The 56,332-nt window shown below is 71.7% G+C and carries 52 protein-coding genes, 1 tRNA gene and 1 pseudogene (2 of these 54 only partly in view); 39 read left to right on the forward strand and 15 right to left on the reverse strand.

Going from position 1 to position 56,332, the window contains the following annotated elements; translation table 11 throughout:
* Positions 1–681 carry the 5' end (the start) of a valine--tRNA ligase gene (gene valS, locus BQ6202_RS04765; RefSeq protein WP_072313342.1) on the reverse strand. Its footprint begins 1,938 nt before the window's first position, so 681 of the gene's 2,619 nt are visible here — the first part of the coding sequence; it begins with the start codon at positions 679–681; its stop codon lies beyond the left edge, outside the window.
* Positions 682–789: 108 nt separating this feature from the next.
* On the reverse strand, positions 790–966 hold the full coding sequence (locus BQ6202_RS14865) for a hypothetical protein (RefSeq protein ID WP_159433610.1): 177 nt from the start codon (positions 964–966) through the stop codon (positions 790–792).
* A 110-nt stretch (positions 967–1,076) separates the two neighbouring features.
* On the opposite strand from BQ6202_RS14865, the gene BQ6202_RS04770 reads away from it, so the two are divergent.
* Positions 1,077–1,877 (forward strand): fructosamine kinase family protein, encoded by an 801-nt coding sequence (locus BQ6202_RS04770; RefSeq protein ID WP_072313343.1) that lies wholly within the window; start codon positions 1,077–1,079, stop codon positions 1,875–1,877.
* 195 nt (positions 1,878–2,072) lie between these two features.
* On the opposite strand, the gene BQ6202_RS04775 is transcribed toward BQ6202_RS04770, so the two are convergent.
* Positions 2,073–2,693 carry an IMPACT family protein gene (locus BQ6202_RS04775; RefSeq protein ID WP_072313344.1) on the reverse strand — a complete coding sequence of 207 codons (621 nt, stop codon included), beginning with the start codon at positions 2,691–2,693 and terminating at the stop codon, positions 2,073–2,075.
* A 303-nt stretch (positions 2,694–2,996) separates the two neighbouring features.
* Positions 2,997–4,373 (reverse strand): MFS transporter, encoded by a 1,377-nt coding sequence (locus BQ6202_RS04780; RefSeq protein WP_072313345.1) that lies wholly within the window; start codon positions 4,371–4,373, stop codon positions 2,997–2,999.
* Positions 4,374–4,456: 83 nt separating this feature from the next.
* Here BQ6202_RS04780 and BQ6202_RS04785 point away from each other — a divergent pair, with 83 nt between their 5' ends.
* The gene (locus BQ6202_RS04785) at positions 4,457–5,065 is read left to right on the forward strand and encodes a TetR/AcrR family transcriptional regulator (RefSeq protein WP_072313346.1); all 609 of its coding nucleotides are present in this window, start codon (positions 4,457–4,459) and stop codon (positions 5,063–5,065) included.
* 30 nt (positions 5,066–5,095) lie between these two features.
* Here the strand turns inward: BQ6202_RS04785 and BQ6202_RS04790 are convergent, their stop codons facing one another.
* Positions 5,096–5,938, reverse strand: a complete 843-nt coding sequence (locus tag BQ6202_RS04790; protein ID WP_159433611.1) for an aminotransferase class IV — start codon at positions 5,936–5,938, stop codon at positions 5,096–5,098.
* An 8-nt stretch (positions 5,939–5,946) separates the two neighbouring features.
* Positions 5,947–6,483 carry a hypothetical protein gene (locus tag BQ6202_RS04795; RefSeq protein WP_072313348.1) on the reverse strand — a complete coding sequence of 179 codons (537 nt, stop codon included), beginning with the start codon at positions 6,481–6,483 and terminating at the stop codon, positions 5,947–5,949.
* A gap of 116 nt (positions 6,484–6,599) precedes the next feature.
* On the opposite strand from BQ6202_RS04795, the gene BQ6202_RS04800 reads away from it, so the two are divergent.
* From BQ6202_RS04800 to ndk, 7 genes are all read left to right on the forward strand, one after another.
* Positions 6,600–7,838, forward strand: coding sequence for a sensor histidine kinase (locus tag BQ6202_RS04800; RefSeq protein WP_072313349.1), 1,239 nt, complete (start codon positions 6,600–6,602; stop codon positions 7,836–7,838).
* Positions 7,826–8,548 carry a LuxR C-terminal-related transcriptional regulator gene (locus BQ6202_RS04805; RefSeq protein ID WP_072313350.1) on the forward strand — a complete coding sequence of 241 codons (723 nt, stop codon included), beginning with the start codon at positions 7,826–7,828 and terminating at the stop codon, positions 8,546–8,548. Before BQ6202_RS04800 ends, BQ6202_RS04805 begins: the two co-directional genes overlap by 13 nt.
* Positions 8,545–9,417, forward strand: coding sequence for a DUF4097 family beta strand repeat-containing protein (locus BQ6202_RS04810; RefSeq protein WP_072313351.1), 873 nt, complete (start codon positions 8,545–8,547; stop codon positions 9,415–9,417). The genes BQ6202_RS04805 and BQ6202_RS04810 overlap by 4 nt, the downstream gene beginning before the upstream one ends.
* Positions 9,418–9,701: 284 nt before the next feature.
* A complete protein-coding gene (gene ileS / locus BQ6202_RS04815) occupies positions 9,702–12,992 on the forward strand; it encodes an isoleucine--tRNA ligase (protein WP_072313352.1) in 3,291 nt (1,096 codons plus the stop codon).
* Positions 12,989–14,545, forward strand: coding sequence for a bifunctional folylpolyglutamate synthase/dihydrofolate synthase (locus BQ6202_RS04820; RefSeq protein WP_072313353.1), 1,557 nt, complete (start codon positions 12,989–12,991; stop codon positions 14,543–14,545). The genes ileS and BQ6202_RS04820 overlap by 4 nt, the downstream gene beginning before the upstream one ends.
* Positions 14,542–14,946: a DUF4233 domain-containing protein gene (locus BQ6202_RS04825; protein ID WP_072313354.1), complete on the forward strand. Its 405-nt coding sequence runs from the start codon at positions 14,542–14,544 to the stop codon at positions 14,944–14,946. The genes BQ6202_RS04820 and BQ6202_RS04825 overlap by 4 nt, the downstream gene beginning before the upstream one ends.
* 184 nt (positions 14,947–15,130) lie before the next feature.
* On the forward strand, positions 15,131–15,541 hold the full coding sequence (ndk, locus tag BQ6202_RS04830; RefSeq protein WP_442855758.1) for a nucleoside-diphosphate kinase: 411 nt from the start codon (positions 15,131–15,133) through the stop codon (positions 15,539–15,541).
* A gap of 54 nt (positions 15,542–15,595) precedes the next feature.
* On the opposite strand, the gene BQ6202_RS04835 is transcribed toward ndk, so the two are convergent.
* Positions 15,596–16,216 carry a vitamin K epoxide reductase family protein gene (locus BQ6202_RS04835; RefSeq protein WP_072313355.1) on the reverse strand — a complete coding sequence of 207 codons (621 nt, stop codon included), beginning with the start codon at positions 16,214–16,216 and terminating at the stop codon, positions 15,596–15,598.
* Positions 16,217–16,258: 42 nt separating this feature from the next.
* Between BQ6202_RS04835 and leuE the strand changes: the two genes are divergently transcribed.
* Together leuE and BQ6202_RS04845 are read left to right on the forward strand one after the other, a co-directional pair.
* On the forward strand, positions 16,259–16,942 hold the full coding sequence (leuE, locus tag BQ6202_RS04840; RefSeq protein WP_072313356.1) for a leucine efflux protein LeuE: 684 nt from the start codon (positions 16,259–16,261) through the stop codon (positions 16,940–16,942).
* Between the two features lie 227 nt (positions 16,943–17,169).
* Complete coding sequence (locus BQ6202_RS04845; protein WP_083587102.1) at positions 17,170–20,160, forward strand: Rne/Rng family ribonuclease; 2,991 nt, start codon at positions 17,170–17,172, stop codon at positions 20,158–20,160.
* A gap of 39 nt (positions 20,161–20,199) precedes the next feature.
* Here the strand turns inward: BQ6202_RS04845 and BQ6202_RS04850 are convergent, their stop codons facing one another.
* Entirely contained in the window at positions 20,200–20,469 is a 270-nt protein-coding gene (locus BQ6202_RS04850) for a DUF4031 domain-containing protein (RefSeq protein ID WP_072313357.1), read from the reverse strand.
* 187 nt (positions 20,470–20,656) lie between these two features.
* Here BQ6202_RS04850 and rplU point away from each other — a divergent pair, with 187 nt between their 5' ends.
* From rplU to BQ6202_RS04900, 11 genes and pseudogenes are all read left to right on the forward strand, one after another.
* On the forward strand, positions 20,657–20,965 hold the full coding sequence (gene rplU, locus BQ6202_RS04855; protein ID WP_072313358.1) for a 50S ribosomal protein L21: 309 nt from the start codon (positions 20,657–20,659) through the stop codon (positions 20,963–20,965).
* A gap of 13 nt (positions 20,966–20,978) precedes the next feature.
* Positions 20,979–21,236, forward strand: a complete 258-nt coding sequence (gene rpmA, locus BQ6202_RS04860; protein ID WP_072313359.1) for a 50S ribosomal protein L27 — start codon at positions 20,979–20,981, stop codon at positions 21,234–21,236.
* Between the two features lie 82 nt (positions 21,237–21,318).
* Positions 21,319–22,851, forward strand: coding sequence for a GTPase ObgE (obgE, locus tag BQ6202_RS04865; protein ID WP_072313360.1), 1,533 nt, complete (start codon positions 21,319–21,321; stop codon positions 22,849–22,851).
* Positions 22,848–23,639 (forward strand): glutamate 5-kinase, encoded by a 792-nt coding sequence (proB, locus tag BQ6202_RS04870; protein ID WP_072313361.1) that lies wholly within the window; start codon positions 22,848–22,850, stop codon positions 23,637–23,639. Before obgE ends, proB begins: the two co-directional genes overlap by 4 nt.
* A 100-nt stretch (positions 23,640–23,739) precedes the next feature.
* Positions 23,740–25,002 (forward strand): glutamate-5-semialdehyde dehydrogenase, encoded by a 1,263-nt coding sequence (locus BQ6202_RS04875; RefSeq protein ID WP_072313362.1) that lies wholly within the window; start codon positions 23,740–23,742, stop codon positions 25,000–25,002.
* A gap of 90 nt (positions 25,003–25,092) precedes the next feature.
* Positions 25,093–25,269, forward strand: coding sequence for a hypothetical protein (locus BQ6202_RS14870; protein ID WP_159433612.1), 177 nt, complete (start codon positions 25,093–25,095; stop codon positions 25,267–25,269).
* A 2-nt stretch (positions 25,270–25,271) separates the two neighbouring features.
* Positions 25,272–25,877 carry a nicotinate-nucleotide adenylyltransferase gene (nadD, locus tag BQ6202_RS04880; protein WP_072313363.1) on the forward strand — a complete coding sequence of 202 codons (606 nt, stop codon included), beginning with the start codon at positions 25,272–25,274 and terminating at the stop codon, positions 25,875–25,877.
* Positions 25,874–27,262: a hypothetical protein gene (locus tag BQ6202_RS04885; protein ID WP_072313364.1), complete on the forward strand. Its 1,389-nt coding sequence runs from the start codon at positions 25,874–25,876 to the stop codon at positions 27,260–27,262. The genes nadD and BQ6202_RS04885 overlap by 4 nt, the downstream gene beginning before the upstream one ends.
* 16 nt (positions 27,263–27,278) lie before the next feature.
* Positions 27,279–27,668 carry a ribosome silencing factor gene (rsfS, locus tag BQ6202_RS04890; RefSeq protein WP_072313365.1) on the forward strand — a complete coding sequence of 130 codons (390 nt, stop codon included), beginning with the start codon at positions 27,279–27,281 and terminating at the stop codon, positions 27,666–27,668.
* 82 nt (positions 27,669–27,750) lie between these two features.
* Entirely contained in the window at positions 27,751–28,191 is a 441-nt protein-coding gene (locus BQ6202_RS15255; protein WP_072313366.1) for a DUF5956 family protein, read from the forward strand.
* Between the two features lie 6 nt (positions 28,192–28,197).
* A pseudogene (locus BQ6202_RS04900) lies at positions 28,198–28,512 on the forward strand (integrase core domain-containing protein); the annotation flags it as partial.
* Here BQ6202_RS04900 and BQ6202_RS04905 read toward each other — a convergent pair.
* A complete protein-coding gene (locus BQ6202_RS04905; RefSeq protein WP_072313924.1) occupies positions 28,509–29,363 on the reverse strand; it encodes a VOC family protein in 855 nt (284 codons plus the stop codon). The pseudogene BQ6202_RS04900 and the gene BQ6202_RS04905 overlap by 4 nt on opposite strands.
* A 125-nt stretch (positions 29,364–29,488) precedes the next feature.
* Here BQ6202_RS04905 and BQ6202_RS04910 point away from each other — a divergent pair, with 125 nt between their 5' ends.
* Complete coding sequence (locus BQ6202_RS04910) at positions 29,489–30,079, forward strand: cyclodeaminase/cyclohydrolase family protein (RefSeq protein ID WP_072313367.1); 591 nt, start codon at positions 29,489–29,491, stop codon at positions 30,077–30,079.
* A 22-nt stretch (positions 30,080–30,101) separates the two neighbouring features.
* Here the strand turns inward: BQ6202_RS04910 and BQ6202_RS04915 are convergent, their stop codons facing one another.
* Positions 30,102–30,575, reverse strand: coding sequence for an Lrp/AsnC family transcriptional regulator (locus BQ6202_RS04915; protein ID WP_072313368.1), 474 nt, complete (start codon positions 30,573–30,575; stop codon positions 30,102–30,104).
* A 174-nt stretch (positions 30,576–30,749) separates the two neighbouring features.
* Between BQ6202_RS04915 and BQ6202_RS04920 the strand changes: the two genes are divergently transcribed.
* The 8 genes from BQ6202_RS04920 to BQ6202_RS04955 all read left to right on the forward strand — a co-directional run bounded on the left by BQ6202_RS04920 (position 30,750) and on the right by BQ6202_RS04955 (position 40,780).
* A complete protein-coding gene (locus BQ6202_RS04920) occupies positions 30,750–31,868 on the forward strand; it encodes a thiamine pyrophosphate-dependent dehydrogenase E1 component subunit alpha (protein ID WP_143143642.1) in 1,119 nt (372 codons plus the stop codon).
* On the forward strand, positions 31,865–32,947 hold the full coding sequence (locus BQ6202_RS04925; protein WP_072313370.1) for an alpha-ketoacid dehydrogenase subunit beta: 1,083 nt from the start codon (positions 31,865–31,867) through the stop codon (positions 32,945–32,947). The genes BQ6202_RS04920 and BQ6202_RS04925 overlap by 4 nt, the downstream gene beginning before the upstream one ends.
* Positions 32,944–34,296: a dihydrolipoamide acetyltransferase family protein gene (locus tag BQ6202_RS04930; protein ID WP_072313371.1), complete on the forward strand. Its 1,353-nt coding sequence runs from the start codon at positions 32,944–32,946 to the stop codon at positions 34,294–34,296. The genes BQ6202_RS04925 and BQ6202_RS04930 overlap by 4 nt, the downstream gene beginning before the upstream one ends.
* 35 nt (positions 34,297–34,331) lie before the next feature.
* Entirely contained in the window at positions 34,332–36,041 is a 1,710-nt protein-coding gene (locus tag BQ6202_RS04935) for a carboxyl transferase domain-containing protein (protein ID WP_072313372.1), read from the forward strand.
* Positions 36,041–37,993: an acetyl/propionyl/methylcrotonyl-CoA carboxylase subunit alpha gene (locus BQ6202_RS04940; protein WP_072313373.1), complete on the forward strand. Its 1,953-nt coding sequence runs from the start codon at positions 36,041–36,043 to the stop codon at positions 37,991–37,993. Before BQ6202_RS04935 ends, BQ6202_RS04940 begins: the two co-directional genes overlap by 1 nt.
* On the forward strand, positions 37,990–38,523 hold the full coding sequence (locus BQ6202_RS04945) for a MaoC family dehydratase (RefSeq protein WP_072313374.1): 534 nt from the start codon (positions 37,990–37,992) through the stop codon (positions 38,521–38,523). The genes BQ6202_RS04940 and BQ6202_RS04945 overlap by 4 nt, the downstream gene beginning before the upstream one ends.
* Positions 38,520–39,377 (forward strand): HpcH/HpaI aldolase/citrate lyase family protein, encoded by an 858-nt coding sequence (locus BQ6202_RS04950; protein WP_234946123.1) that lies wholly within the window; start codon positions 38,520–38,522, stop codon positions 39,375–39,377. Before BQ6202_RS04945 ends, BQ6202_RS04950 begins: the two co-directional genes overlap by 4 nt.
* Before the next feature lie 167 nt (positions 39,378–39,544).
* A complete protein-coding gene (locus tag BQ6202_RS04955; protein WP_234946124.1) occupies positions 39,545–40,780 on the forward strand; it encodes a YibE/F family protein in 1,236 nt (411 codons plus the stop codon).
* 16 nt (positions 40,781–40,796) lie between these two features.
* Here BQ6202_RS04955 and BQ6202_RS04960 read toward each other — a convergent pair whose 3' ends face one another.
* Entirely contained in the window at positions 40,797–41,507 is a 711-nt protein-coding gene (locus BQ6202_RS04960) for a potassium channel family protein (protein WP_072313375.1), read from the reverse strand.
* Positions 41,500–42,864, reverse strand: a complete 1,365-nt coding sequence (locus BQ6202_RS04965; protein ID WP_234946125.1) for a TrkH family potassium uptake protein — start codon at positions 42,862–42,864, stop codon at positions 41,500–41,502. The genes BQ6202_RS04960 and BQ6202_RS04965 overlap by 8 nt, the downstream gene beginning before the upstream one ends.
* A 114-nt stretch (positions 42,865–42,978) precedes the next feature.
* Here BQ6202_RS04965 and BQ6202_RS04970 point away from each other — a divergent pair.
* The 5 genes from BQ6202_RS04970 to BQ6202_RS04990 all read left to right on the forward strand — a co-directional run bounded on the left by BQ6202_RS04970 (position 42,979) and on the right by BQ6202_RS04990 (position 45,603).
* A tRNA-Ala gene (locus tag BQ6202_RS04970) sits at positions 42,979–43,054 on the forward strand.
* Positions 43,055–43,244: 190 nt separating this feature from the next.
* Positions 43,245–43,481 carry a helix-turn-helix transcriptional regulator gene (locus tag BQ6202_RS04975; protein WP_072313376.1) on the forward strand — a complete coding sequence of 79 codons (237 nt, stop codon included), beginning with the start codon at positions 43,245–43,247 and terminating at the stop codon, positions 43,479–43,481.
* Positions 43,474–44,727, forward strand: coding sequence for a tyrosine-type recombinase/integrase (locus tag BQ6202_RS04980; protein ID WP_072313377.1), 1,254 nt, complete (start codon positions 43,474–43,476; stop codon positions 44,725–44,727). The genes BQ6202_RS04975 and BQ6202_RS04980 overlap by 8 nt, the downstream gene beginning before the upstream one ends.
* Positions 44,702–45,049 (forward strand): hypothetical protein, encoded by a 348-nt coding sequence (locus BQ6202_RS04985; RefSeq protein WP_072313378.1) that lies wholly within the window; start codon positions 44,702–44,704, stop codon positions 45,047–45,049. Before BQ6202_RS04980 ends, BQ6202_RS04985 begins: the two co-directional genes overlap by 26 nt.
* A 320-nt stretch (positions 45,050–45,369) precedes the next feature.
* Positions 45,370–45,603, forward strand: coding sequence for a helix-turn-helix transcriptional regulator (locus tag BQ6202_RS04990; RefSeq protein ID WP_159433613.1), 234 nt, complete (start codon positions 45,370–45,372; stop codon positions 45,601–45,603).
* Positions 45,604–45,708: 105 nt separating this feature from the next.
* On the opposite strand, the gene BQ6202_RS04995 is transcribed toward BQ6202_RS04990, so the two are convergent.
* The 3 genes from BQ6202_RS04995 to BQ6202_RS14720 all read right to left on the reverse strand — a co-directional run bounded on the left by BQ6202_RS04995 (position 45,709) and on the right by BQ6202_RS14720 (position 48,477).
* Entirely contained in the window at positions 45,709–47,295 is a 1,587-nt protein-coding gene (locus tag BQ6202_RS04995; RefSeq protein ID WP_143143643.1) for an SIR2 family protein, read from the reverse strand.
* Positions 47,292–48,002, reverse strand: a complete 711-nt coding sequence (locus BQ6202_RS05000; protein ID WP_072313381.1) for a DCL family protein — start codon at positions 48,000–48,002, stop codon at positions 47,292–47,294. Before BQ6202_RS05000 ends, BQ6202_RS04995 begins: the two co-directional genes overlap by 4 nt.
* Positions 48,003–48,189: 187 nt before the next feature.
* Positions 48,190–48,477 carry a hypothetical protein gene (locus BQ6202_RS14720; RefSeq protein ID WP_143143644.1) on the reverse strand — a complete coding sequence of 96 codons (288 nt, stop codon included), beginning with the start codon at positions 48,475–48,477 and terminating at the stop codon, positions 48,190–48,192.
* A 203-nt stretch (positions 48,478–48,680) separates the two neighbouring features.
* On the opposite strand from BQ6202_RS14720, the gene BQ6202_RS05005 reads away from it, so the two are divergent.
* The 3 genes in view from BQ6202_RS05005 to BQ6202_RS05015 are tightly spaced (each overlapping or abutting the next) and all read left to right on the forward strand, a layout consistent with a single transcriptional unit that may run on beyond the window.
* On the forward strand, positions 48,681–51,905 hold the full coding sequence (locus BQ6202_RS05005) for a helicase-related protein (protein ID WP_072313382.1): 3,225 nt from the start codon (positions 48,681–48,683) through the stop codon (positions 51,903–51,905).
* Positions 51,902–54,682 carry a DUF1156 domain-containing protein gene (locus BQ6202_RS05010; protein WP_143143645.1) on the forward strand — a complete coding sequence of 927 codons (2,781 nt, stop codon included), beginning with the start codon at positions 51,902–51,904 and terminating at the stop codon, positions 54,680–54,682. Before BQ6202_RS05005 ends, BQ6202_RS05010 begins: the two co-directional genes overlap by 4 nt.
* On the forward strand, positions 54,679–56,332 hold the 5' portion of the coding sequence (locus BQ6202_RS05015; protein ID WP_072313384.1) for a DUF499 domain-containing protein. Its footprint extends 1,307 nt past the window's final position; 1,654 of the gene's 2,961 nt are visible here — the first part of the coding sequence; it begins with the start codon at positions 54,679–54,681; the stop codon falls past the right edge of the window. Before BQ6202_RS05010 ends, BQ6202_RS05015 begins: the two co-directional genes overlap by 4 nt.

Raw genomic sequence — 56,332 nt, forward strand, 5'->3', positions numbered from 1 at the left:
CGGCTGCTCGCGGTCCTCGAGCTCGGCCTGGGCCACCGCCGTCCGGAACGTCACGTCCCACAGCGTCGGCGCATCCGCCTGGTACGCCTCGCCGCGCTCGAGGTTGCGCAGGAAGGCGAGCTGCGAGGTGCGCCGGGCGTCGTCGGAGATCGTGCGGTAGGACTGCTGCCAGTCGACCGAGAGGCCGAGGGTGCGCCAGAGGTGCTCGAACTTCTCCTCGTCCTCCTCGGTGAGGCGCTCGCAGAGCTCGATGAAGTTGCGGCGCGAGACGGGCAGCTGGTCCGCGGCCTTCGAGCCCTTGTTGTCGCCGCCCTCCTGCGGAGGCGTGAAGCCCTCGACGTAGGGGAGCGTGGGGTCGACGCGCACGCCGTAGTAGTTCTGCACGCGGCGCTCCGTCGGGAGGCCGTTGTCATCCCATCCCATGGGGTAGAAGACGCGCTTGCCGCGCATCCGCTGGTAGCGCGCGACGAGGTCGGTGTGCGTGTAGGAGAACACGTGGCCGACGTGCAGCGAGCCGGAGGCGGTCGGCGGGGGCGTGTCGATCGAGTAGATCGCCTCCCGGTCGAGGGCGGCGCCGTCGGCGTCGGTGCCGGCGAAGCGATAGGTGCCGGCCTCCTCCCATCGCTGCCCCCACTTCTGCTCGAGTCCTTCGAGGGCGGGGCGTTCGGGCATGGCGCTCATGGCGTCTCGCTTTCGCTGTGCGCGGCATCGTGTCTGCGCCGGTGGTTCCGGCGTGATGCCTGGTTGTTCTCGGGGGAGTCTACTGCGGTGCCGCGGTCGCGGGCGGGCCTAGCGGTCGCGGCGCTGCATGCGCCACTGGAGGAGGGCGGTGAGGCCGAACAGCACGGCGGCGACGGCCATGAGCACGCGCGAAAAGGTGTCCTGCTGCAGCACGGCCGCGATGCCGAGGCAGACGGCGGCGACGATGGGCAGCCAGAGGGGCATGGGCTTGCGGGTGCGGGCCATGCGACCACGGTACCGGGGCGGGGCGGCTGCGCTGGGAGGCTGGGCGGATGCGCTCGAAGGCGGGGCGGGTGCGCTGGCAGGCGCAGCGGATGCGCTCGTAGGCTCGGCGCATGGATGTCGAGAAGACGGCGCCGGGCGGGCGCGCGGCGCTCGCGATGGAGGCAGCGGGGCTCGCGTGGCTCGCCGAGGCGGAGGCCGACGGAGGCACGCGGATCGCGCGGGCGCGGCTGGAGGGCGAGGTGCTGCGCGTCGTTCGCGTCCAGCCGGCTGCTGCGACGGATGCGCGCGCAGAGGCGCTCGGACGCAGCCTGGCGCTGCTGCACGCCAGCGGCGCCGCGTGGCACAGCTGCCCGCCGCCGAGCGCGGCGGCGCCGTTCGAGGTCGGGTCGTCGCGCACGCCGCTCGCGCCTGCGCCGGTGGGCGACGGGCGGCGCTGGGGCGAGGCGTGGGCGGCGACGGCCGTGCGCCCGATCGTCGAGCGCTGCGCGGCGAGCGGCCGCCTCGACGGCGACGACGCCCGCACCGTGCTGCGCGCGGTCGACCGGATGGCGGCAAGCGACTTCGACGCGCCGCAGCCTGCGCTCGTCGCGAGCAGCGCGCACGATGTCGCGCGCATCCACGGTGACCTGTGGAGCGGCAACGTGCTGTGGAGCGACGTCGACACGGGTGCCGTGCTCATCGACCCGCACGCGCAGGGCGGGCACGCCGAGACCGACCTCGCGATGCTCGCGCTCTTCGGGCTGCCGCGGCTCGAGCGGGTGCTCGCCGCATACGACGAGCGCTCGCCGCTCGCCGACGGCTGGCGGGAGCGCATCCCGATGCAGCAGCTGCAGCCGTTGCTCGTGCACACGCTGCTGTTCGGCGGCGGCTACGCGGAGCAGGCGGTGGCGGTCGCTCGCGCCCTCGCCTGAGCGCTTGCGCCCGGCGCAGGTCGAAACCGCAGGGCGTTCACCGCATCGGGAGCGAGCGCGACACCGGTCGACGCCGGGGCGCTGACCGCATCGGGACCGACCGCGACACGGGTCGACGCCGGGGCGCTGACCGCATCGGGACCGACCGAGACGCGTCCAACCGGAGCGTTGGCCCGCCCCCGGCGCCAGCCGACCTCAGCACGCGAGCCGCTCGATGATGCGGCCGCCGCTCGCCTGGTGCTCGACGCCCAGCTGCGCGAGCAGCGAGGCTGCCTCGGCGAGCGCCGCGTCGGCGACCGTGAGCCGCACGATGGCGCCGCTCGCCGCGTACTCGACCGTCGGCGCGTGGCCGGCCGAGCGCAGCGCGTGCTCGATGCGCTGCGCGTCGGCGAGCGGCAGCTGCCCGCGCAGCTCGCTCGCCTCCAGCCGGTCGAGCCTGCCTGCGGCGTCCAGTGCATCCGCGGCGATGCCGCCGTAGGCGCGCACGAGCCCGCCGGTGCCGAGCTTCACCCCGCCGAACCACCGCACGACGAGCACCGCGACATCGCTCAGGTCGCGGCCGGCGATGGCCGCGAGCATGGGCGAGCCCGCCGTGCCGGCCGGCTCGCCGTCGTCGTTCGAGCGGCTCGACTCGCCGAGGCCGCCTGCGACAGCAGCGCTGCAGACGTGCCTGGCATCCGGATGCGCGCGGCGCGTCGCGCGCACGAGCTCGGCCACGTCGTCGAGCGAGCCGATGCGGTGGGCCGTCGCGAGGAACCGCGAGCGCGAGATCTCGACCTCGGCGCTCGCGGTGCGCGCGATCGTCGGCTTCCCCATGCCTGCATCCTCTCGCGGCGCGGCGCGGCGCGGCGCGGCGCGGCAACTCGGCGCCACCGCACAACGCAAGCCCGCGCCGCGATCTGCGCGGCCCCGCTGGAGATGATGCGAGAAGCGCTGCTGATCCGATCCTGCGGGCTTGCGTTGTGCGCAGTGGGCGTGACGCTCGCAGCCACCGCACAACGCAAGCCCGCGCCGCGATCTGCGCCGTACCTCTGGAGATGATGCGGGAAGCGCTGCTGATCGGGTCCTGCGGGCTTGCGTAGTGCGCAGCGGCCGGTGGAGCGCCGCGTCGGGATGCGGTCAGGCGGGCTCTGGCACCAGTTCGCGGGTGACGGCCTGCGCGGCGTCGATGCCCTCGTCGCCGAGCCGGCGCATCCGCATCGCCATGACCGCGCCGACGAGCGTGAGCGCCGACAGCGCCGCGAGCACGACGCCGGGGTGCCACCAGGCGCCGCCGGTGGCAGTGCCGAGCGCGCCGGTGAGGTAGGGGATGAAGCCCGACAGCACCGCTGCCAGCGCATAGGCGACGGAGAGGGCCGAGTAGGCGTGGCGGCCCTGGAAGAGCTCCTGCATGGTGCCGCCGAGCGCCGCCCACGACGCGGTCGGCAGGATGCCGCCGACGATCATGAGCGTGACGAGCACCCCGAAGGTCGCGTCGCTCAGCAGCAGGTAGACCGGGAAGGCGATGAGCAGCGTGCCGAAGGCGCCGAGCGCCACGACGCGCGCCGAGCCGATCCGGGTCGCGAGCCAGCCGAATCCCGGCACCGTGATGAACTGCAGCAGGCCGCCGATGGTCGCGGCCGCGAGCAGCTGCATCTCGTCGAAGCCGAGCGAGGCGACGCCGTAGCCCATCGTGTAGGTGTTCATGAGCGAGTAGGAGCCGATGCCGAGCAGCGCCACGAGGATGGCGACGCCGAAGGCCGCGGGCTGCGTGCGGATCGCCGCCCACACCGGGTTCTTCTCGCGCGCGCCGCTGGCCTGCAGCTCCTTGAAGACGGGGGTCTCGTCGATCGACCAGCGCAGGTAGAGCGAGACCGCGATGAGCGGGAGGGCGAGGAGGAACGGGATGCGCCAGCCCCACGCCGCCATCGCCTCGGGCCCCAGGCCGAAGAACATGATCAGCATGAGGCCACCGGCCGCCACCGAGCCGATGGGGGAGCCGAGCTGCGGCAGCGAGGCGAAGAAGGGGCGGCGGCGGGCGTCGGCGTGCTCGGTCGCGAGCAGCACGGCACCGCCCCACTCGCCGCCGAGCGAGAGGCCCTGCACGATGCGCAGGATGACGAGCGCGACGGCGCCGAAGGCCGCCCAGCCCTCGCCGGTCGGCAGCAGTCCGACGAGCCCCGTCGCGACGCCCATGAGCGCGATCGTGATGAGCAGCGTCGACCTGCGGCCGATGCGGTCGCCCAGGTGCCCGAAGAGCACGGCGCCGATCGGGCGCACGACGAACGCGATGCCGATCGTGGCGAACGAGGCGAGGAGCGCGCCGGCGGGCCCCAGCGCCGAGAAGAAGAACGGCCCGGCGAAGAACGCCGCGAAGTAGGAGTAGGCGTAGAAGTCGTAGGACTCGAGCGCCGTGCCGACGGTCGCGGCAGCGGCGACCCTGCGGGTCGCCGTGTGCCGACGCGCGGGCGCGGATGCCGGCGGGCCGGCCGGGGTGGGCGCAGGATGGGTGGTCACGGTCGCTCCTCGGGATGGCGGTGACGCGATGGCGGCACGGATATCAGTACCGAGTGCAACAATAGCCGTCGGGAAGGGATTCCATGGCGACGTCACGACGGCCGGGCCGGCCGAGGTCCTCGAGCGCTGCGACCATCCACGAGGCGGCGCTCGAGCTGTTCCTCGAGCGCGGCTACGACGCGGTCAGCATCGACGACATCGCCCGCCGCGCCGGGGTCTCCCGCGGCACCGTCTTCGCCTACTGCGACTCGAAGGCCGACGCCCTGTGGGCGAGCCTCGACGCGGCGATCGATCGTGCAGGTGCCGCGCTCGCCGCGGGCGGTGGCCCGGGCGATCCGGGCGCGCTCGACCGGCTCGTCGACGCGCTCGCGCTCGCGGTCGAGCCGTGGGGCACCGCGCCGCCCGCAGCGCTGCGCGACGCCCGCGCGATGGGTGCGGTGGCGGCGCTGCGCGACGGCGCCCCTGCCAGGCTGCAGCCGCTCGTCGACCGCGCGGCGCTCGCGCTCGCGCTCGAGCGCGACGTGCTGCCCGAGTCGGCGGATGCCTCGGTCGAGCCGGTCGCGATCGTCGCCGCCGCGTGCGCGGCGCTCGTCGCGTGGACGGGCACGCCCGGACGGCCGAGCGCGGCGACAGCCGTGCGCGTCGCGGTCGAGCCGTTCGCTGCTGCGGCCCGCGCGGCGGGTGGTCGCTGAGTCGGCCCGGCTGACGCCCACCCAGCCGCCTCAGACGTCGAGCAGCCTGCGCAGGGTGGGGTCGAGCGGCGACGCCGGCAGCTCGCGCCCGTCGACGCTCGTGATGCGCGCGAGCAGGCGACCGGAGGACAGCAGCCACGCGCCGTCGCTCGCCAGCAGGTCGTCGGGCACGAGCGAGGCGAACGCGACCGACAGGCCGGCAGCAGGCGCCTGATCCATCAGGTGCTCGAGGGTGATGGACGCGAGGATGCCCTCCTGCTGCGGCGTGAGCAGGCTGCCGCCCCGGTCGATCACGAGGGTCGAGGTCGGCCCTTCGAGCAGCAGCCCGGCGGGCGAGACGAACACCACGTCGTCGAAGCCCTGCTGCGCGGCATGCCGCTTCGCCGCCATGTTGATCGAGTACGACAGGCTCTTGGCACCGGGCAGCAGCCACGGCATCGCAGCGACATCGTCGCCGTCGTGCCCACGCCCGAGCAGCGTGACCGAGACGCCCTGCTCGCGCTCGCGGACGACGGATGCGCCGAGCGCCGCCATGAGGGCGAAGGCCGTCGGGTCGCCGCCGGCCTCTGGCCCGCGGGTGAGCACGAGGCGGATGACGGCCTCCGGATGCGCGGCGAAGTCCCACGCGGCGCAGAGCGCGTCGATCGCACGCCCGTAGCCTGCGCGGTCGGGGGCGGGCAGCTGCAAGATTTCGGCGCTGCGCTCGAGCCGGTCGAGGTGCGACTCGCGGTCATGCACCTGCGGAGCGCCGTCGGCGCCGGCGCGCACGAGCGTGGCGTCGAAGACACCGTCGCCCCGCACGACGCCGAGGTCGTCCGCCCGCACGATCGGGTGGGTCACGTCGACGATCGAGCCGTCGAGGAGTGCGAGCAAGGGCGCGCTCATGCGTTGCCCGCGCAGAACTCCTGGAGCGCGGTGACCTGCTCGCCCAGCTCGCCGATGCCGGCGATCGCGCGATCGATGCCGCTGGTGTCGCCCGCCTGCAGCGATCCCTCGGCGTCGGCGACCAGGGCGGTCCAGCCTGCCTGGATGGCCTCGATGCGCTCGATCAGCGCAGGGTCGGTGACGCGTGCCTGCAGGTCTCCCACGCGCGTGGAGATGCTGCCCAGCAGCACGGCCCCACCGAGGAGGTCTCCGCTGCCGAACCGCTCGCCGAGGAGGGCCACGTCGACCGCGATGCCCTGCATGTCGGTCACCAGCTGCGCGCACTGCTCGGCCTGGGCCGAGCTGCCGCTGGGCTGCGGGGCGTCGCCGGGAGCGGTCGGCGCCGGCGCTGCGGTCGGTGCTGCCGCGCTCGGCACCGGCGGCAGCGACGGCGAGGGCATCAGTCCGCAACCGCTCACCGCGAGCCCCAGCGCCAGCGCGATGACGGCGCTCGCGGTGCGGATCCTGCGGGTGGACGATCGCGGGGAGGGCATGCCTCGAGGGTAGCGCCGGGTCCCCCGCGGAGGGGGCTGGCAGGTGGGGGTTAACCCCCGTGGAACTTCCGGGGATCCGCCGGGTGCGGGCGCGCCCCGCGGCCTAGCGTTGAGGCATGCACCGCATCCGCCCCCTGCTCGCCACCGTCGCGCACCTCGCGCTCCTCGGTGTCGTCGGCATCCCCGTCCTCTCCCTCGTGCTGACCGTCGCGGCGACCGGCATCGCCACGCTCGTCGTGCTCGTCGGCGTCGTGCTGCTGGCGCTCGCCCTGCTCGGCATCGTCGCCCTCGCCTGGCTCGAGCGCGAGCGCGTCGCGGGCCTCTACGGCGTCGACGTGCCGCCGGCGGTCTTCCGGCACTCGCACCGCACCGACTGGCTGCGCCTGCCGCACCGGCTGCTGCGCATCGTGACCGACGGACAGCACTGGCGCGCGATCCTCAGCCTCTTCCTGGCGAGCCTCTTCGGCGCCTTCACGCTGCCGCTCTTGTCGCTCGTCGGCCTGGGCATCCCGCTGGCGCTCGCGGGCCTCGGCGACGCAGAGACGATCACCATCCCGCTCACCTCCATCCCCGTGCCCGTCGAGTGGGCGCCGCTCGTCGGCCTCCTCGCGCTCGCGGCAGGCATCGCCGGCACCATCGGGCTGGCGCTCGCGCACCGCAGCGTCACCACCGGCCTGCTGGTGCCCGACGACCGCGCCCGCCTCGAGCAGGAGGCGCGCGACGAGCGCGAGCGCCGCCACGGCGCCGTGCGGGCGGCCGACTTCGACCGGACCCGCATCGAGCGCGACCTCCACGACGGCGTGCAGCCCAGGCTCGTGTCGATCGCGATGCAGCTGGGCATGGCCCGCGACAAGATCGAGCACGACCCGGCCGCCGCGATGCGACTGATCGACGAGGCACACGCCTCCTCGAAGTCGGCGGTCACCGAGCTGCGGCAGGTCGCGCGCGGCATCCACGTCGCCGTGCTCGACGACCGCGGGCTCGACGCAGCGGTCTCTGCGCTCGCCGGGCGCAGCGTCGTGCCGGTCGAGGTCGACGCGCGCATCGAGGGGCGCTGCAGCCGCGACGCCGAGACCGCCGTGTACTTCGCGATCGCCGAGGCCATCACCAACGCCCAGAAGCACGCCCGCGCCAGCCGCATCCGGGTGGCGATCCGCACCCGCAGGCCCCAGGGCGGCCCCGCGTCGCTCTGGGCCCGCATCGAGGACGACGGCGTCGGCGGCGCCGAGCGCCAGGCCGGTGGCGGCATCGACGGCCTCGCGCACCGCGTCGCGGGCGTCGGCGGCACGCTCAGCGTCTCCAGCCCCGCAGGCGGCCCGACCGCGATCGAGGTGGACGTCCCGTGCGCATCCTGATCTGCGAGGACAGCGTCCTCCTCCGCGAGGGCATCGCCCGCCTGCTCACCGACGCCGGCCACGACGTCGTCGCGCAGCTGCCCGACGCCACGGCGCTCGAGGCCGCGATCGCCGCGCACGACCCCGAGCTCGCCATCCTCGACGTGCGGATGCCCCCGACCCGCACCAACGAGGGCATCCTCGCGGCGATCGCGATCCGCTCCCGCGCGGCGCAGCCCGGCAGCCCCCGACCCGGCGGCGACCGACCCCGCGTGCTCGTGCTCTCGCAGTACGTCGAGGAGCGATACGCGGCCGACCTGATCGCGAGCGGCCCCGCCGGCTTCGGCTACCTGCTGAAGGATCGCGTCGCCGACGTCCGCGACTTCCTCGCCGCGGTCGAGCAGGTCGCCGCCGGCGGCACGGTGCTCGACCCCGAGGTCGTCAGCCAGCTGCTCGCCCGTCGTCGCCGCGACGCCCGCATGGAGCGGCTCACGCCGCGCGAGCGCCAGGTGCTCGCCCTGATGGCCGAGGGCTCGTCGAACCAGACGATCGCCGACCGCCTCTACGTCTCTGCCGGCAGCGTCGAGAAGCACATCTCTGCCGTGTTCCAGAAGCTCGAGCTCGAGCCCGAGGACGGCAACCGCCGCGTGCTCGCGGTGCTCGCCCACCTCGAGGCCCCCACCTCTCCCGACCCGACCAGCGCGCCCGGCGCGACCGGAGGCATCCGATGACCACCATCACCCCCAACCCCGCACCCGCCGGAGGGCCCGCGCCCGCCGGAAGCCTGGCCGGCCGCCCCGGCCGCTGGATCAGCATCCTCATCATCGTGCTCGGCACGATCGGCATCGTCTACGGCATCGGCAGCGGCGTCGTGCGCGGTGTCTCTGCCCACGCGGCCACCGCCCACGAGTACACGGCGGATGCCGCGGGCCTCGGGGAGCTGCGGATCGACAGCTCTGCAGCCGCGTTCGAGATCCGCTTCGGCGACGTCGACGAGGCGCAGCTGTCGGTCGCGACCGATGGCGGCCCCGCACAGCAGTGGCGGCTCGAGCGGGAGGGCGACGCGCTCGTGATCGACACCGGCCGTCAGTGGCGCTGGTTCGGCCTCGGCATCGTGCTCGGCGACCGGGTCGGCGAGGAGCGCGCGATCCTGACCCTGCCGGCAGCCCTCGAGCGCAGCGAGCTCGGCCTCGACGTGGGCGTCTCGGCGGGCAGCCTCGACGCCGCAGGCGACTGGGGCGCAGTGCTCGTCGACCTGAGCGCCGGCAGCATCGACCTCTCCGGCAGCGCGGCGTCGCTCGACGTCGAGGTCTCCGCGGGGGAGGCGCGCATCGACGTCGCCACCGACGGCGCCGTCGACCTGGGCGTCAGCGCCGGCCGCGTCATCGGCGCCCTGACGGGCGAGCAGCCGGCGTCGATCACGGCGCAGGCGAGCGCCGGCAGCATCGAGCTGGACATCCCGGACGGGGCGTACGCCGTGACCGAGCGCACCTCGGCCGGCGACAGCGACGTGCGGGTCGTCGACGACCCGAGCGCCGCATCCACCATCGACGTCGACGTGAGCGCCGGCAGCGTGCTGCTGCGCGGCAGCACGCGCTGATCCCCGGATGCGGCCAGCAGTGCCCAGGCAGTGACGGTGGCCGGATCGGCGCGGTAGGATCGACCTACACGCACCGATCCGGCCATCACCGGGGAGCGGTCGGGAGAACGGCTCTTCGGCACCGAGAGGTGCAGGGGCGCTCAGTAGATCCGAACGGGGCAGGCCCGTCACAGCCGTCGCACGAAGCGGTGACCTGCCGGGGAGACCCGACAGGTCGCAAGCGGGGTGGTACCGCGCGAGAGCGTCCCCGCATCCGAGAACCACGAGGATGCAGGAGACCCAGCGTGACCGAGACCCAGCGCTATCCGCTCGACGCCGACCGACCGGTGGTGGCCAGCCCCGACCTGCCCGCGATCGAGACGGGCATCCTCGCCTTCTGGAAGGGCGACGATACCTTCCGCGCCTCGGTCGAGCAGCGCCAGGGGTGCACCGAGTGGGTGTTCTACGACGGCCCGCCCTTCGCCAACGGCCTGCCGCACTACGGCCACCTCCTGACCGGCTACGCGAAGGACGTCTTCCCGCGCTTCCAGACCATGCGCGGCAAGCAGGTGCCCCGCGTCTTCGGCTGGGACACCCACGGCCTGCCCGCGGAGCTCGAGGCGATGAAGCAGCTCGGCATCACCGAGAAGGCAGAGATCGAGGCGATGGGCGTCGACGTCTTCAACGAGAAGGCGCGCGAGTCGGTGCTGCAGTACGTCGACGAGTGGCAGGACTACGTGACCCGCCAGGCCCGCTGGGTCGACTTCGACGGCGGCTACAAGACGCTCGACCTGAGCTACATGGAGAGCGTCATCTGGGCGTTCAAGGCGCTGCACGACAAGGGCCTGGCCTACGAGGGCTACCGCGTGCTGCCCTACTGCTGGCGCGACGAGACGCCGCTGTCGAACCACGAGCTGCGCATGGACGACGACGTCTACCAGGATCGCCAGGACACCACGCTGACCGTCACCTTCCCGCTCACGGGCGAGCGAGCGGATGCGCTGCAGCTGTCGGGCGTCAAGGCCCTGGCCTGGACGACGACGCCGTGGACGCTGCCCACGAACCTCGCGCTCGCGGTCGGCCCCGAGATCGCCTACGCGATCGTGCCCGCGGGGCCGAGCGGCACGACGGCCCCCTCCGCCGACGGCTCCGAGGGCTCCTTCCTGCTCGCGGCCGACACCGTCGCGGCGCACGCGAAGGATCTCGGCTACGCCTCCGCCGAGGAGGCGGTCGCCGCCGTCGAGCGCACGCTGCCTGGCAGCGAGCTCGCAGGCGTCACCTACGAGCCCATCTTCGACTTCTTCGCCGACGCATCCGTCTGGGGCACCGAGCACGCCTTCCAGATCCTGGTCGACGCCTACGTCGCCACCGGTGAGGGCACCGGCATCGTGCACCAGGCGCCCGCCTACGGCGAGGACGACCAGCGGGTCACGAACGCCGCCGGCATCCCGACGATCCTGTCGGTCGACGACGGAGGCCGGTTCCTCGACGTCGTCGCACCGGTCGCGGGGCAGCAGGTCTTCGACGCCAACAAGCAGCTCTCGAAGCTGCTGAAGGATGCCGGTCGCGTGCTGCGCCAGGCGAGCTACGTGCACTCCTACCCGCACTGCTGGCGGTGCCGCAACCCGCTGATCTACAAGGCGGTCTCGAGCTGGTTCGTGAAGGTCACCGACATCAAGGCCGATCTGCTCGCCGCCAACGAGCAGATCACCTGGGTGCCGGAGAACGTCAAGCACGGGCAGTTCGGCAAGTGGCTCGAGGGCGCGCGCGACTGGTCGATCAGCCGCAACCGCTACTGGGGCAGCCCCATCCCGGTGTGGAAGAGCGACGACCCCAACCACCCGCGCATCGACGTCTACGGCTCGCTCGACGAGCTCGAGCGCGACTTCGGCGTGCGCCCGACCGACCTGCACCGGCCGGCGATCGACGAGCTCACGCGACCGAACCCCGACGACCCGACGGGGCGCTCGACGATGCGCCGCATCCCCGACGTGCTCGACGTCTGGTTCGACTCGGGCTCCATGCCCTTCGCGCAGTTCCACTACCCCTTCGAGAACGAGCAGTGGTTCGAGGAGCACAGCCCCGCCGACTACATCGTCGAGTACATCGGGCAGACGCGCGGGTGGTTCTACGTCATGCACGTGCTCTCGGTCGCGCTCTTCGGCCGGCCGGCGTTCGAGAACGTCATCAGCCACGGCATCATCCTCGGAGACGACGGCTTCAAGGCCTCGAAGTCGCGCCGCAACTACCCCGACGTGAACGAGTCCTTCGACGCCTACGGCTCGGATGCGGTGCGCTGGAACCTGATGCAGGGCTCGATCCTCAGGGGCGGCAACTTCGTCGTCTCCGAGGAGGGCATCCGCGAGGCGCTGCGGCAGTTCCACCTGCCGCTGTGGTCGACCTGGTACTTCTTCTCCACCTACGCGAACCGCGCCGCCGACGGCGCGCCCTACCTCGCCGAGCGCTCCACCGCATCCGCCGACGTGCTCGACCGCTACATCCTCGCCAAGCTGCGCGAGACGGTCGAGACGGTGACGGCTGCGCTCGAGCGGCTCGACGCGACGGGTGCGACCTGGGCGGTGCGCGAGTTCCTCGACGTCCTGACCAACTGGTACGTGCGGCGCTCGCGCGACCGGTTCTGGGCTGGCGTGCGCTCCGACGGCTCGGGAGCCGAGGCGTTCGACACGCTCTTCACGGTGCTCGAGACGCTCACGCGCATCGCCGCACCGCTCTCCCCGCTCGTGACCGAGGAGGTCTGGAAGGGCCTGACCGGCGGTCGCTCGGTGCACCTGACCGACTGGCCCGCAGTGGCCGATGGCGGTGCGGACGAGCTGCCGGCCGACCCCGCGCTCGTGGCGCAGATGGATGCGGTGCGCGCGATCGCGAGCGTCGGCAACGCGCTGCGCAAGCAGGCGAAGAAGCGCGTGCGCCTGCCGCTGCCGCGCCTGACGGTCGTCGGCGCTGTCGACGTCTCGGCGTTCACCGGCGTGCTCCGCGACGAGCTGAACGTGCGAGAGGTCGCGCTGGAGGCCGCGGGCGACGACGCGCTCGAGCGCTACGGCATCTCGCGCCGCCTGCAGGTCAACGCGCGCGCCGCGGGGCCGCGACTCGGCAAGGACGTGCAGCGGGCGATCCAGGCGGCGCGCGCCGGCGACTGGTCGGTGGATGGCGACACGGTGACGGCGGGCGGCATCGCGCTCGTCGAGGGGGAGTACGAGCTCGCCCTCGAGGTCGCCGACGAGAGCGCGGCGGTCGGGTTCCTGCCCGCTGGCGGCTTCGTCGTGCTCGACACCGCGACGACCCCCGAGCTCGAGGCCGAGGGCCTCGCGCGCGACGTCGTCCGCGCCGTGCAGTCGGCGCGGAAGGACGCCGGGCTCGACGTGAGCGACCGCATCCGCCTCACCCTCGGCTCCGACAGCCACGGCGTCGCAGCGCTCGAGGCGAACGCCGAGCTCGTCAAGGGCGAGACGCTCGCCGTCGACCTCGCCGTCGAGCGCGTCGACGACGCCGCTGGCGAGCTCGCCGACGGGCGCACCGCGCACCGCGTCGGGGACGGCTCGCCGCTGGCCATCACGATCGAGAGGGCAGGCGCATGAGCGACGAGCTCGCGGGCGAGACGCCCGACATCGACGACCGCATCCTCGCCTCGCTCGAGCACGCCGAGGCGGCGGAGGCCGCCTATCAGGCGCTGCTCGAGCGAGCGGGGGAGCAGGCGGTCGAGCCGCGCATCGAGGCGACCCGGCGCGCCGTCGAGCTGCTGGGCGACCCGCAGCGGGCGTTCCGCATCATCCACATCACCGGCACCAACGGCAAGGGCTCGACGGCCCGCATCGCCGATGCGCTGCTGCGCGCGCACGGCCTGCGGACGGGCGTGCTCACGAGCCCGCACCTCGAGCGCGTCAACGAGCGCATCACGATCGACGGCGAGCCCGTCTCCGACGAGGCCTTCGCGCGCGGCTACGAGGACATCGAGCCGTTCCTCCAGATGGTCGACGCAGAGCTGGCCGAGCGGGGTGAGCGCCGGCTGACGTTCTTCGAGGCGTTCACGGTGCTCGCCTTCGCGATCATGGCGGATGCGCCGGTCGACGTCGCGGTGCTGGAGGTCGGCATGGGCGGCACCTGGGATTCGACGAACGTCGCCGACGGCGACGTCGCGGTCATCACGCCAATCGCCCTCGACCACACGAACCGGCTCGGCTCGACGGTCGAGGCGATCGCGCGCGAGAAGGCCGGCATCATCAAGCCCGACGCGATCGTCGTCTCTGCAGCCCAGGCGCCGGAGGCGCTCGCCGTGCTCGAGGCCCGCGCCGCGGAGGTGGGCGCGCGGCTGCTGCTCGACGGGCGCGACTTCTCGCTCGTGGAGCAGTCGGTCGCGGTCGGCGGCCAGCTGCTCACCGTGCGCGGCCTCGCGGCCGAGTACATCGACCAGCTCGTGCCGCTCATGGGCGCGCACCAGGGGCGCAACGCCGCCCTCGCGCTCGTGGCGGTCGAGGCGTTCCTCGGCGGCGGCTCGCAGCCGATGACCGCCGAGGTGCTCGCCGACGGCTTCGCGGCGGCGACCTCGCCCGGCAGGCTCGACACCATCGGCGCGGACCCCCTCGTCATCGCCGACGCCGCGCACAACCCGCACGGCGCCGCCTCGCTGCGCGCCGCGCTCGGGGAGTACTTCGGGCTCGAGCGCGTCACGCTCGTGCTCGGCGTGCTGGTCGGGAAGGACGCGACGGGTGTGCTCACGGAGCTCGAGAGCGTGATCGACGAGGTCGTCGTGACGCAGTCGACCTCCGAGCGCGCGCTCGACGCCGACGAGCTCGCCGCGCAGGCGGTCGCGGTGCTCGGCGCCGAGCGCGTGCTCGTCGAGACCGACCTGGCGACCGCGGTCGAGACCGCGCGCGACGCGGCGGCCGACCGCCAGGGCGCCGTGGTCGTGACCGGCTCGGTCACGCTGCTGGGCGACGTGATCGGTCACGCCCGTGAGGCGGGCTGGTTGCTGCGGCCGGATGCGCGCCGGCAGGCGGCGACGGTGCAGCTGGATGCGCCGGAGCTGGAGGCCGAGGGCTTCGGTGGTGCCGGCATCGCTGCGGCCGGCCTCGACGCGGGCGACATCGACGGTGTCGGAGCTGCCGAAACCGGCGAGGAGGACGACCGATGAGCGACGAGACCCCGACACCCGCGCGGGCCCGCAAGCCCCGCCCGCAGCGCGGCGCCATGGAGGCGCTGCTGCGCATCGTGCACACCCTCGAGGTGTGCGCGCTCGCCTTCGGCGCGCTGGCCGCCTGGGGCGTCTCGCGCGACTGGCCGCAGCCGGTGGCGTTCGGGGCCGTCGCGCTGCTGCTCATCCTCAGCATGCGCGTGCTCGGGCGGCCGTGGGGCTGGATCGTCAGCCTCGTCGCGCAGATCGCGGTGGGCCTGCTGGTGCTCGTCGAGGTGGTCTGGGGCCTCGTCGCGCTCGTGTTCATCATCCTGTGGATCTTCTGCTTCGTGAAGGCGCGCGGCATCGAGCACCGCCGCCTCGCTGCAGGCCTCGACCCGCGCGGAGCCCCCGGCACCTGACCCGCGCCTCCGCCCTTCCGGCCGGCGCCGCGCGCAGTCGCCCGGAGATTCTCCGGACCCGAGAGGCGCCGGCTGGACCATCCAGCCGGCGACCCGCTCCGGTGTGGAAGCTCCGGGCGGTCGCGCGAGACGGCACGCTCGGCCGCGGTCGGGGCGGGTCGACGTGCTCGGTACGCTGGTGAGCATGCAGAGCACCCTCGTCCTCATCAAGCCCGACGGCGTCCAGCGACAGCTGACGGGCACCATCCTCGCCCGCATCGAGGCGAAGGGCTACGTCATCGCCGACCTGCGCCTGGTGCAGCCCGACAAGGCGCTGCTCGAGGAGCACTACGCCGAGCACCAGGGCAAGCCCTTCTTCGAGCCGCTCGTCGAGTTCATGCTCTCCGGTCCCTCGGTGGCGATCCGCCTCGAGGGCGACCGGGTCATCGAGGGCTTCCGCTCGCTCGCCGGCACGACCGACCCGACCACGGCCGCGCCCGGCACGATCCGCGGCGACCTGGGCCGCGATTGGGGCCTCAAGGTGCAGCAGAACCTCGTGCACGGCTCCGACTCCGAGGAGTCGGCGGCGCGCGAGCTCGCGCTCTGGTTCTCCTGAGCTGAGACGACGGGACGATGCGGGCCGGCCTGAGGGCTGGCCCGCAGCCGTCGCCTAGAAGCCCGCGAGCAGGTAGCGCGGGATGCCCGGCAGCACGACCATGATCGTCACGACCATGATCACCGCGAGCGCGAGCGAGAGCACCCAGCCCCACGACTGCACCTTCGCGAGCGAGCGGCGGATGCCGGCGGGCGCGGGCAGCGCCCCGGAGCCGAAGCCCCACACCCAGAGGGGGAACGCCATCGCGTACATCCCCATCCACACCAAGAAGCACCACGGGCATACGAAGCCCAGCACGAAGATCGACTGCTGCGCGAGCCACAGCACGAACACGAGGCCGACGAGCACGCCGATGGAGAAGACCGTCCACACCCAGCGGGGCAGCGGCACGCGAGCGAGCGCGAGCACACCCACGAGGATCGGAGCCGGGAACGCCATGAGCCCGATGAAGGGGTTGGGGAAGCCCAGCAGCCTGCCCTGCTCCGACTCCATCGCGCCGGAGCAGCTCAGGAACGGGTTGAGGTCGCAGCCGAGCGCCTCATCGGGGTTCAGCAGCAGCTCGATGCGCTCCACCGAGAGCGAGAACGCTCCCAGCAGCCCCACGAGCCCGGTGACGATCAGGAGCACGCCGAGCCAGGCGGGCGCCGCGATGCGGGCGGGACGAGTGTCGGTCATGAGGCCTCCTGCCTCTCATCCAACCATTGCGGCGGGTGCCCGATGAGCCTCGACGGCACGACTCTTGCGGCATTCACAGCCGGCGTGCTCGTCATCGTGCTGCTGCCGGGCGCCAACAGCCTCTTCGTTGTGACGACCTCGCTGCGCGCTGGGCGTCGCGCTGGCTTCCGCGCGACGCTCGGCGTCTTCCTCGGCGACGCCATCCTCATGGTGCTCGCCGTGCTGTCGGCGCAGGCGCTCTCGGCCAACCCGGTGGTGTTCCGGATCCTCACCTGGGCGGGCGCCGCCTACCTGTGCTGGCTGGCGCTCGGCCTCGTGCGCTCGGCCCTCGCGCGCATCCGCGCCAAGCGCCTGCACACCGCCGAGCCGGAGGCGACCGAGAACCCGACCCATCCGTCGACGACGCCCAACCCGATCATCGCGAGGCCCAGGCTCGCGCCGTTCCGCACCGCGCTCGTGACGAGCCTGCTCAACCCGAAGGCGATCCTCTTCTTCGCCTCCTTCTTCGTGCAGTTCATCGACCCGGGCTCACCGACGCCGCTCGCCGACCTGGTCGTGCTGATGCTGATCCTCGAGGTGGTGTCGGCGGCCTACCTCACGGTGCTCGTGCTGCTCGGCTCGCGCATCGGCCGTCGCGTGCAGCCCCACGGTTGGCTCGCGATCGTCGCCACGCTGATCGCCGCAGTGGCGTTCATCGCGCTCGCCGTGCGCGTCGTGCTGCCGTAGCGGCGGTGCTGCACAGGCGCTCGAGCTTCCCGAGCGGCGCGGCGCCGGTGGGGTAGACTTCCCCGCAGCGCGCCCGACGGGCGCACGCACAAGTTTTTCCGGGCGGTTCGACTGGCCTGGGCCGCCCCCGCGAGGGGGCGAGTGAAGAGGATTCGCGCCGGGGTGCGCCCCGGGCAGCGACAGAGATGTCGACCGGCAGTGCCGGTCGCGACAGGAGCACGCCAGCGATGGTGGAGAACACGACAGCCGGCCCCGCATCGGGCGGCGAGCAGCAGGCAGAGCACGCGACGACCGAGGCCACGAGCGCTGAGGGCACGGGCGCCGTGACGAGCAGCACCGAGGCGAGCGGCACCGAGGCGAGCAGCACCGAGGCGAGCAGCGCCGCGACCGAGAAGCCCAAGCGCAAGCGCGTGGCGTCTCGCCGGTCGAAGTCGCCGAAGGCCGCGGATGCGTCGGCCGACGACAGCGCGCCCGGCGCGTCCGAGGACGCGGCCCCGCCGGCTGCTGCCGCGAACGCCGCCGAGCAGCGCAGCGACGACAGCCAGCCCGCCGCGGAGCAGGGCCCTGACGCCCAGCCCGCTGCCGAGCAGCCCGCTGCCGAGCAGCCCACCGCCGGGCAGCCCACCGCCGAGCAGCCCGCTGCCGAGCAGCCCACCGCCGGGCAGCCCACCGCCGAGCAGCCCGCTGCCGAGCAGCCCACCGCCGAGCAGCCCACCGCCGAGCAGCGCACCCCTGCGCGCCCCTCCGGCGAGCAGGAGCCCGGCCACGAGCCCGGTCTCGTGGACCCGGCGACGTCGTCGCCGGACTCGGCCTCGGCCGCCGCATCCGCCCCCGACCCGCTCGAGGCCGCCAAGGTGCTGCCGGCGCTGCCGCAGGGCCCGTTCGGGCTGCTGTTCCACGCTCCCGACCTCGAGGCGCTGCCGACGCTGCCTGCCGCCGACGCCTACAGCGACGACGACGATGACGAGGACGACGACGAGTACGACGACGACCGCAGCGGCGGCCGTCGCTCCTCGCGCCGCAACCGCCGCTCGCGCCGCCGCGAGCCCGAGGACGAGAAGCCGCTCATCACCGAGCCGCAGAAGGTCAAGGGCTCGACGCGACTCGAGGCGAAGCGCCAGCGCCGCCGCGAGGGCCGCGATGCCGGCCGTCGCCGCACGGTGGTGACCGAGACCGAGTTCCTCGCTCGCCGCGAGGCCGTCGAGCGCCAGATGATCGTGCGCTCGAAGCACGACCGCGTGCAGCTCGCCGTGCTCGAGGACGGCGTGCTCGTCGAGCACTACGTCGCGAAGTCGTCGGAGTCGAGCCTGATCGGCAACGTCTACCTCGGCCGCGTGCAGAACGTGCTGCCGAGCATGGAGGCCGCCTTCGTCGACATCGGGCGCGGCCGCAACGCCGTGCTCTACTCGGGCGAGGTCGACTGGGACGCAGCAGAGCTCGAGGGCCAGCCGCGCAAGATCGAGCTCGCGCTCAAGCCCGGCGACACGGTCCTCGTGCAGGTCACGAAGGATCCCGTCGGCCACAAGGGCGCCCGCCTCACCAGCCAGATCTCGCTGCCCGGCCGCTACCTCGTGTCGGTGCCCGGCGGATCGATGAACGGCATCTCGCGCAAGCTGCCCGACACGGAGCGCGCGCGCCTCAAGAAGATCCTCAAGCAGGTGCTGCCGGAGGGCGTCGGCGTCATCGTGCGCACCGCCGCCGAGGGCGCCACCGAAGAGCAGCTGACGAACGACGTCGAGCGCCTCACGCGCCAGTGGGAGCGGATCCAGCAGCAGAAGCAGTCGGGCAGCGCCCCGCAGCGCCTGCACGCCGAGCCCGACCTGCTCGTCAAGATCGTGCGCGACGTCTTCAACGAGGACTTCCACAAGCTCGTCATCCAGGGCTCCGAGGCCCTCACGACGATCCGCGAGTACCTCGAGGCGATCGCACCCGACCTGCTCGACCGCGTCTCGGCCTACGAGGGCACCGACGATCCCTTCGACCACTTCCGCATCGCCGAGCAGATCGACAAGGCGCTCGACCGCAAGGTCTGGCTGCCCTCCGGCGGCTCGCTCGTGATCGACCGCACCGAGGCCATGACGGTCGTCGACGTGAACACCGGTCGCTTCGTCGGCGCCGGCGGCAACCTCGAGGAGACCGTCACCAAGAACAACCTCGAGGCGGCCGAGGAGATCGTGCGCCAGCTGCGCCTGCGCGACATCGGCGGCATCATCGTGATCGACTTCATCGACATGGTGCTGGAGTCGAACCGCGACCTGGTGCAGCGCCGCCTGATCGAGTGCCTCTCGCGCGACCGCACGAAGCACCAGGTGGCAGAGGTCACGAGCCTGGGCCTCATCCAGATGACGCGCAAGAAGCTGGGCCTGGGCCTGCTCGAGTCCTACTCGGAGCCCTGCGAGGCCTGCGCGGGCCGCGGCATCATCGTGCACCACGAGCCCGTCTCGCGCTCGCAGCGCCAGAGCAGCGACCCCGGCCCCGCCGGCTCGTCGAACCGCCGCGGTCGCGGCCGGGGCGGCAAGCAGGGCGAGCCGTCGCAGCAGCCCCAGCAGCAGCACCAGCAGCAGGGCAGCAACGGCGGCACCCATGCCATCACCGACGACATGCGCAAGGGCCTCTCGCAGATCGCGCTCGCCGCGAAGGGCAAGGCGGCGGATGCGGAGCACGGCACGCAGGAGGCCGCGGCCGAGCCGCGCGTCGAGCAGGCTCCCGCGCAGGGCGCCCAGCAGACCGAGGACCGGCAGCCGGTGCGCGAGCAGCAGGACGAGTCGCAGCAGCCGCAGGAGGGCCAGCAGGAGGGCCAGCAGGAGCGCGGCCAGCAGGAGCAGGGCGGGCGCGAGCGCCAGGGCCGAGGCCGAGGCCGGGGCCGCAAGGAGCGCGGGGGTCGCGACCGCGATCAGCGCGAGCGCTCGGGCAGCGGCGATCAGCAGGCCGGCGGCGACCAGCAGTCCGCGGGCGAGCAGCCGTCGGGCATCGTGCAGCCTTCGCCCGAGGCTGTGCAGGCCGTCGGTGCCGAGCCGGTCGTGTCGATCCTCGACATCCCGCTCGAGCCCAAGCACGAGCAGCCGGCGCCGAAGGTGACGGAGAACGACCTCGACGGGCTGCTCGGCGGTGCGCTCGACGCGCTCGCCGCGCCGGCGCCCGGCACCGGCAAGGCCGCGCGCCGCTCGCGTCGCGCATCCTCCGGCGTCATCACCGCGAAGCCCGATCAGTCGAGCTGACACGACCCGGGCAGTGCGCGAGCGCGGCCGGTCCGCACCTCAGTGCGACCGGTCGCGCTCCTTCACGCGCAGGCCGCTCGCGATGAGCCTGCGCACGAGCTCCTTCGGGCTCACGTGCTCGGCGCCCATGGCGATGAGCCCTTCGATGCGCTCGGCCGGCACGTCGTAGTGGTCGTGGTCGAAGCCGCGCGCCGGCAGTCCCGCGCGCTTGGCGAAGTCGTGCAGCTCGTCGAGGCTCGAGTCGCTCACGAGGTGCGCCCACATGCGCTCGTGCGCGGGCCACAGCGGGTCGTCGACGAGGATCGCCATCTGGCCAACCTACTGCGCCGTCGCTGAGCGCTCCGAGTCGCCGCGGAAGAGCGACGCGCGATGGTGCGATGTTGCCCGAAGCCGCGATTGCCTGTATCGTTGTGCGCTGGCGCAAGTCGCATCTGTGCGCGCGCCACAAGCTTCGTCCCGGCCAAGTCGGGAGTCGTTCCAACAGTGAGGATCCAACGTGGTGTACGCAATCGTGCGCGCCGGCGGCCGGCAGGAGAAGGTCGAGGTCGGGACCATTCTCGTCGTCGACCGCATCGCCGGTGACGACAACGGCAACGTCGAGCTGGCCCCCGTGCTGCTCGTCGACGGCGACAAGGTGACGTCGGACGTTGCTGCGCTCGCCCAGGTCAAGGTGACGGCAGAGGTCGTGACCGACCTGCGCGGCCCGAAGATCCGCATCCAGCACTACCGCAACAAGACCGGCTACAAGCGCCGCATGGGTCACCGCTCGGAGCTCACGCGCCTCAAGATCACCGACATCAAGTAAGGGGACCGCAGAGATGGCACATAAGAAGGGCGCATCGTCCACCCGCAACGGCCGTGACTCGAACGCGCAGTACCTCGGCGTCAAGCGCTTCGGTGGCCAGGTCGTGAAGGCCGGCGAGATCCTCGTCCGCCAGCGCGGCACCCACTTCCACCCCGGCGCAGGTGTCGGCCGCGGTGGCGACGACACGCTGTTCGCCCTCGAGGCAGGCGCGGTCGAGTTCGGCAAGAAGGGTGGCCGCAAGGTCGTCAACATCGTCGCGGCTGCTGAGTAGTCAGCGCACGAGCACCACGAGCATTCCGATGGACGGGGCGGGCTTCGGCTCGCCCCGTTCTCGCATCTAGAGGAGACCTCCCATGGCGACATTCGTCGATCAGGTGACGCTGCACCTGCGTGCCGGCAACGGCGGCCACGGCTGTGTCTCCGTGCACCGCGAGAAGTTCAAGCCGCTCGGCGGCCCCGACGGTGGCAACGGCGGTGACGGCGGCGACATCGTGCTCGTCGCCGACCCGCAGATCACCACGCTGCTCGGCTACCACCGCGCACCCCACCGCTCGAGCGAGAACGGCCAGCCCGGCCAGGGCGACCACAAGTCCGGCACCACGGGCTCCGACCTCGAGCTGCCCGTGCCCATCGGCACGGTCGTGAGGGATGCGTCGGGCGAGCAGGTCGCGGACCTCACGCACCCGGACATGCGCATCGTCGTCGCTGCGGGCGGGCAGGGCGGTCTCGGCAACGCCGCGCTCTCGAACACGAAGCGCAAGGCCCCGGGCTTCGCGCTGCTCGGCACGCCCGGCGCCGAGGGGGACGTCACCCTCGAGCTGAAGACGGTCGCCGACGTGGCGCTCGTCGGGTTCCCGAGCGCCGGCAAGTCGAGCCTCGTCGCAGCGATGTCGGCCGCGCGGCCGAAGATCGCCGACTACCCGTTCACGACGCTGCACCCGAACCTCGGCGTCGTCGAGTCGGGCCAGACCCGCTACACGATCGCCGACGTGCCGGGCCTCATCGAGGGTGCGAGCGAGGGCAAGGGCCTCGGCCTCGAGTTCCTGCGGCACGTCGAGCGCTGCTCTGCGCTGCTGCACGTGATCGACTGCGCGACGCTCGAGTCGGGTCGCGACCCCGTCAGCGACCTCAAGGTCATCCTGGCCGAGCTCGCCGCCTACCCGGTGCCGGAGGGCCAGCTGCCGCTGCTCGAGCGCCAGCAGCTCGTCGCGCTCAACAAGATCGACGTGCCGGAGGCGGAGGAGCTCGCCGACTTCGTGCGCGAGGAGATCGAGGCCATGGGCTTCCGCGTCTTCGAGATCTCGACGGTCGCGCGCCGCGGCCTGCGAGAGCTGTCGTTCGCGCTCGCCGAGATCGTGGAGGCCGATCGTGCGGCGAAGGCCGTCGAGCCGGAGCCGGAGCGCATCGTGCTGCGGCCGCGCGCCGTCGACGACGCGGGCTTCACCGTGAAGGTCGAGGGCACGCACGCCGGCCCGCTGTACCGCATCCTGGGCGCGAAGCCGGAGCGCTGGGTGGCGCAGACCGACTTCCGCAACGACGAGGCCGTCGGCTACCTCGCCGACCGGCTCGCGAAGCTCGGCACGGAGGAGGCGCTGCTCAAGGCCGGCGCCGTCGCCGGCGCGACCGTCGTGATCGGCCCGGGCGAGGGCATCGTCTTCGACTGGGAGCCCACCATCGCATCGGCCGCAGAGCTCGTCGGCAACCGCGGCACCGACCCGCGCCTCGACCGAAACGACCGGCGCACCACGCAGGAGCGCCGCGAGCAGTACTACGCGCTGATGGACGCCAAGCAGGCTGCCCGCGACGGGCTCGTGCAGGAGCGCGACGCCGGCATGTGGAACGACGACGAGGGCTTCGAGGTGCAGCGCGGGGACGACCGGTCGTGACCGTGCTCGACCGGGGCGCCGGCGAGCTGATCGTCGTCAAGGTCGGCTCCTCCTCGATCTCGGGGGAGCGTCGCGCGCAGATCGAGTCGCTCGTCGACGGGCTCGCCAGCCTGCACCGCACGAGTCGCGTCATCCTCGTCTCCTCCGGCGCGATCGCGACCGGCATGCCGTTCCTGGGGCTCGACGACCGGCCCGCCGACCTGCCGATGCAGCAGGCGGCGGCGGCCGTGGGGCAGAACGTGCTCATGAACCGCTACCAGCGCAGCCTCTCGCGCCATGAGGTGACGGCCGCGCAGATCCTCCTCACCGCATCCGACATGGACATGGACTCGCACCGGGTCAACGCCCGGAACGCGCTGCGGCGGCTGCTCGAGCTGCGGATGCTGCCGATCATCAACGAGAACGACACGGTCGCGACGCACGAGATCCGCTTCGGCGACAACGACCGCCTCGCAGCGCTGGTCGCGAAGCTCATGCGCGCCGACCGGCTGATCCTGCTCTCGGACATCGCTGCGCTGCGCACCGCGCCGCCGGACGAGCCCGGCTCCGAGCCCATCGAGCTGGTGCCCTACGGCGACCCCCTCGAGGGCGTGAAGCTCGGGGCGAGCGGCTCCCACATCGGCTCGGGCGGCGCCATGACGAAGGTCGACGCCGCACGGCTCGCCGCCGACGCGGGCGTGCGCGTCACCGTCACGGCGACCCCGCTGCTCGAGCGGCTGATCGCGGGGGAGCGGCTCGGCACCGAGTTCGAGCCGAACCCGGCGCCGGCGCACGACGACGCCGACTGAGGCTGCGGCCGAGGAGGCGGAGGCGCTGGGTCGCGAGACGAGGATGCGCTCGGCTGCGGGTGCGTTCAGTCCTCTGCTCGGCGGAGCCTAGGATCGGGGCATGGCAGAGACGGGCTCCGGTGACGACTTCGACGCGCTGCTGCGGACAGCGCAGCGCGCCTCGCGCAGCCTCGGCGTCGCGCCAGCCGAGCGGCGGCACGCGGCCATCGAGGCCATCGCCGGCGCCATCGAGGCCGCCGCGCCCGAGATCCTGGCCGCCAACGCCGACGACCTCGCGCGCGGCCGCGACGCCGGCCTCGCCGAGGGCCTGCTCGACCGGCTGACGCTCGACGACGCGCGCATCCAGGGCCTCGCCGACGCCGCGCGAGCGCTGGCGGCGCTGCCCGACCCGGTCGGCGAGGTGCTGCGCGAGCGCACGCTGCCCAACGGCATCGAGCTCTCGCAGGTGCGCGTGCCCTTCGGCGTCATCGGCGTCATCTACGAGGCGCGCCCGAACGTCACCGTCGACCTCGCCTGCATCGCCCTCGGCTCCGGCAACGCGGTCGTGCTGCGCGGCGGTTCTGCTGCCGAGCGCACCAACGCCGTGCTCGTCGCGACCATGCAGGATGCGCTGGGCGCCGAGGGTCTGCCGCGCGAGTCGGTGCAGACGATCGACACCCACGGGCGCGAGGGCGCCGGGCGCCTCATGCGCGCCCGCGGGCTCGTCGACCTGCTGGTGCCGCGCGGCAGCGCCGCGCTCATCGAACGGGTCGTGACCGAGTCGACGGTGCCGGTCATCGAGACGGGCGCGGGCGTCGTGCACGCCTTCGTCGATCGCGCGGCTGCGCTGCCGATGGCGGTCGACATCGTGCTGAACGCGAAGACGCAGCGCACGAGCGTCTGCAACTCGCTCGAGACGCTGCTCGTGCACCGCGACATCGCCGAGACCGCCGTGCCCGTGCTCGCGGAGGCGTTGCGCGCGGCGGGCGTGACCATCCACGCCGACGGCGCGCTGCCCGGCGTCGAGGACGCCGCGCCGCTCGGCGAGAGCGGCTGGGCCACCGAGCACCTCTCGATGGATCTCGCGATCGGGCTCGTCGACGACCTGGACGCGGCGATCGAGCACATCAACCGGCACGGCACCCACCACACCGACACGATCGTCACGGCCGACGAAGAAGCGGCGGCGCGGTTCCTCGCCGAGGTGGACTCCGCGGTCGTCATGCACAACGCATCCACCCGGTTCACCGACGGCGGGGAGTTCGGGTTCGGCGCAGAGGTCGGCATCTCGACGCAGAAGGCGCACGCGCGCGGGCCGATGGGGCTGCCGGAGCTGACGAGCACGAAGTGGCTCGTGCGCGGCACGGGGCAGGTGCGTACCTGATCGAGCCTCCCGGCCGGGAGCGCCTGGCCGGGAGCGCCTGGCCGGGAGCCGCGCCGCGCCGCGCTAGGCTTGAGCCGATCGGAGGCATCCATGGACCTGCTCATGCTCGCGACTGCCGCGCACGCCGAATCGGCTGAGGCGAACATCGCTCCCTACATCGCCGGCGGCATCGCCGCCGCGGTCTTCCTCATCGCTGCGATCGTCCTGCGGTCGTTCCGCGACGTGGCGCACCGCTCTGCGCGCCACGACGTGCACGGCGACGGCTGAGCATCGCCGACGTGCCCGGGCGCCGTCGCCGCCTCGGCATCATGGGCGGCACGTTCGACCCGATCCACCACGGGCACCTCGTCGCGGCGAGCGAGGTGGCGCAGCACTTCGAGCTCGACGAGGTCGTGTTCGTGCCGACCGGTGAGCCCTACCAGAAGCGCGACGTCACGCCGAGCGAGGACCGCTACCTGATGACGGTGGTGGCGACGGCCTCGAACCCTCGCTTCAAGGTCAGCCGCGTCGACGTCGACCGCGACGGCCCCACCTACACGATCGACACGCTGCGCGATCTGCGCGCGCAGCATCCTGATGCAGACCTCTTCTTCATCACGGGCGCGGATGCGTTCGCGTCGATCGTGGAGTGGAAGGACGCGGACGAGCTCTGGCGGCTCGCGCACTTCGTCGCCGTCACCCGCCCGGGTCACCAGCTCGAGGTCGCGGATTATCCGAAAGAGCGCGTCTCGCTCCTGGAGATCCCCGCACTTGCGATATCGTCGACCGATTGCCGTGCGCGAGTCCGCGCCGGCTACCCCGTCTGGTATCTCGTGCCCGACGGAGTGGTTCAATACATCACCAAGCACGACTTGTACCGGAGACTGACTGCATGACTGACGCGAACGAAGAGCGGCCGCTGACGCGGCGCGAGCTTCGCGCGCGCGAGCGCGCGGCAGAGCTCGCGGCGACCGGGGGCATGCCCGCGGTGCCCACGGACGTGCCCGCCAGCGACGCGCAGAGCACGGACGAGCAGAGCGCTGCCGAGCCGGGCGACGACCGGTCGGCTCGCGCCGGGCGTCACTCGTCGCCGAGCGCGCCGTCGGCTCCCGCCGATGTCGACCTGCTCGAGGCCGAGCTCGCGGAGGGCGACGACGCCCTGCAGCCCGAGGCCCTCCCGGTCGAGACCGACCAGGCAGACGTCGAGGTGCCGGAGCACCCGCAGTCGGAGTCCGAGCTGGCCACCCCCGAGCAGTCCGCGGCTGCCGCGGCCCCCGCGGTCGCGACGCCCGCGTCGAAGCCCCTCGGCCGCTTCTTCGGCCGCAAGAAGGGCAAGCCGAGCCAGGCCGAGCAGCAGGCGCGGGCCGACGAGGCGTCGCACGTCGAGGCCGACGCCAGTGCCAGCACGTCGCAGGAGCCCGCCGAGACCGTCGCGATCCAGCAGGTCGAGGTCGAGAAGGTCGACGCGACCTCGCCCGAGGCCGCCGACGCCATCGAGGCAGAGCTCGCAGAGCCCGCCCCCGAGCCGATCGCCCCCAGCACTCCCGGGCCTGTCGACGCATCCGTGCCCGCGCCCTCCTCGGCGCGCCGCTCGAGCGCGCAGTTCGACGACGTGCAGGGCCTCGACACGGTCGATGACGCCGCCGTCGACGACGTCGAGATCGACGAGGTCGTCGTCGAGCAGCCTCGCGTCTCCTCGCGCCGCGTGGCAGAGGTCACCCCCGCGGAGCTCGAGGATCGCCGCAAGGCGCAGGAGACCCCTGACGAGCTGATCGTCACCGGTCCGAGCCGCGGTCAGTCGCAGCGTCTGCCCGTGATCGTCAACGTCGTCTCCGACACCTCCGAGCACCACATCGCCGACCTGCGCGAGCAGGGCGTCGCCGGCAGCGGCGGCACCTCGACGTCGTCGATCACCGCGAACGCGCTCGTGCTGCCCGCCGGCAGCGAGAGCCCCGAGTTCGCTCTCGAGGGCGACGACGGCCTGCTCGTGACCGGCTCGATCGACGTGCCAGAGGGCTTCGCCTCGTCGGGCCGCGGCCGCGCGGCCATCGATGGCAACGACGTCGACGCCGACGTGGCCGAGGGCGAGGTGACGAGCCCGGAGACGGCGCCCGTCCGCGCCTCGAAGGCCGTCTCCTCCTATGCGAATGCCCGCGTGCAGATCGCACCGCAGAAGCAGCGCGCGAACGTGCTGCCCATCGCCGTCGGCGTCGGCGCCGGTGGCGTCGCCCTGGCGATCGCGGGCTTCGTGGCCTTCGCATTCTCGCAGGGCTGGTTCTGATCTCGAAAGGTGCGCGATGAGCGCGGATGACAAGGCGATCGCGCTCGCGCGCGCTGCAGCACGTGCGGCTGACAAGGTGCTCGGCACCGATCAGGTGTGCCTCGACGTGTCGGGGCAGCTGCCGCTGACCGACGTCTTCCTGATCGTGACGGGCCGCAACGAGCGGCAGGTCAGCGCGATCGCGCGCGAGGTCGAGGATGCGCTGCTGCAGGAGGGCGCGAAGCCCGTGCGGCGCGAGGGGCGCGCCGACGGCCGCTGGGTGCTGCTCGACTTCTCCGACATCGTGGTGCACGTCTTCCACGAGGAGGAGCGCACGTACTACCAGCTGGAGCGGCTGTGGCGCGACGCCGCGGTCGTCGACCTGCAGCTGCCCGAGCAGCCGGCCAGCGAGGCCGACGCGTCCTGACCCGGTCTCCCCGCGTGCTCGCCATCTACGGCCAACAGTTCGACTGCCGTGGCGCCGGCTGCTTCTTTGAGTGAGGAGACGAGTGACGACCCCTCTGACTACGTGGTCGTGGAGCGACTTCAGCCCGCAGGGCATCGGCTCATCAGACTCAATACGGCTCCCGCGACATGGCTGGTTCGCGCTCGTCGCCTTTCTCGCCGGGCCGGCGTCAGTGCACAGCGCCAGAGAAGAGCGGGAGCCTCTCAGGTGGTCCAGCGACGCCGGAACCTGCGGCAGGCGGCCTCTGCTCCCGGAAGAAGTCGAAGAGATTGAGCGGGAGCTGAGCGCGTATCTCGCTATCGCAGACGTCGCCCCGCCGCCGCGGGATGTCGAGTGGCGACTCTCGCTGCCGCACGATCTCACCGAGGAGCGATTCTGGAATCGCGTCTACGCAACATTCGACCCCGTCGAGTTCGATCGTCCGGGCCGCGGCCCGCATGTCGCCGCACGCTTGCGCGCGGAGTTGTCACAACTCCTGAACTAGACGATCGGCCTCGCGGTGACGGCGGTGATGACCGACAACGGCGCCTGCTACCGATCTCACGCCTTCCGCGACGCGCTCGGCGAAGGCGTCGAGCACTGCCGGACGCGGCCCTACCGGTCGCAGGCCAACGGCAAGGTGGAGCGCTTCAACCGCATCCTCGAAGAGGAATGGACCGACGCCCACACCTACCGCTCAGACGCGGAACGCGCGGCCGCCTACCCGGCCTGGCTGCATCACGACGACGACCATCGACCCCACACCGGCATCGGCGGCCTCACACCCATGCAACGGCTGCACAACGTCACGGGGAAGAACGGCTAGGCGGCGGATGGGGTCAGCGTGATGGCGTTCGCCCACGGGTCCTCGAAGCGCAGGCTGCGGCCGTCGTCGGCGACCGCGACGCCGCGGGCTGTGAGCCGCTCGCGCGCCGCGCCCAGCGCATCCGCCCCGTGGTCGTCGAGCGCGGGGATCGCGATCTCGACGCGGCCGAGCCCGAGGGTGTCGGCTCGCCGGCCGGCGCCGCGCGAGTTCCAGACATTCATCGCCATGTGGTGGTGGTAGCCGCCGGCGCTGACGAACAGCGCCGAGTCGCCGAAGGACGCCGTCTCGGCGAAGCCGAGCGCGTCGACGTAGAAGGCGCGCGCGGTCGCCACGTCACCGACCTGCAGGTGCACGTGGCCGACCTTGGCGCCGACGGGCGCGCCGCTCGAGACGCCGAGCGCGTCGCGGTCGAGGTGCTGCTGCACGAAGCGGTTCGGGTCGATGAACTCGGTGGTCATGTGCACGCTGCCGCCCTGCCACAGCCACTGGTCGCGGGGGCGGTCGACGTAGAGCTCGACGCCGTTGCCGTCGGGGTCGGCGAAGTAGAACGCCTCAGAGACGTGGTGGTCGCCGGTGCCGGCGAAGCGGATGCCCGGCTGCTGCGACATGCGCACGACGGCCGCCGCCAGGGCGGCGTGCGTCGGGTAGAGGATCGCGGTGTGGAACAGGCCCGCATCCGCCGGGTTCGGCCCGCGCAGCTCCGGGGCCTCCTCGAGCACGAGGATGGTGCGGCCGCCGGCGCCGAGCTCGATCGTGCCCGGGCGCTCGGCGACGACCTCGAGGCCGGCGCCCACGCGGTACCAGCGCTCGAGCTGCGACAGCGATGCCGTGCGCAGCATCACCGGGCCCATGTCGGTCGCGTCGGGCAGCAGGTCGATCGGGTCCACGGTGTCCTCCAGGGTGCTCACTCGGTGCAACGCCGATGCGTCGGCGGCATTCCGGGGCCGGGCGCGCGTGCGCGTCCTAGGCTCGAGGCATGAGCGAGCGCGAGCACGAGAGCCTCTGGACGCTGCGCGCCGACGCGCTGCTGGAGCGCACCGCATCCGATGCGCCGACTCCCGGCAACGGCTCGATCGCGGCGGTGTGCGGGGCCTTCGGCATCGGCCTGGTGCTCATGGGGCTCGCCGTCACTGGTGACGCCCCGGCGCGACTGCGCGAGCGCGGCGAGGCACTGCTCGCGCGCGCGACGGCGGCGGCGGATCGCGACGTGGCGGCGTTCTCGGCGCTGCTCGAGGCGCGCGGGCTGCGCGCGGAGGAGGAGGGGGAGCGCCGAGCGCGCGACGCCGCGGTCGCCGACGCGACGCGCTCGGCCATCGAGGGGCCGCTCGAGCTGGCCTCGGTGCTGCGCGAGGCGCTCGAGCTGGCTGCTGAGGCGCAGCCGCACGTGGGGCGCGAGCTCGTGAGCGACGTGCTCGCGGGCGCCGACCTGATCGCCGGTGCGGGGCGCGCCGCCCTGCGCGCGGCAGCGCTGAACCTCGATGCGCTCGATGCGCTCGGGCGAGACGCCGATGCCGCAGCGCTGCGCGGTCGCTTCGACGCGCTCCGGGCTGCGCTGCCCGAGCGCTGAGCGGCTCGCCCGAGCCGGCTCCTCAGCGACGACCGAGGTCGCGCTCGAGCACCGGCGCCAGCCGGAAGGGGATGAGCTCGCCCATCGAGAGCCACGTCTCCGTGCGCTCGACGCCGTCGCACGCGAGCACGAGCTTGTTGACGCGATAGAGGTCCTCGGCGTCGCGGCACACCACGCGCACGAGCACGTCGGCCTGGCCCGAGAGCCCGAACGCCTGCACGACCTCCGGGATCTCGCGCAGCTGCTCGACGACCGAGTCGATGCGCGGCTGGTCGACGTGCGTGGCCATGAACACCGTGAGCGGGTAGCCGAGCGCCGCGGCGTGGAACCTGCGGTCGAAGCCCTGCAGCGCATCCGACGCCTCGAGCGCCGCGACGCGGCTCTGCACCGTGTTGCGCGCGAGTCCCAGCTGCTCGGCGATCGCGGCGTTCGTGATCCGCGGATGCTTCGTCAGCTCGAGCAGGATCTTGCGGTCTGTGTCATCGACGGTGCGCATGCTGCGCAATCTAGCGCAGGTCGCGCATCGGCTGGATGCGCGTGCTGCGCAGCGACCGTGTCGCTGATTGCGCGAGGTGCATTCCGGCACTAGCGTGAGACGACGATCGCGAGGCGACCAGCCGCGTCGATCCGACAGGTGCCCACGAGGTGCTTCGAACAAGGAGGTTCGATCGTGTCGATCACTGTTCCCGCCCCCGACCCCGCGCTCGCAGTCGGCCTGGACCACCCGCTGACCGTGCTCGACCTCGACGGCACCCGGGTGCCGAACGAGCTGCTCGATGCGCACCTGACCGACATCGACGAGTCGGCCCTCACGAACCTCTACGTCGACATGGTGCGCGTGCGCCGCCTCGACACCGAGGCCTTCGCCCTCACCCGCCAGGGCCAGCTGGTCCTGTGGCCGCCGCTCCTCGGCCAGGAGGCCGCGCAGGTCGGCCCCGCCCGCGCGCTCGGCGCGCAGGACTGGGTATTCGGCTCCTACCGCGAGCACGGCTTCGCGCTGCTGCGCGGTGCCGACATGGCCGAGTTCGCCCGCATCTGGAAGGCCTACGCGCACAGCGGCTGGGATCCCCACGAGATCCGGATGGCACCCTCGCAGATCATCATCGGCGCGCAGTCGCTGCACGGCGTCGGCTACGCGATGGCCGCCAAGATGGATGGCGCCGACGAGGTCGCGCTCACCGCCTTCGGCGACGGCGCCACGAGCGAGGGCGACGTCAACGAGGCCCTCGTCTGGGCCTCGACCTTCCAGGCGCCGGTCGTCTTCCTCTGCCAGAACAACCAGTACGCGATCTCGGAGCCCGTCGCCCTGCAGTCGGGCGTGCCGCTCGCGCTTCGCCCGACCGGCTTCGGCATCCCCTCGATGCGCGTCGACGGCAACGACGTGCTCGCGATGCACGCCGCTGCACGCCTCGCCTTCGACCGCGCCCGCAGCGGCGGCGGCCCCACCTTCATCGAGGCCGTCACCTATCGTCGCGGCCCGCACACCACGACCGACGACCCGAAGCGCTACCGCGACGAGGCCGAGGTCGAGGAGTGGATCGCGAAGGACCCGATCGACCGCGTCGAGCGGGCACTGGAGCGCATGGGCGCCAACATGGAGGCCGTGCGCGCCGAGGCGAAGATCCGCGCCGACCAGCTCGCCAAGGAGTTCCGCGCCGCCGCCGAGCACGCGGTGCCGCCGCGCGCCGAGGAGATCTTCGACAACGTCTACGCGCAGCCGTCGCAGCGCCTCGAGCGCCAGCGCCTCGAGCACCGCGCGTTCGCGAGCAGCATCGAGGGGCAGGCATGAGCTCGACCATCACCGACCAGGCACCGCAGGGCACGACGACCGAGACGCTGACGCTCGCGAAGGCCGTCAACGGCGCCCTCGCCGACGCGCTCGAGCGCGACGACCGCGTCCTCCTCATGGGTGAGGACATCGGCAAGCTGGGCGGCGTCTTCCGCGTCACCGACGGCCTGCAGGATCGCTTCGGCCCGCAGCGCGTGATCGACGCGCCGCTCGCCGAGTCGGCCATCATCGGCACGGCGATCGGCATGAGCTATCGCGGGTTCCGCGTGGTCGCCGAGATCCAGTTCGACGGCTTCATCTACCCCGCCTTCGACCAGATCGTCGCGCAGGTCGCCAAGCTGCGCTACCGCTCCGGTGGCCGCGTGCCGATGCCCCTGACGATCCGCGTGCCCTTCGGCGGCGCGATCGGCTCGGTCGAGCACCACTCCGAGTCGCCCGAGTCCTACTTCGCGCACACCGCCGGCCTGCGCGTCGTGACCGCGTCGACGCCGCAGGAGGCGTACTCGACGCTCAGCGCCGCGATCCAGAGCGACGACCCCGTGCTCTTCTTCGAGCCGAAGGGCAAGTACTACACGAAGGGCGAGGTCGACCGCTCGATCGTGCGCGACCTCGAGACGGCGAACATCGTGGCGAGCGGCCGCGACGTGACGATCGCCGCGTACGGCCCGACCGTCGACACGGCCCTCCGCGCGGCCATCGCCGCCGCCGACGAGGGCATCGAGATCGAGGTCATCGACCTCCGCTCGATCTCGCCGCTCGACGTCGACACGGTCGTCGAGTCGGTGCGCCGCACGGGCCGCCTGATCGTCACGCACGAGGCGCCCGCGGAGTCATCGGTCTCGAGCGAGCTCGTCGCCTCCGTCGCGGAGCGCGCGTTCCAGCACCTGGAGGCGGCGCCCGAGCGCGTCACCGGCTACGACACCCCCTACCCGCCGTCTGCCGTCGAGCACGACTACCTGCCGAGCATCGACCGCCTGCTCGACGCGGTCGACCGCACCCTCGGGCGCCGCAACTCGCGCACCGACCTCGACTACTCGAGCCTCGCATCCGCCACCGACGCCGTGGGAGGCGCACGATGAAGACCTTCCTGCTGCCAGACCTCGGCGAGGGCCTCGAGGACAGCGAGATCGTCGCCTGGCGCGTCGCCGAGGGCGACGTCGTCGAGCTCAACCAGCCGCTCGCCGACATCGAGACGGCGAAGGCCGTGGTCGAGCTGCCGAGCCCCTACGAGGGCCGCATCGCCAAGCTGCACGCCGGCGAGGGCCAGACGGTCGACGTGGGCGCGCCGCTGATCGACTTCGACCTGGGCGACGGCGGTCCAGACGCGACCCCGGATGCGTCCGCACCGGCCGAGCAGGTGCCGGATGCGCCGGGCCCGGTCGGTGACGAGCCCGACGTGGTGAGCGCCCCGGCCTCCGCACCCGCCACGAACGTCGCCGCAGCGGCTGAGGCCGCGAACGGCCAGGCGGAGGCAGCGGCCGCCGACGCCAAGCCCGAGAAGGTCTCGGTGCTCGTGGGGCACATCACCGTGCACGGCGGCAAGCCCACCCGCACGCGCCGCACGTGGGATGTCGAGCCGTTCCAGCGCGCCGAGCAGCGCGGCCCGAACCGCGCGATGCCGCCGGTGCGCAAGCTCGCGAAGGAGCGCGGCATCGACCTGCAGTCGGTGCGACCGAGCGGCGCCGGTGGCCTCGTCACGCGCGCCGACGTCGAGGCCGCTGGCACCGCATCCGCTGCCCCGGCCGCCGCGGCCGCACCCGCCTCGACGCGCGAGAAGGTGACGGGGCTGCGCAAGCACACCGCCGCGGCCATGACGCAGTCGGCGCTGACCGTGCCGCACGCGGCGACCTTCCACCAGGTCGACGTGACCGAGACGCTCGCGCTCGCCAGGAGCGGCGAGGCCTCGTTCCTCGCGCTCGCCAGCCGCGCGATCCTGCTCGCGGCGAAGCGCTGGCCCGACGTCACCTCGGCCTTCCACGCCGACACGAACGAGCTCGAGCGCTTCGCGCACGTCAACCTCGGCATCGCCGTGTCGACCGAGCGCGGCCTCGTCGTCGCCTCGGTCGATCAGGCAGAGTCGATGGATGCCTTGGAGCTCACCGCGCAGATCAAGGACCGCGCCGTGCGTGCCCGGGAGGGCAAGCTCTCGATGGCGGAGCTCACCTCGTCGAACATCACGATCTCGAACGTGGGCGTCTTCGGCGTCGACGGCGGCATCCCCATCCTGAACCCGGGGGAGTCTGCGATCATCGCGCTCGGCGCGATCAGGAAGCTGCCGTGGAACCACGGCGGCGAGATCGCCCTGCGCGACGTCTGCACCGTGACCGTGTCGTTCGACCACCGCGTGCTCGACGGCCGGGAGGCGGCGGGCTTCCTCGCCGACATCGCCGCCGTGCTCGAGCGCCCGAGCCTCGCGCTCGCGCGCTGAGCGCTCGACGACCATGAACGTGGCACGGTAGGGGCATGCAGCAGCTGACGACCAGCGTCGATCCGTCCTCCGAGGCGGCACGGGGCAACCGCGCCGCGATGGAGGCGCTCGTGGGCGAGCTGCGGGAGCGGCTCGGCGTCGTGGCGCTCGGCGGCCCCCGGCAGAGCCGCGAGCGGCACGTCGCGCGCGGCAAGCTGCTCGCGCGCGACCGCATCGACGCGCTGCTCGATGCGGGCAGCCCGTTCCTCGAGGTGGCGCCGCTCGCGGCGTGGGGCGTCTATGGCGCACCGGCCGAGGGTGAGGCGGGCGACGCGCCCTCCGCCGGCGTCGTCGCGGGCATCGGCCTCGTGCACGGCAAGCTCGTGATGGTGATCGCGAACGACGCGACCGTCAAGGGCGGCACCTACTTCCCGCTGACGGTGAAGAAGCACCTGCGGGCGCAGCAGATCGCGCGCGAGAACCGGCTGCCCTGCATCGCGCTGGTCGACTCGGGCGGCGCCTTCCTGCCGATGCAGGACGAGGTCTTCCCCGACCGCGAGCACTTCGGCCGCATCTTCTACAACCAGGCGCAGCTCTCGGCGCTCGGCATCCCGCAGCTCGCGGCCGTGATGGGCTCGTCGACCGCCGGCGGCGCCTACGTGCCGGCGATGAGCGACGAGACGGTCATCGTGCGCGACCAGGGCACGATCTTCCTCGGGGGCCCGCCGCTCGTGAAGGCCGCGACCGGCGAGGTCATCGACGCCGAGTCGCTCGGCGGCGGCGTGCTGCACGCCGAGGTCTCCGGGGTCGTCGACCACCTCGCCGACGACGACGCGCACGCGCTCGAGATCGTGCGCGACATGGTGGCATCGCTGCCGCACGAGGATCGCGCGCTGCCGGGAGCGCGCCCGGGAGGCGCGCGCTCGACAGGCTGGGCTGACCAAGCGCGCAGCTTCGGCTGGACCGCTTACGTTCCGCTGCCGCAGGACGACCAGCGTGCGCCCGCGGTCGACCCCTCGACCCTCTACGACGCCATCCCGCCCGACCTGCAGACGCCCTACGACGCGCACGAGATCATCGCCCGCATCGTCGACCGCAGCGAGTTCCACGAGTTCAAGGCCGGCTACGGCGACACGCTCGTGACGGGCTTCGCCGAGCTGCACGGCCACACCGTCGGCATCATCGCCAACAACGGCGTGCTGTTCTCCGAGTCGGCCATGAAGGGCGCGCACTTCATCGAGCTGTGCGACCAGCGCGGCGTGCCGCTCGTCTTCCTCCAGAACATCACCGGCTTCATGGTGGGCTCGGAGGCCGAGCACGGCGGCATCGCCAAGCACGGCGCGAAGATGGTCACCGCCGTCGCCACGACGCGCGTGCCGAAGCTCACGGTGGTCGTCGGCGGCTCGTTCGGCGCCGGCACCTACTCGATGTGCGGCCGCGCCTACGACCCCCGGTTCCTGTGGCTCTGGCCCAACGCACGCGTCTCCGTCATGGGCGGGCCCCAGGCCGCATCCGTGCTCTCGACCGTGAAGCGCGAGCAGATCGAGGGCGCCGGCGGCGAGTGGTCGGCGGATGCGCAGGACGAGTTCGAGCGCCCGGTGCGCGAGCAGTACGAGCGCCAGGGCAACCCCTACTACGCCTCAGCCAGGCTGTGGGACGACGGCGTCATCGACCCCGCCGACACCCGCCGCGTGCTCGGCATGGCGCTCGACGTCGTGACCGCCGTGCCGCTGCCAGAGCCGCGCTTCGGCGTCTTCAGGATGTGATGGGCGTGCCCGAGATGTTCACGAAGGTCATGGTCGCCAACCGCGGCGAGATCGCGATCCGCATCGCGCGCACGCTGCGCGAGCAGGGGATCGCCTCGGTCGCCGTGCGCGCCGAGGACGACCCCTCGCCACACCCCGCGCACTTCGACGAGGTCGTCTCGCTCGGCTCGGGGGCGCTGCGCGAGACGTACCTGTCGATCGAGAAGGTGATCGAGGCCGCCCGATCGACGGGTGCGCAGGCGATCCACCCCGGCTACGGCTTCCTGTCGGAGAACGCTGCCTTCGCGCACGCGTGCGCCGATGCCGGCATCGTCTTCATCGGGCCGCCCGCCTCGGCGATCGAGACGATGGGCGACAAGATCTCGGCCCGCCACGCCGTCGAGTCGCGCGGCGTCTCGACCGTGCCGGGCATCGCCGAGCCCGGTCTCGACGACGCGGCCCTCATCGCGGGTGCCGAGCGCGTCGGCTTCCCGGTGCTCATCAAGCCGGCCGCAGGCGGCGGCGGCAAGGGCATGTACCGCGTCGACGAGGCCAGCGAGCTGCCGCACGCGCTCGCCGCCGCGCGCCGCGAGGCAGCGGCGTCGTTCGGCGATGACACGCTCTTCATCGAGCGCTTTGTCTTGAACCCGCGCCACATCGAGGTGCAGGTGCTCGCCGACGCGCGCGGCGGCGTCATCCACCTCGGCGAGCGCGAGTGCTCCCTGCAGCGCCGACACCAGAAGGTCATCGAGGAGGCGCCGAGCGCGCTCCTGACCGAGGCGCAGCGCGCGTCGATCGGTGCTGCGGCCGTGGAGACGGCGCGCTCGGTGGGCTACGTCGGCGCCGGCACCGTGGAGTTCATCGTCGCGGGCGACCGCCCCGATGAGCCCTTCTTCATGGAGATGAACACGCGCCTGCAGGTCGAGCACCCGGTGACCGAGATGGTCACGGGCGTCGATCTGGTCGAGCAGCAGCTGCGGATCGCGGCGGGCCATCCGCTCGCCATCGCGCAGGAGGACGTGACGCTCACCGGCCACGCCATCGAGGCGCGCATCTATGCCGAGGATCCCGCCGCGGGCTTCCTGCCCACCGGCGGCACGGTGCTCCAGGTCGACTGGGCCTACCCCGTCACCCCGGGCGTCGAGGTGCGCATCGACGCGGGCGTCGAGCACGGCACCGAGGTCGGCTCGAGCTACGACCCGATGATCGCCAAGCTCATCGTGCACGCGCCGACGCGCGAGGCGGCGATCGATGGCCTGCGCGAGGCGCTCGGCGAGTCGTCGATCCTCGGCGTCACGACGAACCGCGGCTTCCTGCGCGCGCTGCTCGACGAGCCGAGCGTGCGGGCCGGCGAGCTCGACACGGGCTTCATCGACCGCGAGGGTGCGCGCATCGCCGCCTCCCGCGTGCCGAGCGAGGTGCTCGCCGCGGTCGCGGTCGGCGAGGTGCAGCTCGGGCCGCAGCGCTTCGGTGCCTGGCGGGCGGACGGCTGGCGAATCGGCGGCGCGGTGGGTCGTCGCACGCGGCTGCGCGATGGCGACGGCGTCGCCTCCGTGCAGGTGCTGGGCGATCGCACGAGCGTCGAGCGGGCCGACGGCACCGTCGACGAGCTGCGCACGCCCGCCGAGCCCTGGCTCACGCCGGCTCCGGAGGGCACCTGGGTGCGCACTCGCGATGGCGACTTCCTGGTCGAGGCGCCCCCGCGCATCCGCCGTGGTCGTGGCGCGGCCGAGCCGACGCTGGCCTCGCCCATGCCGGGCACCGTCGTCGCCGTACACGTGGCGGATGGGGACGCCGTCGCGGCGGGGCAGTCGGTGATCAGCGTCGAGGCCATGAAGATGGAGCACGTGCTGCGCGCCCCCGTCGCCGGCATCGTGCACCTGGCTGCCGTCAGCGGCGAGCAGGTCAGGCGCGGGCAGGAGCTCGCGACCGTCACGCCCGAGCCCGGGGAACCGCAGCAGGAGCAGCCATGAGCGACAGCACCACCGACCGCACGTCAGCGTCGGGCGCCACCGAGCGCCGCATCACGCAGCGCGGCCGCTACTTCGACGAGCTCGAGGAGGGCGTGGTCTACGAGCACCGCCCAGGCCGCACCATGACCGAGACCGACAACGTGCTGTTCACGACGCTGACGATGAACCCGCAGCCGCTGCACCTCGACCGGGCCTACGCCGAGTCGACCGAGTTCGGCGAGCCGCTCATGAACTCGATGCACACGCTCGCGACCATGGTCGGGCTGTCGGTCGGGCAGCTGACGCTGAACACGATCGTCGCGAACCTCGGCTTCAGCGAGGTGAGCTTCCCCGCTCCGGTGCGGCACGGCGACACGATCTACTGCGAGACGCGCGTGACCGGCAAGCGCGCCTCGAGGTCGCGCCCCGGGCAGGGCATCGCGACCTTCGAGCACCTGGCGCGCAACCAGCACGGCGAGGTCGTCGCGAAGGCGGTGCGCTCGGTGCTCATGCAGGTCTCGCCCGAGGCCGGCGGCGAGGCGAGCGCATGAGCGCCGGCATGGAGGCCCTCGGCATGGGCCCCGCACTGCTGTTCTGCCCGGGAGACAGGCCTGACCGGTTCCAGAAGGCGGCAGAGCGGGCGGATGCGGTGATCCTCGACCTCGAGGACGCCGTCGGTGAGAGCACCAAGGGCGCCGCCCGCGTGGCGGTGCGCACCGCCGACCTCGACCCGGAGCGCACGATCGTGCGCGTGCAGGACGCATCCGCTGCCGGCTTCGAGGACGACCTGGCGGCCGTCGCCGAGTCGCCGTTCCGCACCGTGATGCTCGCGAAGGCCGAGTCGACCGAGCAGATCGACCGCGTCGTCGCGGGCGTGCCCGGCGCGCGAGTCGTCGCGCTCGTCGAGACGGCGCGTGGCGTGCTCGCCGTCGAGTCGCTCGTGGCGCACGAGGCGGTCGTGGGCGTCATGTGGGGCGCGGAGGATCTCGTCGCCTCGCTCGGCGGCACCTCGAGCCGCGACGACGCAGGCGCCTACCGCGATGTCGCCGTGCACGCGCGCAGCCGCGTGCTGCTCGCAGCCGGTGCGCACGGCGTGACGGCGATCGACGCGATCCGCACCGACATCGCCGACCTCGACGGCGCCCACGCCGAGGCGCTCGACGCCGCCGCGAGCGGCTTCGGCGCCAAGGCCGCGATCCACCCGAGCCACGTCGAGCCCTACCGCCGCGCCTTCGCGCCGACGGCCGCGCAGCTCGACGAGGCGCAGCGCATCCTCGCCGCCGCGGCTGCGACGCCGGGCGTCTTCTCGTTCGAGGGGCGGATGGTCGACGAGCCGATCCTGCGGCACGCGCGCAGCGTCGTGGCGCGGGCCGGCGGCGTCGGCGGCGGCGCGACCGACCGCTGAGCCTGCCCAGCGCGCCTTCGCCCGGTTGATAGCCTGGCGCTGACGAGCCTGGGAGAGGTGCAGTGGGACGACACCGGTCTGGCCCTGATCCGGCGCAGCACCTCCGGCGAGCCAGCGGCGGTGCGTCGCGCTGGTCGCCGAACGCGGACGACGAGCTCGGCTCGGGAGTGATCGCGCGGCCCGCGGTGCGCGAGCGCCAGGAGTCGCGCCGCCTCGGCGGTGGCGGTGGGCATGCGCACGCGCACGGCGGCTCGCACGGGGGCGACTCGCTCGTGCTCGGCGTGCGCCCGCGCCTCATGCTGTGGCTCGCGCTCGTGCCGCTGCTGCTCACCACGCTCGTCGGCCTCTTCATGCTCTGGCCGAGCGCCGATGCGCTGCCCGACCGCGTGCCCTACTTCGGTGAGGGCGTCAGCTCGACGCACGCCACGGCATCCGCCGTGCCCGACCCCGAGACCTCGCTCGTGGAGGCCCGGCTCGACGACGGCACGGCGATCCAGGTCGTGGTGCCGCCGGAGGCGCTGGCCGAGGTGGGGGAGGGCGACCGGCTGCGCGTCTTCGACGTGCCGGAGGCCGCGGGCTACGGCAGCAGCTTCATCTTCATCGACTTCGCGCGCGAGATCCCGCTGGCGCTGCTGGCGCTCGTCTTCGTCGCGGTCGTCGTGCTCGTGGCGCGCTGGCGGGGCCTCGCCGCGATCGCCGGGCTCGCGGGCGCCTTCGTCGCGATCGTCGGCTTCACGCTGCCCGCGCTGCTCGCGGGGCAGCCGGCCCTGCCGGTCGCGCTCGTGACCGCATCCGTCGTGATGTGCATCGTGCTCTACGTCGCGCACGGCTTCAGCACCCGCACCACGACCGCGCTGCTCGGCACGCTCATCGGGCTGCTGCTCACCGGGGCGATCGCCTGGGCGGCGACCGCGAGCACGCGCATCCTCGGCACGAGCTCCGAGGAGTCGATGGTCCTCTTCCAGCAGGTGGGGCTCGACCTGTCGGATGTCTTCATCTGCGGGCTCGTGCTGGCCGGCATGGGCGTGCTCAACGACGTCACGATCACGCAGGCCTCTGCGGTGTGGGAGCTGCGCGCCGCAGCGCCGGGCGCCAGCCGCCGCGACCTCTTCGGCCGGGCCATGCGCATCGGCCGCGACCACATCGCCTCCACGGTCTACACGATCGCCTTCGCCTACGTCGGCGCCGCCCTGCCCATGCTGCTGGTGCTGACGATGATGGAGGCGCCCTTCGACGTGCTGGCGACGACGGGCGAGGTCGTGGAGGAGATCGTGCGCACGCTGGTCGGCTCGATCGGCCTCGTGCTCGCGATCCCGGTGACGACCGCGATCGCCGCGCTCATCGTGCCGGGGCCGAGCGACGAGCGGGTCGCAGCCACCGAGACGGCGGCTGCGACCGCCTGAGCGCGCCGCCGCGTGCTCAGCGCGCCGCGCGCTGCTTCGCCATCGCAGCCGCGAAGGCCTCGACCTTGCCGGTCGGGCCGTGCACGAGCACGGTGTCGCCCGGCTCGAAGCGCGTCTCGGGGTTCGCGAGCACCCAGGTGCCGTCTCGCTTGACGGCGCCGATGCCGACGCCATGCTGCAGCTGCAGCCGCAGCTCGCGCAGCGGCACCGCCTCGAGGCTCGCTGGCATCTGCAGGCGCGCGGTGACGTAGCCCGGTTCGATCTCGGTGAAGTCCTCGAGCGCGCCCCGCACCATGTGGGCGACGCGGCGGCCCATGTCGGCTTCCGGCCGCACCACGTGCGTCACGCCCAGCTGCTCGAGGATCAGCGCGTGCCGCTCGTCGCCCGCCTTCGCCCACACCTGCGCGACGCCCACGCGCAGCAGCTGGCTCGTGACCAGGATGCTCGCGGTCACGTCGCTCGAGATCGCGACGACGACGCGATCGAAGTCGGCGAGCCCCAGCTGCCCGATGAGCTCTGGCCGCGTCGCGTCGCCCGCCACGACGGCCGTGAGCCGCCCGTTCAGGTCGTGCACGACATCCGCGTCGCTGTCGATGCCGAGCACCTCGGTGCCGTGCTCGGCGAGCTCGAGCGCGAGCGCGGTGCCGAAGCGACCGAGGCCGATCACGGCGATGGATGCGGGCGAGCCGACCGCGGTCGGATCGAAGAGCGAGCGGAGCCTAGCCAATGACGGGCCTTTCCTTGGGCAGCTCGTACGCGAGCCTGCGGGGACGGAGGGCGAGGGCGGTGGCCACCGTGATGGGGCCGACCCTGCCGAGGAACATGAGGAGCACGAGGATCAGCTGGCTCGGGGTGCCGACGGATGCGGTGATGCCGGTCGAGAGGCCGACGGTGGCGAACGCCGACACGGATTCGAACAGCACGCGGTCGAGGTCGAGGCCGCTGAGCGCTGTGATCGCGATCGTCGCGAGGAAGACGAGGCCGACGGAGAGCAGCACGACGGTGATCGCCTCGCGGTGCACGGCTCGCGAGAGTCGCTTGCCGAAGAGCGTGACGGCCTGGTCGCCGCGCACCTCCGCGATCACGATGGCCGCGAGCACGCCGAAGGTCGTGATCTTGATGCCGCCCGCCGTGCCTGCCGGGCCTCCGCCGATCAGCATCAGCACATCCATCACCAGCAGCGTCTCGGGCTGGAACTGCCCGATGTCGAGCGCGTTGAAGCCGGCGGTGCGGGTCTGGACGGAGTGGAAGAAGGCCTCGAGGATGCGCGTGCCGGGGGAGAGGGGGCCGAGGGTGCCGGGCTCCTCCCACTCGAACAGCGCGATGGCGAGCGTGCCGACGAGCAGCAGGGTCGCCGTGCCGGTGAGCACGATCCAGGTGTGCATCGAGAAGCGGCGGGGCGTGCGCCCGTGCCGCAGGATCTGGATGATGACGGGGAAGCCGAGCCCGCCGACGATCGTCGCGGCCGCGAGCGGCAGCAGGATGAGCGGGTCGTCGACGAAGCCCATGAGGTTGTCGCTGAAGAGCGCGAAGCCGGCGTTGTTGTAGCTGGAGACGGCGTGGAAGACGCCGAGCCACAGCGCGTGCAGGGGATCCTCGCCGCGGCCGAGCCAGAAGCGCAGCCAGAGCACGAGCGCCACGGTGCCCTCGACGACGAGCGCGATGGTGAGGATGCTGACCACGACGCGGCGCACGCTGCCGGGCCCGTCCGTGTGGGCCTCCTGCGCGGCCGCAATGCGGGAGCCGAGCGAGAGGCGTCGCACGACGAAGATGCCGACGAGGCTCGCGAACACCATGACGCCGAGCCCGCCGAGCTGGATGAGCAGCAGGATGACAACCTGGCCGAAGGGCGTCCAGTAGAGCGCGGTGTCGACCACGGTGAGGCCTGTCACGCACGCGGCGGAGACGGCGGTGAACAGCGCCTCGATCCAGGTCGCCGCGCCGTCGCCGGTGCGCGAGATCGGCAGCATCAGCAGGCCCCAGCCGATGAGGTTCAGCGCGACGAACCCGGCGAAGATGCGCCGAGCGGGATGCTGTCGTTGCCAGAGATGGATGAGCCCCCGAGGGGAGCGGCGCGTGTGCACGAGCGCTGAGCATACGCCTGTCGAGAGCGGGTGGTGCACAGCCTCGATGTGACAGACAGCGCGTGGATCATGTACTGTGGTGGGGTTGCCCGGGGAAGCCCGGAAGTAGCGATTGGGTCTGTGGCGCAGCTGGTAGCGCACCTGCATGGCATGCAGGGGGTCGGGAGTTCGAGTCTCCCCAGATCCACCAACAACCCCCGTCTGACCGGGGGTTTTTCCCTGAGAGCACCTGCTCGGGTGCCGTCCTGAAGTCAGGATTCACGGCAGGTTTGGTGTGGTTCCGCGCTGATGTCCCGGTACGTCCCGGCCACGCCCTTCCAGTACCGGTAGCTCCTCGACTTCGCCGGAGTGGCCCGCCGAGCGCCGTCTATGCGGTTAGCGTGACCAGCGCCCCATCCGTTCCCACCGGAGTCCTCCTCGTGCCGATCGACCTGCTCCAGCTCTCGCCGGGCGTCCTCCTACGCGAACGCGACGTGGCCGCTGCCCTCCACATCAGCGTCAAGACGCTGCAACACCACCGGCAGCGCGGCACCGGCCCCCGCTTCGTCCGGTTGGGCAGGCACGTGCGGTACTACGCCGGCGACGTGGTCACGTGGATCGAGGCGAACCGTGCCTAGGCCACGACTCGAGCCGGGCACCTGGGGCGTCATCAGCATCACAACGCTGCCGGGCGGTCGCTACCAAGCGCGCGGGCACTTTCGTGAGCTTGACGGCCGCGACCGCCGGCCGAGCGCGATCGGGGATACGCCGGAAGCTGCAGAGGCGGCGTTGCGCGCTCGGACGGCGTTCCTCACGCGGGAGGACGCCTATGTCTCCGACCACTCCACCGTCGACGAGCTGGCGCTCTGGTGGCTCGACCGCAAGCGCTCACTCGGCCCCCTGGCTGCCGGCACGCTCGAGAACTACACCACCGACGCTAAGCACGTCGTCGAGCACTTCGGCCAGCTGCGGCTGAGCGAATTGACAAGTGCCCGGTGCGAGACCATCATCCGGACGCTCGCGAAGCGCGACGCGCCGCTGGCCCGACGAGTGCACAAAACCCTGAAGGCGATGCTCGCCGATGCCGTCCGGATCGACGCGCGCAAGACGAATCCGCTAGCAGCGTTCGCGGCTCCTAGGCTCCCGAAGCCGGAGATTTACACGCTGGCCCCGGAACAAGCAGCGATCCTGAGCGGGGCGTACCGCGAATGGCTCAGCAAGCGCGACAAGCCCGGTCCCATACCCGACCCACGAGTCGCGGACATGCTCGACGCGCTGCTCGCCGTGGGGCTCCGGATCGGAGAGCTGCTCGCAGTGCGCCACTGCGACCTGCGCCTCGACGACGCCACGCCAACGCTCCGCCTCACGGCGACGCTGACGGACGGCAAGAAGGGCGAGCCGGTCTGGCAGCCGCACCCGAAAGCCGCTCGCCAGCAGCGCACCATCGTGCTGCCGGCGCTCGCCGTGACAGCCCTGCGACCGTACGTCGACGGCAGTGCGAGTCGCTCTCCCGTCTTCCCGAACCGACGCGGCGGGTGGACTCGGCCGGGCAACGTGCGTCGTATCCTCCGCAACTTCCGTGATGAGTGGAGCGAGCCCCTAGAGCGAGCCGGCATCCGGCATGGTCAGGTGACTGCGCACCTGCTCCGGCGCACGCTGGCCACCCTCATCGCGAACGAGGCGGGGATCTACCGGGCGACGGAACAGCTGGGTCACGCTTCCGTTCTCACGACCGAGCGGCACTACGTCACGCCCGCGCCTGTGGTTGGGGAAGCGTCTGCGGCGCTCATCGACTCGCTATTCGCCGTCGACCCGGCTCTGACCTCAGGCGACGGCGACCAAGAGGTCAAGGATGAAGATGGCGCGGCGCTTGAGCACGGTTGAGCCGACGATCGACGAGATCGTGCGCTTCCTCAGCGACGGACTCGGGCGGCCGCTGCTGGCGCTCACCGTTGGCGTGCGTCGTCGCACGCTAGCGAGCTGGCTCAGGAAGAGTTTCAGTCCCTCGCCTCGCTCGCAGGTGCGGCTCATCGGCGCCTTCACCGTCTGGAACATCGTGGCTGAGGTAGAAGCGCCAGAAACCGTTCGCGCGTGGTTCATGGGCATGAAGGACGCGCTTGACGACTACTCGCCGGCCGAAGTCATCGCGGAAGGGCGGATCGAAGAAGTTGCAGCGGTGGCGCGCGCCTACGTGCAGCGAAGCTGACAGGCGTCCTCGATAAGACGCTCCCTCCTGCGCCATGTGCTCGGGTATCGCCTGCAACAGCCGCCGGTGGCGCCGGTGTGCTGCACCGCGGCGGGAACGCGTCTCGCGGCTCCCTGTTCATCACCCGTCGGCGACCGTGGTCGTCCCACCGCCTGTCGGCTGCCATAGATCGGGCCGTACGGACTTCGAAATGGCGGCACACCGATGAGCCGCCGCTACGCTCGCTCAGGGTTGGGCGAGACCGGGCGTTGGAGTCAGAGCAGTTGCGGCCGGACTGCTCTCGTATGTCTTGTCCGCTCGCTCCCGCAGATGTACTTCGCATGGCAACCACATCCACCAAAGTCCATGTTCCCGCCGTGGACCTCTTCGCGATCTCTCCTGGCACCCTGGTTGATCCAGAGTTCCTCAGCGCGGTGCTCGGTATCTCCTTGAAGACGCTCCGCAACTGGCGCGACGCCGAACGGGGCCCGCGGGCGATGCGCTACGCCCGTGTGGTCAAGTACAAGGTTGGCGACGTCACACGCTGGCTGGAGAACCAGGAAAACGAGGACTGACGCGCTGTCAGCCTCGGGAGGCTCGACAGGGGATGCCCTAGCGCCCCGTACAGTCGAAGCAACGATCGCCATTCAACTCGCGCGAGCCAACGGTTTGAGCTGCGGCTACGGGAGTTTGTTCACGACGTAGTCATAGAAACACACGCACTTGATCCAGCCGGTCATGTCGGTCAGCCTTCCCGCGTCGAGAAGCCCGACGTGCTCGAGCAAGAAAACCCTTAGCGATTGCGGATCGATCTCTCCGGGCTCGAGGAACGGAATGACAAGCAATGCGTCGCTCAGGGAGGCGCCGGCAATCAAGGCGTCGAGGTCTGGGTACTGAGCGAGTAGGCGTTGCGCACGCTTGTGGAAGTACCCGGTCTCGGAGCCTCGCAGCGGGGTGAGTCCCACTCGAACTCGCGCCCGGATGCCCTTGCTGACTCGCGCACCCTCCACCAAGGCACCTTCCTCGTCGAGCAAGCCAGCCCCTCGGAGGTACAGGTGGATCGGGGCGTGGGTGCGGGCGTTCACAAAAGTGGGCAGTACCTCCTCCACGATCGTCGCGTACTGCTCGGGATCGAGCTGCGGCTCGAGCACGTCGAGGAGCAGGTCGCGACGTGCGAGCCCCGTGAGCCCCTTTTCTTTTAGGCGGCTTGAGATGCCCACACCAATGACGACATCCACCTGGCTGAGCTCGGTATCCGACTCGATATCTGACACCACCACCGTGCCGGACGGTTCGCTGGTGCGCACCAGCTCATAGATCTGATCCACGAGGTGTCGAAGAATCCGCGCGGGGAAGCGACGCTTTAGTAGGCCGAGAACCTCGAAGACCTCGAGGAAGTCCGGTGCGGTCACAAGATGTATCGGGATACTCACGCGATCGAGCGCGAAGGTGGAGGGTGCGATCCGTGGCTTGTCTACCGATGGGTCCCAACTGACAAAGATCAACCGATCCTCGAGCTGGTGGAGGTTCTCGTTGGTCAGGATCGCCGCGATGCTCGTGACGATGTCGCGCACGTTGTCGTCTGTCAAGGAGTAGCCGATGAAGATGACGGGGTGCTCGACGAAGATAGTGAGCAACTTGGCGGCAAGGTATGGGTTGCGCTCCCGGAAGAGAGTGAAGTCCTGCGCAGTAATGACAAGCGATTCCGGGTCTGCCACGCTGCCGTGGATCTTGTAGATCTCGGCGACACCACGAGGGTCCTTGAAGAGCAATCCGTCTTGCCCCACGTACGGGACGAAATCGGGAAACACGTACTCAAGGATCGTGTCGAAGTTGGTGGTGATGATGCCCTCGACGACGGCTGAGCGTAACGCTTCCAGTTCGTCGTTGAGGGTGCCCTCCTCCGGCAGAGCATCCACCGCCGACGAAAGTGACTGAGCTACTTCGATCTTGAGAGGCGATGCGCGTGTACGGGGCGACGGGTACCGCTGGCGACTCTCGGCGAACTCCTCGGCGCTCCACCACAAGTCGTGCAGTTCCTCCGCGATCATCGTCGCCACCGTGGGGAGGTCACCGTCGGCGCTGGAGAAGAACTGAGCGTACGGTTTCGATGTCTTCTGCGCGAGCACCGTGAGGAGCTCGGTCCAAGTCGGCGTTCCCGCGTAGCGCTTCGAGAAGCCGCTTCCGACGAACAGGAAGGGAGCGGTGGGGAAGCGGTTCAGGTGTGCGAATAGCTCGGCTGAGAACTCGGAACGGGGAGTGGTCACGGGGCCCACCCCGAAGCGACGCTTCTGGAGCGGCGGGCTGCCTCAGACGTGCTCGCGATACCGAGGCTCGCATGGCGGTCATGGAAGTCTAGCCATCTCGCCTCGAGAGCAGGATCGGTGAGGCCACTGCCGATCTGCACTCCTCCGCCGCCGGAGTCGACGTCGATCGCTCGCCAGCCGCCTTCTGTGACGGCGAAGGCGCTGCTTAACTCCGACCAGCTCGGTCGGAGGTAGATGACTTGCGCGTCGGCTCGCGAAAGCGGCACACCGGTCAAGTCGCTCACGGACGTAGATCTAGCCGCGAAGCGCGCGTCGCGGAAGGCCATCCGGCGGCTCTCCGCCGCTAGACGCAGCGCTTCCTTGACCCGCGACTCCTGCGACTCCTGGCGGATGGCCGTCCGGTAGCTGAAGTCGACCGTGGTTCCGTCGAGTCGGCGTATCCAGATCCCGACCGCGTCGCTCCTGACAGCCTGCCGGTCGCCGTCGCCTGTTCGGCCGACGAAGAAGCTGTCTACGCCGGCCCCCCGCTTCTCGGCAGCCTCGGGATGGCGATCGAGCACTTCCATGAGCATCCGATCATGCACAGGATCGGTGATGTCCTGGTACAAGGCGTACCCCGAGTCGTTCAGGATCGCCCTGAATGCAGCTTCGGCGGCCTTCTTCGACGGCCACGAGAAACTGTCGAGCACTACGGGCTGCGAAGCCATGGAACTCCTCGTCGATCGTCACGGAGATACTTCGCCGCAATCTACCGCGTGTCGTGCCGGCCCCTACGCCCTGCGGTTACACGAACGATCGTTTGTGATGCGGGAGTGGATGCCGGGCCCGCAAGCGTGTGGAAGTGGATTCTGGCGTCTCGATACCCTGCATCACAATCAACGTCTCAGAACGCGGCTAGGTCAACGGGTTCTGAGAGGGCGTGGTCTCGCTCGCGATCAGGGCGGCGCCGGCGGACCCGCGGCTGAGCGGCACTCCCGCCCGTCTTCTGTGCGGGACAACTTCCTCTCGACATGTCGCCTCGAGGACTGGCCGCATGCTGTCAAGCTCTGCCACCAGCGTCGTCAGCAGCGCGTCGCGGTCCTGAGCCAGCGAACGCTGCTCGATGCGCCGTGCGCGGACCACGAACGCTGACAGGTTCGCGTTGTGTCGAGTTCCGGCTTCTTGCAGAGTCTTCTCACCCATCGGTGGCATCTTCCCAAGTCCGACGGCCACACCGCTGGCGACGACACGGTCGCAGTCGCGGCCGCGGCGGTGCCCGGCGCACGTTCCCCCGATTAGAGTGCTGTGAGTGTCGGATTACATGAAGTAGGCACTCTCCGCCCCGAATTCGCTGCGGCGGCGACCAGTAGCGGGACGGTACCGCCGGTGACAACGGAGAGGATGTCGTGACGAGCACGCCCATCCCGCTGCCCGATCCAGGTGCGCAGGTGACCATCGACGGTCAGTTGGTCACCGTGATCTCGGCGACACCGACGCTGACCGGCGCCGAGCTGATTTTCAGCCGCAGCGACGGTTCGCTCGACCGGGCGTCGCTGGATGCCGCCGACCTTGCCCGCGCGCACGTGCCGGTCAACGACGCTGGTGGCCACCCGGAACGCGCGCTGACCGGGCTGTGGGGCCGGTGGATGCAGTACGCCGTGCCGCGTATCCGCTCGGCGGTGCTGGCAACACGCCCGCTGAAGCCCTTCGCCCACCAGGACGAGGCCGTCTTCACCCACATGCTGGCGCAGCCGCGGCTGCGGTTCCTTCTCGCCGATGAGCCCGGTACCGGCAAGACGATCATGACCGGGATGTATGTCGCCGAGGGCACTCGGCGCGGCCTGATCCCCGGACAGACTGTCATCGTCGTTCCCGCCCACCTGGTCGAGAAGTGGCGCCGCGACCTGCACCGCTACTTCGCGATCGAGGCCGACCGGCTCACCCCCGAGCTCGCCCGCGACCCGAAGGAGCTCGACCCGCGGGTCAGCGTATGGGTCGTCTCGGTGGACCTGTTCACGTACAACAACGACGTGCGCCGCAAGGTCGCCGGCGCCCGCGCCTCCTGGTCGCTGGCCGTCTTCGACGAGGCGCACCGCCTCACCCCGACGTCGCAGTACCTCACCGCCGCTCGTGAACTGTCGGTGCGCACCCATCACCTGCTGCTGCTCACCGCCACGCCGCACCGCGGCAAGGAGCACTTCTTCCGCGGCTTGCTGAACCTGCTCGACCCGACGCTCTACCCCTGGGATCCGCGGCAGACCGAGTACGACAACGCGCTGCGCCCAAGCACCCTGTCCTTCCTGCGCCGCATGAAGGAGGAGCTCAAGGACCTCGAGGGGCGCCCGCTGTTCCCGCCGCGGTACGCCGAAACCGTTCAGGTCGACCTCACCGGTCCGGAGGAGGCCGCCTACACCGCGGTCATGGACTACGTCGACGCCTTCTACGGTGAGAACGCCACCCTGGCCCGGTCGATCTACGGCAAGCGCGCCGCCTCCTCGATCGTCGCGGCCGCCGCCACTATCCGCCGCCGTGAGGAGGCGCTGCGCGGCCCGGCCAGCGGCCGCACCGACGCGCCCGTCCCCGAGGAGTTCGTCGGCGTCGGCGCCGACCTGGAGTTCGAGGTCGCGGACGACGACGCCTGGCAGCGCGCCGAGGAAACGGTCGTCGGCGCCCGCAGCCGGAACAAGGGTGAGGAGCTCGACCGGATCGGCGCGGTGCTGGACACCCTGAAGCAGGCGGCCGCCGAGCAGCCGACGAAGTGGCGGCTGGCCTGCGAGCTGATGGGCAAGCACGGCATCCGTCCCGGTGAGGGCCAGCTGCTGGTGTTCACCGAGTTCGCCGACACCGCCCGTTGGCTGGCCGGCGAGTTCGCCGCCGCCGGGTTCACCGTCGACACCCTCGAGGGCGCCGTCGGCCATCGTGAGCGCGACCAGCTGCAGCAGCGCTTCCTCGACGGCCAGTTCCAGGTGCTCGTCAGCACCGATGCCGGCGGCGAGGGCATCGACCTGCAGTCCGCGCACGTGATGCTCGACTGGGACATCCCATGGTCGCTGGTCCGCCTGGAGCAGCGGATGGGCCGGCTGCACCGCATCGGTCAGAAGAACGCCGTGCACATCTACCACCTGGTCGCCCCCGCTACCCGCGAAGGCCGCGTCCAGGAGGTCATGCTGCAGAACCTGGAGACCGCCGGGCAGTCCCTCGGCGGCCGGATCTTCGACCTGCTCGACGCCACCGCTGCCCGCGCCGGGTTCGACTACGGCCGTGCCCTCGTCGAGGCCCAGCGCGGTACCGCGGTGCAGGTGTCAGTGCCTGACGCGCAGGAGCTCCTCGACGTCGCCCGCGAGCTGGTCGCCGACGAGGACCGGTTGCACACCCCGGCCAACACCGCCGAGGCGGTGGCCCGTTTCCGCGCTGACCGGCTCGAGGCGATCAACCCGGTCATCGTCGACGCGTTCGTCGACCAGCTGGCCCGCGCCCGGACCTGGGCGCTGGGTCCAGGCCCGGCGAAGGGCATCCGCGAGGTCAGCGCCCGGGTTCCGCTCCCGCCCGCACTCGGCGGCGGACTCGAGCGGCTCATCGCCGCCGACGGCGCCTCGGTGCGTCAGGCGATCAACGACGGCGCCCAGGGCCTCGACGACGTCGTGGTCCTCGGCCCGACCGAGGAGCCGTTCGCGGAGCTGGTCGACCTGGCCTTGACCGCGGGAGAGACCGAGCTCATCCGCGGCACGGAGCTGATCGACACGGCCGCGCTGACCGGCTACACGCTGCTCATCTACGACGGTGAGGTCGAGGCCCACGACGGCGTCCGCCGGCACCGCCGCAAGGCGCCGCTGCTCATCCGGTTCTCCGGGGCCGGTGCGTTCGAGATCGGCTGGGAATCGCTGATGACCCTGCGCCCGGACACCACCGGCACCCCTGCGGCGGCGTCCTTGCCGCCCGCGGTGCGCACCGAGGGCATGACCCAGGCGCAGACCGCACTCACCCGTGAGGTCGAGCGTGTCCGCACCGAACGGAGCGCCTGGGTGGTGAAGGCCCGTGAGCAGCTTGACCAGGTCGAGTACCGCTACCTCGACGAGCTCGACGAGCTGCCGGCCGGCATCCGCCGCGAGCGGCGCGAGGCCTTCGCCGCGCTCAAGGCCGAGCGCCTGCGGCAGCTGGAGGACATCGGCAAGGTCACCGGCACCGCCCCGCGGCTCATAGGCTGGGCGCAGGTGGCCGCCGGCGCTCGCAGCGCGGAACTCGGCTACGACCCCGACAGCGAGAAGGCTGCCATCACCACCGTGCTCGAGGAGCTGGAGCGGCTGGGCTACGTCGTCGACGACCGGCAGACCGCCGGTGTCGGCTACGACCTGTTCGCCCGTCACAAGCACACCGGTGAGCAGCGGCTGGTCGAGGTCAAGGGCTTCCAGGACGGGCTCATGCCGGTGTGGCTGGAGCAGCACGAGTGGGCGCAGGCCCAGCAGCGTGGCGAGGACTACTGGCTGTACGTGGTCACCAACTGCGGGACCGCGCCTACGGTCGCTCTCCGCGCACAGGACCCGGCCGGCCAGCTGGCCGCCGGTCCCCGGCGCATCGAACGGTTCCAGATCAAGGTCACCGACCTGAAGCGACTGATGAAGGACGACGAGTGACCAACAACGAGGCCGCACAGGCGACTGCCGCAACGGGCAGTACCGGCACGGTGGGGGACATGCGTGAGCGGCTGATCGACCACTGGTTCCCCTGTGCCGACGTCGATGCCGCCGTCGGCACGACCGCCGGTTCCGGCCGCAGCGAGAAGGCGCTGTTCACCTGGTTCGCCTCCCGTCCGATCGCGCAAGCTCGAGCGGCCGTGCTGGCCACACTGGCCCCGGCTGAAGACGGCGCGAAGGACCTGGTCCGGGCTGCGGTGCGCCACGGTGACCGCGCGGCCCTGGAGGATCTCAGCGCGCGCATCCGCAACGCCTATCCGGCTGGGCGTCCCGTCGTGCTCGACATCTTCTCCGGCCGGGGGATCATCCCGCTTGAGGCCGCCCGGCTCGGCGTGACCTCCGTCGGTACGGACCTGAGCCCGGTCGCCACCCTGGGCGGCCGACTGCTGGCCGACTATCCGATGCGCGACTGGAGCGACGAGCTGCCACTGCCCTTCAAGCCCGCCGGCGACACGGCCCGCGAAGGGCTGTTCGGCGAGGACGAGCCCCGCCTCGTCGCCGACGTCCGCACGGTCCTCGCCGAGGTGGAGCAACGCGTCGCCGATGCCGTGGCCGACTTTTACCCGAAGGCCGCCAACGGCCGCTTCCCCTGGGCCTACCTGTGGGCGGTCACCATCCCCTGCGACAACTGCCGCCGGCGTTTCCCGCTGGTGGGCAGCATGCGTCTGCAGTTCCCCTCCGGCCGCGACGGCGACCTCGGGCAGTCGCTGCTGCTGATCGCCGACGGCGACCGGTGGCGCAGCGAGGTCATCGACGGCGCGCCGACGCAGGAACCCACCTTCTCCGCCGCCGCCGGCCGCAAGGGCAAGAGCGCCCGGTGCCTGTTCTGCGGACACGTGCACAGCCTGGACTCCGTCAAGGGGAAGGGCTTCGCCGGTCAGTACGAGGACGCACTGCTCGTGGTCGGCGAGGAGAACGAGGGGCTCGGCAAGACCTTCCGCGTGCCGCGTCGGGACGAGATCGACGCCGCGGCCCGCGTCGACCTCGTCACCCTCCCGCCGGTCGGCAACATGCCCGCCGTCCCCGACGAGCCCATTCCGGCTGGCAACCAGGACACCATCCGGGCCAGCGGCTACGGCTACCGCACCTACGGGGACCTGATGAACCCCCGCCAAACGTTGCTGTTCGCCGAGACCACACGCGCGATCCGTGCCGTGCACGCGGACTTGCTGGCCGCGGGAGCGTCCACCGACTACGCCGCGGCGCTGGCCGGGTACGCGACCGCCAACCTGCAGCGCCGGCTTCGCAGGTCTACGCGGGGAGCGAAGCTGGCCGCCTTTGGCGGCAATGCCACTCGCAAGGGCACCTGGGTGCAGGTGCACGACATCTTCGCCGACGAGAGCAAGGTCTCCTTCCAGTTCGACTACCTCGAGTCCGGCCCGGGGACCGGTCCTGGCACCTGGGACAGCGTGACCGGCAGCGGCCTGCAGGCCCTGAAGAAGGTCATCGCCGAGTCGCCCAACGCGGCACCCGGCCGCTTCCGCCGCGCGTCAGCGGTCGCCCTGCCCTTCCGCGACGGCACCGTCGACGCGGTGGTGTGCGATCCCCCGTACTACAACATGATCGACTACGGAGACGCCTCCGACCTGTTCTACGTCTGGCTCAAGCGCTGCCTGGCCGACGTGATGCCCGACCTGTTCGGCGGTGTCGGCGTGCAGGACAAGACCGACGAGATCATCGTCAAGCGCGGAAACGCCCCCGGTGAGCACCGCACCCGCGAGTTCTATGAGCAGATGCTCGGTCGCGCCTTCGCCGAGGCAAAGCGTGTCCTGCGGGCGGATGGCCGCCTTGTCGTCGTCTTCGGCCACTCCGACCCCGACGCTTGGCTTCGGCTGCTCGGCGCGCTGCGCGACGCCGGGTTCGTCGTCACCAGCTCCTGGCCCTCGCGCACCGAGACGTCCAACACCGGCGTCGCCAGCATCAAGGTCACCGTCACCATCGGCTGCAGGGTTGCCGCACCGCAGCGGCCGATCGCCACCGTCGCCCAGGTCGACCGCGAGGTCACATCCGCAGTCAAGGCCGCGGTGCGCCAGTGGGACGCCGACGGACTGGCACTCACCGACCAGCTCATGGCCGCCTACGGACCGGCGATGGAGGTCTACGGCCGCTACAGCAAGGTGCTGTCCCCCGGAGGCGAAGAGGCCGGCCTGGACCGCTACCTCACGCTGGCCCGCGCCGCGGTCCGGGACGCGACCGCCCTCAAGCTCGACCAGCTGCCGCTCGAAACCTTCGACGCGCCCACCCGCTTCGCAGTGTTCTGGCAGCGTCTCTACGGCCGCACGGACGTCCCGAAGGGCGAGGCCCGATTCCTCGCGCAAGCCGACAACCTGCGGCTGGAAGAGCTGCGCGGGGCGCTGCTGACCGAGAGCAAGGGTGGCTTCAAGTTGCGGCTGGACGCCCCCGATGCAGTCAGCGACCGGTCCTCGCACTTCGAGGTCGCGCGGGCGATGGCCAAGGCCTGGGACAACGGCGGCACCGAGGCCGTCGCAGGCGTCATGGCCACCGCCGACCGGCAGCCCAACGACGCCCACCTGTGGGCCATCGTCGCCGAGGTCGTCCGGCAGCTGCCGACCAGCGACCCGGTTGCGAAGGCCCTTACGGCGGTCCAGCGCAACGCCGGAACCATTGGAACCATGATCGAGTACGTGGCCGCAGCGGCCGCGGCAGATTCGGACGCGCGGGCACAGCTCACGCTGTTCGGGGAGGACCTGGCGTGACCACCAACAACTCCGCCCAGCACTGGGCGGACATCCTCGAGCTGCGGCCCGAGGTCCGTGCCTCCGACGGGTCAGTCGGCGAGCTGCAGATGAGCCTGCACAAGGCCGTCTACCAGACCGTTGACGTGCTCTACCGCAAGGTCGAGTACTACGGCGACATCACCGAACCCACCCCCAACCTGGTCGGCTTCTTCGCCCGGGTCGCCCGCCGGCTGGGCACCACCGCCGACGCGCCGGCGCTGTTCCACCTCGACCAGGGCATGGGTGGCGGTAAGAGCCACGCGCTGGTCGGGCTGTTCCACATGGCCAACAGCCCCGAGGGCTTCTTCGCCACCGATCTGGGCCAGCAGGTGTACGCCGAGGCCGCCCGCGGAACCGGCGAGGTCGACCTCACCGACGCGGTCACCGTCACCCTCACCGCGGACTACTTCAGCCCCGGCGCCACCAACGAGGTGTTCGGCCCGGCCACCAACCTGTTCGAGCGGTTCATCTGGGCGCTAGTCGGCGGCAACATGGACCGCTACCAGCGCTACGTCGCCGCCGGACCGAACAAGGGCACCCTGCAGCAGGCGCTGAGCGAGACCAACCGGCCGGTCCTCATCCTGCTCGACGAGCTCATGGACTACGTCATGGCGCTCGCCGACGCGGCCCACATCGCCACGATGCCGAGCGAGAAGGCGTTCCTCAACGCGCTGATGGACGCCTGCGACGACGTGCCGCGGGTGGCGTTCGTCGTCGTGATGATCCGCTCCGAACTCGACGAGCGCGGCTACTCGCCGGCGGCGGTGGACTTCCGCGACTACGTCGCCGCCCGCCTGGTCCGCAACGGCCAGACCGTCGCCGTCACCGAGGCGCAGGACTTCTCCGCCATCATCCGCCGGCGGCTGTTCGAGCTCTCCGACGCTGAGCTGCCCCTCCGGGACCTGACCCGCCGGGTCACCGCCGCCGCCGACGATGCCTGGAAGCACCAGGTGCTCGACAAGCTGGGCGCCAACCGTGGTCTGCCCGGGTTCGAGGAGCGGGTGACGGCCAGCTACCCGTTCCACCCGGAGTTGATGCGCCTGGTCCGCGAGGAATGGTCGCAGGTCTCCGGCTTCCAGCGGGTCCGCTCGACCGTCGCCATCTTTGCTCGCACCGCGCTGCACTGGGTCACCGAGCACAAGGCCGGCCGCTGGGCGCCGCCGCTGATCGGCGTCGGTGACATCCCGCTCACCGTCGCCCTGGAGCAGCTGCTGTCCTCCGGCCTGCTGCTGGGCAACGACCGCGCCATCCAGGGCTACCGGGCCGTGGCCAACACCGACGTCACCAGCACCGACGGACAGAGCGGTCGTGCGGTGAACGTCGACGCGGTGCTGCGGCGAGACGGCGTCACCGTTGGCCAGCCGGCACCCGCAGTCCGGATGGCTACCGCCCTGCTGTGCTACTCGATCGTGAGCCGGGGACAGGGACGCCGCGGCGCCACGAAGGCCGAGCTCATGCTCGCCATCTTCGAGCCAGCTGGTGCCCTGGCGCCGTACCCGGCGGCCGAAGAGGTCTTCAACAAGCTCACCGGCGACGAGGGCCTCGGTGCCCTCGAGGTCACCACCCCCACCAACGCACCGGCCCGCTACCACCTGTCGATCAAGCAGACGCTGCGCATGTACTTCACCG

The sequence above is a fragment of the Agrococcus sp. Marseille-P2731 genome (assembly GCF_900117395.1).
In the GTDB taxonomy this organism is placed as follows: Bacteria; Actinomycetota; Actinomycetes; order Actinomycetales; family Microbacteriaceae; genus Agrococcus.

What these genes read in the sequence shown, in the direction of transcription:
- BQ6202_RS04795 (WP_072313348.1), bottom strand. Translation starts at nt 6,483, where the DNA reads ATGCCCTCCCCGCGATCGTCCACCCGCAGGATCCGCACCGCGAGCGCC.
- BQ6202_RS04915 (WP_072313368.1), bottom strand. Translation starts at nt 30,575, where the DNA reads ATGCGCACCGTCGATGACACAGACCGCAAGATCCTGCTCGAGCTGACG.
- BQ6202_RS05000 (WP_072313381.1), bottom strand. Translation starts at nt 48,002, where the DNA reads ATGGCTTCGCAGCCCGTAGTGCTCGACAGTTTCTCGTGGCCGTCGAAG.
- BQ6202_RS04845 (WP_083587102.1), top strand. Translation starts at nt 17,170, where the DNA reads ATGGTGGAGAACACGACAGCCGGCCCCGCATCGGGCGGCGAGCAGCAG.
- BQ6202_RS04785 (WP_072313346.1), top strand. Translation starts at nt 4,457, where the DNA reads ATGGCGACGTCACGACGGCCGGGCCGGCCGAGGTCCTCGAGCGCTGCG.
- BQ6202_RS04820 (WP_072313353.1), top strand. Translation starts at nt 12,989, where the DNA reads ATGAGCGACGAGCTCGCGGGCGAGACGCCCGACATCGACGACCGCATC.
- BQ6202_RS14720 (WP_143143644.1), bottom strand. Translation starts at nt 48,477, where the DNA reads ATGGGTGAGAAGACTCTGCAAGAAGCCGGAACTCGACACAACGCGAAC.
- BQ6202_RS04950 (WP_234946123.1), top strand. Translation starts at nt 38,520, where the DNA reads ATGAGCGCCGGCATGGAGGCCCTCGGCATGGGCCCCGCACTGCTGTTC.
- BQ6202_RS04875 (WP_072313362.1), top strand. Translation starts at nt 23,740, where the DNA reads ATGGCAGAGACGGGCTCCGGTGACGACTTCGACGCGCTGCTGCGGACA.
- BQ6202_RS04810 (WP_072313351.1), top strand. Translation starts at nt 8,545, where the DNA reads ATGACCACCATCACCCCCAACCCCGCACCCGCCGGAGGGCCCGCGCCC.
- BQ6202_RS14865 (WP_159433610.1), bottom strand. Translation starts at nt 966, where the DNA reads ATGGCCCGCACCCGCAAGCCCATGCCCCTCTGGCTGCCCATCGTCGCC.
- BQ6202_RS04825 (WP_072313354.1), top strand. Translation starts at nt 14,542, where the DNA reads ATGAGCGACGAGACCCCGACACCCGCGCGGGCCCGCAAGCCCCGCCCG.
- ndk (WP_442855758.1), top strand. Translation starts at nt 15,131, where the DNA reads ATGCAGAGCACCCTCGTCCTCATCAAGCCCGACGGCGTCCAGCGACAG.
- BQ6202_RS14870 (WP_159433612.1), top strand. Translation starts at nt 25,093, where the DNA reads ATGGACCTGCTCATGCTCGCGACTGCCGCGCACGCCGAATCGGCTGAG.
- BQ6202_RS04910 (WP_072313367.1), top strand. Translation starts at nt 29,489, where the DNA reads ATGAGCGAGCGCGAGCACGAGAGCCTCTGGACGCTGCGCGCCGACGCG.
- rpmA (WP_072313359.1), top strand. Translation starts at nt 20,979, where the DNA reads ATGGCACATAAGAAGGGCGCATCGTCCACCCGCAACGGCCGTGACTCG.
- BQ6202_RS04800 (WP_072313349.1), top strand. Translation starts at nt 6,600, where the DNA reads ATGCACCGCATCCGCCCCCTGCTCGCCACCGTCGCGCACCTCGCGCTC.
- obgE (WP_072313360.1), top strand. Translation starts at nt 21,319, where the DNA reads ATGGCGACATTCGTCGATCAGGTGACGCTGCACCTGCGTGCCGGCAAC.
- BQ6202_RS04775 (WP_072313344.1), bottom strand. Translation starts at nt 2,693, where the DNA reads ATGGGGAAGCCGACGATCGCGCGCACCGCGAGCGCCGAGGTCGAGATC.
- rsfS (WP_072313365.1), top strand. Translation starts at nt 27,279, where the DNA reads ATGAGCGCGGATGACAAGGCGATCGCGCTCGCGCGCGCTGCAGCACGT.
- BQ6202_RS04770 (WP_072313343.1), top strand. Translation starts at nt 1,077, where the DNA reads ATGGATGTCGAGAAGACGGCGCCGGGCGGGCGCGCGGCGCTCGCGATG.
- BQ6202_RS04985 (WP_072313378.1), top strand. Translation starts at nt 44,702, where the DNA reads ATGGCGCGGCGCTTGAGCACGGTTGAGCCGACGATCGACGAGATCGTG.
- leuE (WP_072313356.1), top strand. Translation starts at nt 16,259, where the DNA reads ATGAGCCTCGACGGCACGACTCTTGCGGCATTCACAGCCGGCGTGCTC.
- BQ6202_RS04945 (WP_072313374.1), top strand. Translation starts at nt 37,990, where the DNA reads ATGAGCGACAGCACCACCGACCGCACGTCAGCGTCGGGCGCCACCGAG.
- BQ6202_RS04850 (WP_072313357.1), bottom strand. Translation starts at nt 20,469, where the DNA reads ATGGCGATCCTCGTCGACGACCCGCTGTGGCCCGCGCACGAGCGCATG.
- BQ6202_RS04935 (WP_072313372.1), top strand. Translation starts at nt 34,332, where the DNA reads ATGCAGCAGCTGACGACCAGCGTCGATCCGTCCTCCGAGGCGGCACGG.
- BQ6202_RS04930 (WP_072313371.1), top strand. Translation starts at nt 32,944, where the DNA reads ATGAAGACCTTCCTGCTGCCAGACCTCGGCGAGGGCCTCGAGGACAGC.
- BQ6202_RS04940 (WP_072313373.1), top strand. Translation starts at nt 36,041, where the DNA reads ATGGGCGTGCCCGAGATGTTCACGAAGGTCATGGTCGCCAACCGCGGC.
- BQ6202_RS04885 (WP_072313364.1), top strand. Translation starts at nt 25,874, where the DNA reads ATGACTGACGCGAACGAAGAGCGGCCGCTGACGCGGCGCGAGCTTCGC.
- BQ6202_RS04835 (WP_072313355.1), bottom strand. Translation starts at nt 16,216, where the DNA reads ATGACCGACACTCGTCCCGCCCGCATCGCGGCGCCCGCCTGGCTCGGC.
- BQ6202_RS04905 (WP_072313924.1), bottom strand. Translation starts at nt 29,363, where the DNA reads ATGGGCCCGGTGATGCTGCGCACGGCATCGCTGTCGCAGCTCGAGCGC.
- BQ6202_RS04925 (WP_072313370.1), top strand. Translation starts at nt 31,865, where the DNA reads ATGAGCTCGACCATCACCGACCAGGCACCGCAGGGCACGACGACCGAG.
- BQ6202_RS04990 (WP_159433613.1), top strand. Translation starts at nt 45,370, where the DNA reads ATGGCAACCACATCCACCAAAGTCCATGTTCCCGCCGTGGACCTCTTC.